The 55,491-nt window shown below is 73.7% G+C and carries 52 protein-coding genes (2 of these 52 running past the window's edge); 27 read left to right on the top strand and 25 right to left on the bottom strand.

Annotated elements, in window-relative coordinates:
* Together AC3X7Z_RS05740 and AC3X7Z_RS05745 are read right to left on the bottom strand one after the other, a co-directional pair.
* Positions 1–119: the 5' portion of an antibiotic biosynthesis monooxygenase gene (locus AC3X7Z_RS05740; protein WP_489975292.1), read on the bottom strand. 433 nt of this gene lie to the left of the window's left edge; only the first 119 of its 552 coding nucleotides appear in the window; its start codon is at positions 117–119; the stop codon falls past the left edge of the window.
* A gap of 106 nt (positions 120–225) precedes the next feature.
* Positions 226–495: an acylphosphatase gene (locus AC3X7Z_RS05745; RefSeq protein WP_489975293.1), complete on the bottom strand. Its 270-nt coding sequence runs from the start codon at positions 493–495 to the stop codon at positions 226–228.
* An 87-nt stretch (positions 496–582) separates the two neighbouring features.
* Between AC3X7Z_RS05745 and AC3X7Z_RS05750 the strand changes: the two genes are divergently transcribed.
* The gene (locus AC3X7Z_RS05750) at positions 583–2,034 is read left to right on the top strand and encodes an MFS transporter (protein WP_489975294.1); all 1,452 of its coding nucleotides are present in this window, start codon (positions 583–585) and stop codon (positions 2,032–2,034) included.
* Between the two features lie 85 nt (positions 2,035–2,119).
* Here AC3X7Z_RS05750 and purB read toward each other — a convergent pair whose 3' ends face one another.
* Both purB and purD read right to left on the bottom strand, forming a co-directional pair.
* Positions 2,120–3,538, bottom strand: coding sequence for an adenylosuccinate lyase (purB, locus tag AC3X7Z_RS05755; RefSeq protein WP_489975295.1), 1,419 nt, complete (start codon positions 3,536–3,538; stop codon positions 2,120–2,122).
* 62 nt (positions 3,539–3,600) lie between these two features.
* Positions 3,601–4,869 carry a phosphoribosylamine--glycine ligase gene (gene purD / locus AC3X7Z_RS05760; protein ID WP_489975296.1) on the bottom strand — a complete coding sequence of 423 codons (1,269 nt, stop codon included), beginning with the start codon at positions 4,867–4,869 and terminating at the stop codon, positions 3,601–3,603.
* A gap of 96 nt (positions 4,870–4,965) precedes the next feature.
* Here purD and AC3X7Z_RS05765 point away from each other — a divergent pair, with 96 nt between their 5' ends.
* Positions 4,966–7,065, top strand: coding sequence for a serine/threonine-protein kinase (locus AC3X7Z_RS05765; protein ID WP_489975297.1), 2,100 nt, complete (start codon positions 4,966–4,968; stop codon positions 7,063–7,065).
* Between the two features lie 22 nt (positions 7,066–7,087).
* Here AC3X7Z_RS05765 and AC3X7Z_RS05770 read toward each other — a convergent pair whose 3' ends face one another.
* Positions 7,088–8,371 (bottom strand): adenylosuccinate synthase, encoded by a 1,284-nt coding sequence (locus AC3X7Z_RS05770; protein WP_186339329.1) that lies wholly within the window; start codon positions 8,369–8,371, stop codon positions 7,088–7,090.
* Between the two features lie 108 nt (positions 8,372–8,479).
* On the opposite strand from AC3X7Z_RS05770, the gene AC3X7Z_RS05775 reads away from it, so the two are divergent.
* The gene (locus AC3X7Z_RS05775; RefSeq protein ID WP_186339330.1) at positions 8,480–9,394 is read left to right on the top strand and encodes a diacylglycerol/lipid kinase family protein; all 915 of its coding nucleotides are present in this window, start codon (positions 8,480–8,482) and stop codon (positions 9,392–9,394) included.
* A 10-nt stretch (positions 9,395–9,404) separates the two neighbouring features.
* On the opposite strand, the gene AC3X7Z_RS05780 is transcribed toward AC3X7Z_RS05775, so the two are convergent.
* A complete protein-coding gene (locus AC3X7Z_RS05780) occupies positions 9,405–10,394 on the bottom strand; it encodes a helix-turn-helix transcriptional regulator (protein WP_489975298.1) in 990 nt (329 codons plus the stop codon).
* A 355-nt stretch (positions 10,395–10,749) separates the two neighbouring features.
* On the opposite strand from AC3X7Z_RS05780, the gene lysS reads away from it, so the two are divergent.
* The 4 genes from lysS to AC3X7Z_RS05800 all read left to right on the top strand — a co-directional run bounded on the left by lysS (position 10,750) and on the right by AC3X7Z_RS05800 (position 15,193).
* Positions 10,750–12,489 carry a lysine--tRNA ligase gene (lysS, locus tag AC3X7Z_RS05785; protein WP_489975299.1) on the top strand — a complete coding sequence of 580 codons (1,740 nt, stop codon included), beginning with the start codon at positions 10,750–10,752 and terminating at the stop codon, positions 12,487–12,489.
* A 202-nt stretch (positions 12,490–12,691) separates the two neighbouring features.
* The gene (locus AC3X7Z_RS05790; protein WP_489975300.1) at positions 12,692–13,741 is read left to right on the top strand and encodes a hypothetical protein; all 1,050 of its coding nucleotides are present in this window, start codon (positions 12,692–12,694) and stop codon (positions 13,739–13,741) included.
* 245 nt (positions 13,742–13,986) lie between these two features.
* Positions 13,987–14,409, top strand: coding sequence for a DUF3151 domain-containing protein (locus tag AC3X7Z_RS05795; protein ID WP_186339334.1), 423 nt, complete (start codon positions 13,987–13,989; stop codon positions 14,407–14,409).
* Between the two features lie 10 nt (positions 14,410–14,419).
* Positions 14,420–15,193 carry an HAD family hydrolase gene (locus tag AC3X7Z_RS05800; protein ID WP_489975301.1) on the top strand — a complete coding sequence of 258 codons (774 nt, stop codon included), beginning with the start codon at positions 14,420–14,422 and terminating at the stop codon, positions 15,191–15,193.
* 67 nt (positions 15,194–15,260) lie between these two features.
* On the opposite strand, the gene fbaA is transcribed toward AC3X7Z_RS05800, so the two are convergent.
* Positions 15,261–16,295: a class II fructose-bisphosphate aldolase gene (gene fbaA, locus AC3X7Z_RS05805; RefSeq protein ID WP_489975302.1), complete on the bottom strand. Its 1,035-nt coding sequence runs from the start codon at positions 16,293–16,295 to the stop codon at positions 15,261–15,263.
* Positions 16,296–16,567: 272 nt separating this feature from the next.
* Positions 16,568–17,224 (bottom strand): TrmH family RNA methyltransferase, encoded by a 657-nt coding sequence (locus AC3X7Z_RS05810; protein ID WP_186340316.1) that lies wholly within the window; start codon positions 17,222–17,224, stop codon positions 16,568–16,570.
* A gap of 109 nt (positions 17,225–17,333) precedes the next feature.
* On the opposite strand from AC3X7Z_RS05810, the gene AC3X7Z_RS05815 reads away from it, so the two are divergent.
* Positions 17,334–18,116: a DedA family protein gene (locus AC3X7Z_RS05815; RefSeq protein ID WP_241005230.1), complete on the top strand. Its 783-nt coding sequence runs from the start codon at positions 17,334–17,336 to the stop codon at positions 18,114–18,116.
* Positions 18,117–18,147: 31 nt separating this feature from the next.
* On the opposite strand, the gene pyrE is transcribed toward AC3X7Z_RS05815, so the two are convergent.
* The 5 genes from pyrE to AC3X7Z_RS05840 all read right to left on the bottom strand — a co-directional run bounded on the left by pyrE (position 18,148) and on the right by AC3X7Z_RS05840 (position 24,390).
* Positions 18,148–18,690: an orotate phosphoribosyltransferase gene (gene pyrE, locus AC3X7Z_RS05820; RefSeq protein WP_186339337.1), complete on the bottom strand. Its 543-nt coding sequence runs from the start codon at positions 18,688–18,690 to the stop codon at positions 18,148–18,150.
* A 90-nt stretch (positions 18,691–18,780) separates the two neighbouring features.
* Positions 18,781–19,926 carry a hypothetical protein gene (locus AC3X7Z_RS05825; protein WP_489975303.1) on the bottom strand — a complete coding sequence of 382 codons (1,146 nt, stop codon included), beginning with the start codon at positions 19,924–19,926 and terminating at the stop codon, positions 18,781–18,783.
* 80 nt (positions 19,927–20,006) lie between these two features.
* A complete protein-coding gene (locus AC3X7Z_RS05830; RefSeq protein WP_489975304.1) occupies positions 20,007–21,326 on the bottom strand; it encodes a hypothetical protein in 1,320 nt (439 codons plus the stop codon).
* Between the two features lie 98 nt (positions 21,327–21,424).
* Positions 21,425–21,907, bottom strand: a complete 483-nt coding sequence (locus AC3X7Z_RS05835) for a hypothetical protein (RefSeq protein WP_186339340.1) — start codon at positions 21,905–21,907, stop codon at positions 21,425–21,427.
* On the bottom strand, positions 21,904–24,390 hold the full coding sequence (locus tag AC3X7Z_RS05840; protein ID WP_489975305.1) for a helix-turn-helix transcriptional regulator: 2,487 nt from the start codon (positions 24,388–24,390) through the stop codon (positions 21,904–21,906). Before AC3X7Z_RS05840 ends, AC3X7Z_RS05835 begins: the two co-directional genes overlap by 4 nt.
* A 103-nt stretch (positions 24,391–24,493) precedes the next feature.
* Here AC3X7Z_RS05840 and AC3X7Z_RS05845 point away from each other — a divergent pair, with 103 nt between their 5' ends.
* Together AC3X7Z_RS05845 and AC3X7Z_RS05850 are read left to right on the top strand one after the other, a co-directional pair.
* On the top strand, positions 24,494–24,799 hold the full coding sequence (locus tag AC3X7Z_RS05845; protein ID WP_260988497.1) for a response regulator transcription factor: 306 nt from the start codon (positions 24,494–24,496) through the stop codon (positions 24,797–24,799).
* Between the two features lie 83 nt (positions 24,800–24,882).
* Positions 24,883–26,052, top strand: a complete 1,170-nt coding sequence (locus AC3X7Z_RS05850; RefSeq protein ID WP_186339343.1) for a pyridoxal phosphate-dependent aminotransferase — start codon at positions 24,883–24,885, stop codon at positions 26,050–26,052.
* Positions 26,053–26,058: 6 nt separating this feature from the next.
* Here the strand turns inward: AC3X7Z_RS05850 and AC3X7Z_RS05855 are convergent, their stop codons facing one another.
* Positions 26,059–26,850 (bottom strand): hypothetical protein, encoded by a 792-nt coding sequence (locus AC3X7Z_RS05855; RefSeq protein ID WP_186339344.1) that lies wholly within the window; start codon positions 26,848–26,850, stop codon positions 26,059–26,061.
* A gap of 49 nt (positions 26,851–26,899) precedes the next feature.
* Positions 26,900–28,159: a hypothetical protein gene (locus AC3X7Z_RS05860; RefSeq protein ID WP_489975306.1), complete on the bottom strand. Its 1,260-nt coding sequence runs from the start codon at positions 28,157–28,159 to the stop codon at positions 26,900–26,902.
* A 141-nt stretch (positions 28,160–28,300) separates the two neighbouring features.
* On the opposite strand from AC3X7Z_RS05860, the gene AC3X7Z_RS05865 reads away from it, so the two are divergent.
* The 4 genes from AC3X7Z_RS05865 to AC3X7Z_RS05880 all read left to right on the top strand — a co-directional run bounded on the left by AC3X7Z_RS05865 (position 28,301) and on the right by AC3X7Z_RS05880 (position 31,652).
* Positions 28,301–29,209: an ABC transporter ATP-binding protein gene (locus tag AC3X7Z_RS05865; RefSeq protein ID WP_489975307.1), complete on the top strand. Its 909-nt coding sequence runs from the start codon at positions 28,301–28,303 to the stop codon at positions 29,207–29,209.
* On the top strand, positions 29,206–30,021 hold the full coding sequence (locus AC3X7Z_RS05870) for an ABC transporter permease (RefSeq protein WP_489975308.1): 816 nt from the start codon (positions 29,206–29,208) through the stop codon (positions 30,019–30,021). Before AC3X7Z_RS05865 ends, AC3X7Z_RS05870 begins: the two co-directional genes overlap by 4 nt.
* Before the next feature lie 99 nt (positions 30,022–30,120).
* On the top strand, positions 30,121–30,666 hold the full coding sequence (locus tag AC3X7Z_RS05875) for a cysteine hydrolase family protein (protein WP_489975309.1): 546 nt from the start codon (positions 30,121–30,123) through the stop codon (positions 30,664–30,666).
* Entirely contained in the window at positions 30,663–31,652 is a 990-nt protein-coding gene (locus AC3X7Z_RS05880; protein WP_186339349.1) for a PfkB family carbohydrate kinase, read from the top strand. Before AC3X7Z_RS05875 ends, AC3X7Z_RS05880 begins: the two co-directional genes overlap by 4 nt.
* On the opposite strand, the gene AC3X7Z_RS05885 is transcribed toward AC3X7Z_RS05880, so the two are convergent.
* From AC3X7Z_RS05885 to kdgD, 4 genes are all read right to left on the bottom strand, one after another.
* A complete protein-coding gene (locus AC3X7Z_RS05885) occupies positions 31,649–32,725 on the bottom strand; it encodes a YihY/virulence factor BrkB family protein (RefSeq protein WP_186339350.1) in 1,077 nt (358 codons plus the stop codon). The genes AC3X7Z_RS05880 and AC3X7Z_RS05885 overlap by 4 nt on opposite strands.
* A gap of 107 nt (positions 32,726–32,832) precedes the next feature.
* Positions 32,833–34,155, bottom strand: a complete 1,323-nt coding sequence (locus AC3X7Z_RS05890; protein ID WP_489975310.1) for an enolase C-terminal domain-like protein — start codon at positions 34,153–34,155, stop codon at positions 32,833–32,835.
* The gene (locus AC3X7Z_RS05895) at positions 34,152–35,660 is read right to left on the bottom strand and encodes an aldehyde dehydrogenase (NADP(+)) (RefSeq protein WP_186339351.1); all 1,509 of its coding nucleotides are present in this window, start codon (positions 35,658–35,660) and stop codon (positions 34,152–34,154) included. Before AC3X7Z_RS05895 ends, AC3X7Z_RS05890 begins: the two co-directional genes overlap by 4 nt.
* A gap of 59 nt (positions 35,661–35,719) precedes the next feature.
* Positions 35,720–36,646 carry a 5-dehydro-4-deoxyglucarate dehydratase gene (gene kdgD / locus AC3X7Z_RS05900; RefSeq protein WP_186339352.1) on the bottom strand — a complete coding sequence of 309 codons (927 nt, stop codon included), beginning with the start codon at positions 36,644–36,646 and terminating at the stop codon, positions 35,720–35,722.
* A gap of 146 nt (positions 36,647–36,792) precedes the next feature.
* Here kdgD and AC3X7Z_RS05905 point away from each other — a divergent pair, with 146 nt between their 5' ends.
* A complete protein-coding gene (locus tag AC3X7Z_RS05905) occupies positions 36,793–37,611 on the top strand; it encodes a Rossmann-fold NAD(P)-binding domain-containing protein (protein WP_489975311.1) in 819 nt (272 codons plus the stop codon).
* A gap of 190 nt (positions 37,612–37,801) precedes the next feature.
* Here the strand turns inward: AC3X7Z_RS05905 and AC3X7Z_RS05910 are convergent, their stop codons facing one another.
* Positions 37,802–38,722 (bottom strand): glucose 1-dehydrogenase, encoded by a 921-nt coding sequence (locus tag AC3X7Z_RS05910; protein ID WP_186339354.1) that lies wholly within the window; start codon positions 38,720–38,722, stop codon positions 37,802–37,804.
* Positions 38,723–38,810: 88 nt separating this feature from the next.
* Here AC3X7Z_RS05910 and AC3X7Z_RS05915 point away from each other — a divergent pair, with 88 nt between their 5' ends.
* Together AC3X7Z_RS05915 and AC3X7Z_RS05920 are read left to right on the top strand one after the other, a co-directional pair.
* Positions 38,811–39,104 carry a hypothetical protein gene (locus AC3X7Z_RS05915; RefSeq protein WP_186339355.1) on the top strand — a complete coding sequence of 98 codons (294 nt, stop codon included), beginning with the start codon at positions 38,811–38,813 and terminating at the stop codon, positions 39,102–39,104.
* 221 nt (positions 39,105–39,325) lie between these two features.
* Complete coding sequence (locus AC3X7Z_RS05920) at positions 39,326–39,790, top strand: GNAT family N-acetyltransferase (protein ID WP_489975312.1); 465 nt, start codon at positions 39,326–39,328, stop codon at positions 39,788–39,790.
* Here the strand turns inward: AC3X7Z_RS05920 and AC3X7Z_RS05925 are convergent.
* Both AC3X7Z_RS05925 and AC3X7Z_RS05930 read right to left on the bottom strand, forming a co-directional pair.
* Positions 39,762–41,567 carry a sensor histidine kinase gene (locus AC3X7Z_RS05925; RefSeq protein WP_186339356.1) on the bottom strand — a complete coding sequence of 602 codons (1,806 nt, stop codon included), beginning with the start codon at positions 41,565–41,567 and terminating at the stop codon, positions 39,762–39,764. The genes AC3X7Z_RS05920 and AC3X7Z_RS05925 overlap by 29 nt on opposite strands.
* Positions 41,568–41,664: 97 nt before the next feature.
* Positions 41,665–42,570, bottom strand: coding sequence for a LysR family transcriptional regulator (locus tag AC3X7Z_RS05930; protein WP_186339357.1), 906 nt, complete (start codon positions 42,568–42,570; stop codon positions 41,665–41,667).
* 112 nt (positions 42,571–42,682) lie between these two features.
* Here AC3X7Z_RS05930 and AC3X7Z_RS05935 point away from each other — a divergent pair, with 112 nt between their 5' ends.
* The 7 genes from AC3X7Z_RS05935 (at position 42,683) to AC3X7Z_RS05965 (ending at position 48,700) form a co-directional block, all read left to right on the top strand.
* Positions 42,683–43,684, top strand: a complete 1,002-nt coding sequence (locus AC3X7Z_RS05935; protein WP_186339358.1) for a Bug family tripartite tricarboxylate transporter substrate binding protein — start codon at positions 42,683–42,685, stop codon at positions 43,682–43,684.
* Positions 43,685–43,803: 119 nt separating this feature from the next.
* A complete protein-coding gene (locus AC3X7Z_RS05940; RefSeq protein ID WP_186339359.1) occupies positions 43,804–44,367 on the top strand; it encodes a tripartite tricarboxylate transporter TctB family protein in 564 nt (187 codons plus the stop codon).
* A 25-nt stretch (positions 44,368–44,392) separates the two neighbouring features.
* A complete protein-coding gene (locus AC3X7Z_RS05945; RefSeq protein WP_489975313.1) occupies positions 44,393–45,925 on the top strand; it encodes a tripartite tricarboxylate transporter permease in 1,533 nt (510 codons plus the stop codon).
* On the top strand, positions 45,922–46,317 hold the full coding sequence (locus tag AC3X7Z_RS05950; RefSeq protein ID WP_186339361.1) for a universal stress protein: 396 nt from the start codon (positions 45,922–45,924) through the stop codon (positions 46,315–46,317). The genes AC3X7Z_RS05945 and AC3X7Z_RS05950 overlap by 4 nt, the downstream gene beginning before the upstream one ends.
* Before the next feature lie 4 nt (positions 46,318–46,321).
* Positions 46,322–47,587 carry a glucarate dehydratase family protein gene (locus AC3X7Z_RS05955; RefSeq protein ID WP_489975314.1) on the top strand — a complete coding sequence of 422 codons (1,266 nt, stop codon included), beginning with the start codon at positions 46,322–46,324 and terminating at the stop codon, positions 47,585–47,587.
* A 134-nt stretch (positions 47,588–47,721) separates the two neighbouring features.
* Positions 47,722–48,363, top strand: a complete 642-nt coding sequence (locus tag AC3X7Z_RS05960) for an SRPBCC family protein (protein WP_489975315.1) — start codon at positions 47,722–47,724, stop codon at positions 48,361–48,363.
* A 1-nt stretch (position 48,364) separates the two neighbouring features.
* The gene (locus tag AC3X7Z_RS05965; protein ID WP_186339364.1) at positions 48,365–48,700 is read left to right on the top strand and encodes an ArsR/SmtB family transcription factor; all 336 of its coding nucleotides are present in this window, start codon (positions 48,365–48,367) and stop codon (positions 48,698–48,700) included.
* 266 nt (positions 48,701–48,966) lie between these two features.
* Here AC3X7Z_RS05965 and AC3X7Z_RS05970 read toward each other — a convergent pair whose 3' ends face one another.
* Positions 48,967–49,638, bottom strand: a complete 672-nt coding sequence (locus AC3X7Z_RS05970; protein WP_489975316.1) for a FadR/GntR family transcriptional regulator — start codon at positions 49,636–49,638, stop codon at positions 48,967–48,969.
* Positions 49,635–50,810 (bottom strand): L-talarate/galactarate dehydratase, encoded by a 1,176-nt coding sequence (locus AC3X7Z_RS05975; protein WP_489975317.1) that lies wholly within the window; start codon positions 50,808–50,810, stop codon positions 49,635–49,637. Before AC3X7Z_RS05975 ends, AC3X7Z_RS05970 begins: the two co-directional genes overlap by 4 nt.
* 85 nt (positions 50,811–50,895) lie before the next feature.
* On the opposite strand from AC3X7Z_RS05975, the gene AC3X7Z_RS05980 reads away from it, so the two are divergent.
* On the top strand, positions 50,896–52,128 hold the full coding sequence (locus AC3X7Z_RS05980; RefSeq protein WP_489975318.1) for an alpha-hydroxy acid oxidase: 1,233 nt from the start codon (positions 50,896–50,898) through the stop codon (positions 52,126–52,128).
* Positions 52,129–52,139: 11 nt separating this feature from the next.
* Here AC3X7Z_RS05980 and AC3X7Z_RS05985 read toward each other — a convergent pair whose 3' ends face one another.
* The gene (locus tag AC3X7Z_RS05985; protein WP_489975319.1) at positions 52,140–53,072 is read right to left on the bottom strand and encodes a 2-hydroxyacid dehydrogenase; all 933 of its coding nucleotides are present in this window, start codon (positions 53,070–53,072) and stop codon (positions 52,140–52,142) included.
* Positions 53,073–53,149: 77 nt separating this feature from the next.
* Here AC3X7Z_RS05985 and AC3X7Z_RS05990 point away from each other — a divergent pair, with 77 nt between their 5' ends.
* Both AC3X7Z_RS05990 and AC3X7Z_RS05995 read left to right on the top strand, forming a co-directional pair.
* Entirely contained in the window at positions 53,150–54,061 is a 912-nt protein-coding gene (locus AC3X7Z_RS05990) for an AEC family transporter (RefSeq protein ID WP_489975320.1), read from the top strand.
* A 21-nt stretch (positions 54,062–54,082) separates the two neighbouring features.
* Positions 54,083–55,491: the 5' portion of an FAD-binding oxidoreductase gene (locus tag AC3X7Z_RS05995; RefSeq protein WP_489975321.1), read on the top strand. The gene runs 55 nt beyond the window's last position; the window shows 1,409 of its 1,464 coding nt (coding positions 1–1,409); its start codon is at positions 54,083–54,085; its stop codon lies beyond the right edge, outside the window.

Here is a 55,491-nt window from a genome sequence, read left to right on the forward strand (position 1 = left end):
CCGAGGAACCCGTCGAAGCGCTCCGCGAGCGTGGTGCCGGCCTGCACCCACGCCAGCATCTCCGTGGTGCGCGAGGGGTCGACGTGGCGGGTCACCGACACGGTGACGGGGGCGGTCATGCGGGTCGCCGTCGGGTGCTCATGGTGCTCACAGGGCCCAGTCTCGGGGCGCCGCACCCGCGCGACGAAGCCCGCGGCGACGAGATCCCCGCCACGCCCGCACGCCTCAGCCGGTCACCTCGAACGTCGCCGCGCCGCTCGCCGCCGCCTCGCGCGTCACGACGTCGCGCACCCGGGCGGACGGCGGCCCCTGCCGGCACCACTCCACGAGCGCGTCGACGACGTCGTCCTCGCCCTCGGCGTGCAGCAGGACGCTCCCGTCGAGCTCGTTGCGCACCCAGCCGGCGACGCCGAGCTGCTGCGCGCGCTCCCGGGCGTACCACCGGAACCCGACGCCCTGCACCGTGCCGCTCACGCGCGCCTGGACCGCCTTCATGCCCCCATCCTGCCGCTCTCCCCGCCTCCTCCGCCCCGCCCCGTCGGGCGACGCCGGCGCGTGGGAGCGGGTGAGAGGCTGGCGCGGATGACCCAGGACGAGCAGACCGAGGCGGGCACCGGCGAAGCGGAGGCGTACCAGCCCGACCCGCGGCGCTGGCGGATCCTCGCGGTGTCCCTCGTCGTCGGCTTCATGTCGCTGCTCGACGTCACGATCGTCAACGTCGCCGTGCCGTCGATCCGGGCCGGGCTCGACACCTCGGCCGCCACCATCCAGTGGGTGGTCTCGGGCTACGCGCTGGCGTTCGGCATGACGCTGGTCGCCGGCGGCCGCCTCGGCGACGCGCACGGTCGCCGCCGGATGATGACGATCGGGCTGGTCGGCTTCATCGTCTCCAGCGCCGCGGTGGGGTTGGCGCCCAACGCCGCCGCCATCATCGTGGCCCGGCTGGTGCAGGGCGCCAGCGCCGGGCTGCTCACCCCACAGAACTCCGGGCTCATCCAGCAGCTGTTCCGCGGCGCCGAGCGGGGCCGCGCCTTCGGCATGTTCGGCTTCACCGTCGCGGTCGCCTCGGCGACCGGCCCGCTCATCGGCGGTGCGCTGATCGGCCTGCTCGGCGAGGACGAGGGCTGGCGCTCGCTGTTCCTCATCAACGTGCCCATCGGCCTGGTCGCGCTGGTGCTGATCCGCCGGCTGGTGCCCGACAACGACGTCGGCGCAGGCCCGGAGGCCGTGCCCGAGGATCCCCGCATCGACGTCGTCGGCGCGGCCCTGCTCGGCCTGGCCGTCCTGGCGGTGCTCTACCCGCTGATCAGCCTCGAGGGCGGGGCGGGGGTCGCCCTACTGGCGCTGGTCGCCTTCCCGCCGCTCGCGTGGGGGTTCGTGCGGTGGGAGGCGCGGACCGTACGACTCGAGCGCCCGCCGCTGCTCGACGTGTCGCTGCTGCGCGGGCTCCCCGGCTACGCCAACGGCCTGGTGGTCGGAACCCTCTACTTCACCGGCTTCACCGGCATCTTCCTGGTGCTGTCGGTGCACCTGCAGGAGGGCGAGGGGTTCTCCCCGCTGCAGGCGGCGCTGCTGATGACGCCGTTCGCCGCCGGCTCCGCCCTCACCTCGCCGCTCGCGGGCAACCTGGTCGGCCGCCTGGGCCGGCGGGTGACCCTGGTCGCGCTGGGCGTGATGATGACCGGCACCGCGCTCGCGGCGTGGCTGGTGACCTCGCCCACCGACACGCTGTGGTGGACGCTGGCGCCGGCGATGTTCCTCGCGGGCATCGGGGGCGGCGGGGTCATCTCCCCCAACTTCACCCTCACCCTCGCCGAGGTGCCGCCGCGGATGGGCGGGGCGGCCGGCGGAGCGCTCCAGACCGGCCAGCGGATCGGCTCGGCGCTCGGCGCCGCGCTGCTGATGACGGTCTACCAGGCGGTCGGGACGGTCGCGTCCGCCCCGGTCGCCGCGCGCGCGGCACTGCTGGCCGCGCTCGTCGTGCTGTCGGCGGCCTTCGCCGCCGCCGTGCTGTCCTGGCGCCGCGGCGACTGAGCGCCACCGTGCAGGCAGTTCGGGCGCCCGGGTGGCGCGCTGAGAGTGGCGTGCGGCGCCGGGAGCGCGCACTGCCCGCGTGGTGTCAGAGGATCGCGCCCGGCACGTAGGCCGCCGCGTCCGGGTGGGCGGCCGCGAGCGCCTCGATCCGGGCGACGACCGCGCGGGTCTGGGCCACGGCGGCACCGGTGAACTCGATCGGGTCGGCGACGAGCGCGTCGATCTGCTCGCGGGTCAGGCCGAGCCGCTCGTCGGCGGCGAGCAAGCCGTAGACGTCGTTGTCGCCCTGCCCGGCGCGCATCGCGAGTGCCGTGCCGACGGCGGCCTCCTTGATCGCCTCGTGCGCCGCCTCGCGGCCCACGCCGTTGCGCACCGCGGCCATCAGCACCTTGGTGGTGGTGAGGAACGGCAGGTAGCGGTCGAGCTCGCGCTGGATCACCGCGGGGAACGCGCCGAACTCGTCGAGCACGGTGAGGAAGGTCTGGAAGAGGCCGTCGGTGGCGAAGAACGCGTCGGGGAGCGCGACGCGGCGCACCACCGAGCAGGAGACGTCGCCCTCGTTCCACTGGTCGCCGGCGAGCTCGCTGACCATCGACAGGTGCCCGCGGACGACGACCGCGAGGCCGTTGACCCGCTCGCACGAGCGGGTGTTCATCTTGTGGGGCATCGCCGACGAGCCGACCTGGCCCTCCTTGAAGCCCTCGGTGACCAGCTCGTGCCCGGCCATCAGCCGCACGGTGGTGGCGAGGTTGGACGGCCCGCTGACCAGCTGCACGAGCGCCGAGACGACGTCGAAGTCGAGCGAGCGGGGGTAGACCTGGCCGACGCTGGTCAGCACGTGGTCGAAGCCGAGGTGGCCGGCCACGCGACGCTCGAGCTCGTCGAGCCGGTCGGCGTCTCCGTCGAGCAGGTCGAGCATGTCCTGGGCGGTGCCCATCGGGCCCTTGATGCCGCGGAGCGGGTAGCGGGCGAGGAGCTCCTCGATGCGCTGGACCGCGATCAGCATCTCGTCGGCGACGGTGGCGAAGCGCTTGCCGAGCGTGGTCGCCTGGGCGGCGACGTTGTGGGAGCGGCCGGCCATCACCGTCGTCTCGTGCTCCGCGGCGAGCCGGCCGAGGCGCACGAGCGCGGCGACGGCCCGGTCGCGCACCACCTCGAGCGAGCGGCGCACCTGCAGCTGCTCGACGTTCTCGGTCAGGTCGCGCGAGGTCATCCCCTTGTGGATGTGCTCGTGGCCGGCGAGCGCGGAGAACTCCTCGATCCGCGCCTTGACGTCGTGGCGGGTGACCCGCTCGCGGGCGGCGATCGAGTCGAGGTCGACCGTGTCGACGACCGCCTCGTAGTCCTCGACGACGCCGTCGGGGACCGCGACGCCGAGGTCGCGCTGGGCCTTGAGCACCGCGACCCACAGCTGCCGCTCGAGGACGATCTTGTGCTCGGGCGACCAGATCTCGGCGAGATCGGCGCCGGCGTAGCGGGTGGCCAGGACGTTGGGGACGCTCACGGGCAGCCATCCTCCCATCCGCGGCCCGGGACGCCGAGCGAGGGACGTCCGCCGCGCGGGGTTCAGGCCCGGGTGACGGCGCCCTCGACCACGCCGAGCGGCTCGGCGGCGATGTCGCGTCGCCACTGGGCGCCCGGGAAGCCGATCGAGGCGATGCCCTCGTACGCCCGGGCGCGCGCGTCGGCGACGTCCGAGCCGGTCGCCCGGACGGCGAGCACCCGCCCACCTGCGGTCACCAGGCCGGCGTCGGTGCGGGCGGTGCCGGCGTGGATGACGTCGACGTCGTCCTCGGCGGCGAGCGTCTCGGTGCCGACGATGACGTCGCCGGCGCTGTACCCCGCGGGGTAGCCGGCGCTCGCCATCACGACCGAGACGCAGGCGCCGTCGGCGAAGGTCGGCGGGGGCACGGACGCGAGGTCGCCCACCGCGGCGGCACGGAGCAGGCCGCCGAGCGGCGAGGTCAGCAGCGCGAGCACCGGCTGCACGTCGGGGTCGCCGAAGCGGCAGTTGAACTCGATGACCTTCGGCCCGGTGGCGGTCAGGGCGAGGCCGACGTAGAGGCATCCGACGAACGGCGCGCCGCGACGCCGCATCTCCGCCAGCGTCGGCGCGACGACGTCGGCCATCACGGAGTCGGCGACGCCGTCGGGCAGCCAGGGCAGCGGTGCGTACGAGCCCATGCCGCCGGTGTTGGGTCCGCGTCCTCCGTCGAAGATGCGCTTGAAGTCCTGCGCGGGCAGCAGCGGCCGGCCGACGCTGCCGTCGCAGACCACGAAGAGGGAGAACTCCGGGCCGTCGAGGAACTCCTCGACCACCACGCGCTCGCACCCCGCGGCGTGCGCGAGCGCCTCGTCGCGGTCGAGGGTGACGACCACCCCCTTGCCGGCGGCCAGCGCGTCGTCCTTGACGACGTGGGGAGCGCCGAACGCGTCGAGGGCCGCGGCGACCTCCTCGGGGGTCGTGCAGGTGCGCGAGCCGGCGGTCGGCACGCCGGCCGCGGCCATCACCTCCTTGGAGAAGGACTTCGACCCCTCGAGCCGGGCGGCGGCGCGGGAGGGTCCGAAGACCGCGATCCCCGCCTCCCGCACGGCGTCGGCGACCCCGGCGACCAGGGGCGCCTCGGGGCCCACGACGACGAGGTCGGCGCCCACGGAGACGGCGAGGTCGGCGACGGCGGTGCCGTCCATCGGGTCGGCCGGGTGCAGGACGGCGACCTCGCCGATGCCAGGATTGCCCGGCGCGGCGTGCACCTCGGTCACGGCCGGGTCGGCGGCGAGGGAGAGCGCGAGGGCGTGCTCGCGCCCGCCGGTCCCGATGACGAGGGTCTTCACGGATGCCGACCCTAGCGAGGTTTGGGCTCGGCTCCACCGGGCAGGCACGGTGGGTCAGCTGACGAGACGGACGAGACAAAGAGGAGTCGGGTGCGCGTGCGTCCTGGGGACAGGTTCGGCCGGTACGAGATCGAGCGGCAGATCGGCGCGGGCGGGATGGGGGTGGTGCACCTGGCCCTCGACACCAAGCTCCAGAGGCGGGTGGCGCTCAAGGTGATGTCGCCGCAGCTCACCGGCGACGAGGAGTTCCTCGCCCGGTTCGACCGCGAGGCCGAGACGCTGGCCCGCCTCGACTCCCCCCACATCACCACGATCTTCGACCACGGCGTCGTCGACGGCACGCCCTTCCTCGCGATGCAGTACGTCGCCGGTGGCGACCTCGGCACCCAGCTCAAGCGGCGGGGCCCGGTGCCGGTCCAGCTCGCGGCGACGATCTGCGCCCAGGTCGCCGAGGCCCTGCACGACGCCCACGCGGCCGGCATCGTGCACCGCGACGTCAAGCCCGCCAACGTGCTCGTCCGCGACCCCGACGCCACGGAGCCGTTCGTCTACCTCGGCGACTTCGGCATCGCCCAGGCCGCCACGGGCAGCGACGGGCTCACCCGGGCCGGCGGCGTGGCCGGCAGCTGGGCCTATCTCGCCCCCGAGCGGGCGCACGGCGCCCCGGCCACCCCCGCCAGCGACGTCTACGCGCTCGGGTGCCTGCTCCACGCGTGCGTCACGGGCCGTGCCCCCTACGTCGGCTCCGACGTGGAGATGGCGGTCGCCCACGTCAACGAGCCGGTGCCCCGGCTGCCCGGCACCGACGCGGCGACGGTCGAGCTCAACCGCGTCCTGGCGCGCGCCATGGCCAAGGACCCGGCCGAGCGCCACGCCTCGGCCGGCGAGCTGCGCAGCGACCTGGTGGCGCTCTCGAGGATGCCCCGGGCCGCGCTCTCCCCCGGCGGCGCGACCCCCGAGCCGGGCCGCTCCCCGCTCGAGGAGGCGGGCGACACCGCACCGCCCGCCCGCGGACGTCGTACGACCGCCGTGGTGGCGGCCGCGGCGCTGGCCCTGGTCGCGGTGGTCGGCGGCACCCTCGCCGTGCGGTCGTTCGACGGCGACGACGACGGCGACGCCTCGCCCGACGCTGCCACCGACGGCCCGGCCGCCATCGCGGACCCGGTCGCCGGCGACTGGGACGGCGACGGGCTGGGCGACGTGCGGGCCGCCCGCTCGGTGTGGCGCGACGGCCTCGAGGCCCTGCCGGTCGTGCTGCTCACCTCCGACGGCACCGCGCTGGGCGAGGCGGTCGAGGACGCCGGGATGATCGAGCGGCCCAAGGTCGGCGACGTCGACGGCGACGGCCGGCCAGACCTGGTGCAGGTCGTCGAGAGCGACGACGACACCGAGGTCACCGCGACGGTCTGGCGCGGCACCGGCGACGGTGTCGAGGAGCTGTCGCAGCAGACGTTCCGGTGGCGCACCGACTACGGCTTCTACGGCATGGGCGACTTCGACGGCGACGGCCGCGACGACCTGCTGCTCACCCGCAACCGCGGCGAGAAGCTCATGGTGGTCTCGGTCGCCCGCTCCGCCGGCGACGGCTTCGACGAGCCCGTGGAGTACGCGTCCCGCGGGGGTCGCGCCAACGAGGACGACCAGTTCGCCATCGGTGACTTCGACGGCGACGGCCTCGACGACCTCGCCGCCCGGGTGGTCAACGGCGGCGGCGCCGTCGGCGTCCGGTTCCGGGTGCTGCTCAGCACGGGCGAGCGGTTCCGCAAGTCACCGACCACCCGCATCGAGGACGGGCGCTACGGCGTGGCCGACTACACCGCCGCCGACATCGACGGCGACGGCGCCGACGAGCTGGTGCACCTGATCACCGACCGGTGGGGCGAGGACGAGTACGGCGCGACGGTCGCGGTCCAGCGGTTCGTCAACGGCGGCTTCGGCACGCCGAAGGAGCTGGTCGCGCCCACCAGCGGCGGTCCCGACTTCCCCTACCTCGACGTGGCCGCCTCCGACGTGGACGGCGACGGTGACCAGGACGTCGTCCGCCTGCACGCCTACGACGACGACGCCGGGACCGCGCTCGTCGAGGTGTACGTCTCCGACGGCGACTCCCTGCAGGAGCCGGTGGAGTGGGGCGTGGTGCCCTGCACCACCTCGGGCTGCGAGGGGGAGGCCGCGAGCCTCGTCGCCCGCGAGTGACCTCCGCCCGCGGGGCGTCGGGTCAGCCGTGCACGACCAGGGTCTGCTCGCGACCCGGACCCACGCCGACGCCCCAGATCCTCGCGCCGGAGATCTCCTCGAGCGCCTCGACGTAGCGCTGCGCGTTGGCGGGCAGCTCGTCGAAGGAGCGGCAGCCGGAGATGTCGCTGTTCCAGCCGTCGAAGAACTCGTAGACCGGCTTCGCGTGGTGGAACTCGGTCTGCGTCATCGGCATCTCCTCGACGCGCTCACCGTCGACCTCGTAGGCCACGCAGACCGGGATCCGGTCCCACGAGCCGAGGATGTCGAGCTTGGTGAGGAAGAACTCGGTGAGGCCGTTGACCCGGCTGGCGTAGCGCGCGACGACCGCGTCGTACCAGCCGCAGCGGCGGGTGCGACCGGTGGAGACGCCGATCTCGCCACCGAGGGTCTGGAGCTGGATGCCGTCCTCGTCGAAGAGCTCGGTCGGGAAGGGGCCGGAGCCGACGCGGGTCGTGTAGGCCTTGATCACGCCGATCACCCGGTCGATGCGGGTGGGGCCGATGCCGGCGCCGACGCACACGCCACCGGCGACCGGGTTGGACGAGGTGACGAACGGGTAGGTGCCGTGGTCGACGTCGAGCATCGTGGCCTGGGCGCCCTCGAAGAGCACCGTCTGGCCGGCGTCGAGCGCCTGGTTGAGCAGCAGCGAGGTGTCGCACACCATCGGCCGGAGCCGGTCGGCGTAGGAGAGCAGCTCCTCGACGACGGCGTCGACCTCGATCGCGCGACGGTTGTAGACCTTGGTGAGGAGGTGGTTGCGCACGTCGAGCGCGGCCTCGATCTTCTCCCGCAGGATCTTCTCGTCGAAGAGGTCGGCGATGCGGATGCCGACGCGGTTGATCTTGTCGGCGTAGGCGGGTCCGATGCCGCGCCCGGTGGTGCCGATCTGGTTCTTGCCGAGGAACCGCTCGGTCACCTTGTCGATGGTGGCGTGGTAGCTCGCGATGACGTGGGCGTTGGCGCTGACCTTGAGGTCGGCGACCTCGACCCCGCGGTCGAGCAGTCCGTCGAGCTCGCGGAAGAGCGCCTCCGGCGAGACCACCACGCCGTTGGCGATGACCGAGGTGGCCCCGGGCGTGAGGATGCCGCTGGGCAGCAGGTGGGTGGCGTACTTCTCGCCGTCGATCACGATGGTGTGGCCGGCGTTGTGACCGCCGCTGGTGCGGACCACGAAGTCGATCGGGTCCGTGGTGGCCAGCAGGTCGGTGGCCTTCCCCTTGCCCTCGTCGCCCCACTGGGCGCCGAGCACGACGATCGCGGGCATCTCAGCCCTCCTCTGTCTTCGGCATCACTGGAATGCACCGAGCCCCGGCACAAGGCGCCGGGGCTCTTGCGACGCCACGCTACCGCACCCCTCGGCTAGGGTCCGGTCGTGCGATCCCTTCTCGTCATCACGAACGCCGAGGCCGGCACCTCCGACGAGGCGCGGCTGGCACAGGCCCTCGACGCCCTGCGGGACAAGGCGTCGGTCGAGGTCGCCAAGACCTCCAACCCCGGCGAGCTCGACGGCGTGCTCCACCGTGCGGGCGGACGTACGGTCGTGGTGGCCGGCGGCGACGGCAGCCTCCACGCGGTCGTGACCGCGCTCCACAAGCGCCGTGAGCTCGACCAGGCGACCCTCGCCCTGCTGCCGATGGGCACCGGCAACGACTTCGCCCGCGGCAACGACATCCCGCTCGACATCGAGGACGCGGCGCGCCTGGTGCTCTCCGGGGAGCCCCGCCCGGTCGACCTCATCGTCGACGAGACCGGCAACGTCGTGGTCAACAACGTGCACGTCGGCGTCGGCGCGCAGGCCAGCCGCAAGGGCCACAAGTGGAAGTCGCGGCTGGGCGCCGTCGGGGTGGGCAAGGCCAACCTCGGCAAGCTCGGCTACCCCATCGGGGCGCTGCTCTCGGCGTTCGACCCACCCGCCTGGCGCCTGCACGTCGAGGTCGACGGAGAGGTCGTCAACGACGTCGACCGGCCCGTGCTGATGGTCGCCATCGGCAACGGCGCCAAGGTCGGCGGTGGCACCGACGTCAACCCCGACGCCGACACCGAGGACGGCCTCCTCGACGTGATGGTCAGCCGCGCGGTCGGACCGAGCGCCAAGCTGGGCTACGTCCTGCGGCTGCGCAAGGGCGAGCACGACGAGCGCGACGACGTGCTCACCCTGCGGGGCAAGTCGGTCAAGGTCAGCGGCGACGAGTTCTGGCTCTCGGCCGACGGGGAGATCTCCGGCCCGGAGCGCACCCGCAGCTGGCGGCTCGAGCGTGGCGCCTACACGATGATCCTGCCCCGCTGACGCCGGCGGCTCAGAGCCAGCCCCGCCGCACCGCCTCGACCCCCGCCTGGAAGCGCGTGTCCACGCCGAGCTCGGTCATCAGGGCGGCGACGCGACGGCGGACGGTGCGCAGGCCGATGCCGAGCTTGCGGGCGATCACCTCGTCGGTCGAGCCGGCCATCAGCTGCTCCAGCAGGAACTGCCGCCCGTCCGGACTCACCTTGCCCGCCTCGAGCTCGCGCATCGGGGCGGCGCGGGCCCACAGCGACTCGAACCACATGGTCAGCGCGGCGACGATCGAGCGCTGCCGGACGTGCACCCGCGGATCGTCGGTGAAGCCGATCGGCTCGGGGAGCACCGCATGGGTGTCGCCGAAGATGAACATCCGCGTGGGCACCTCCGAGAGGATCCGCACCTGCTCGCCCAGGGACGCGCGCACCCGGAGGGCGTCGGGTGCCTCGGTCAGGGCGCGCGCCGGGTAGATCGCGCGGGAGCGACGCCCCGTGGACATCGCCTCGCCGAGCATCTCGCTGACCCTCGACTCGCGCGGCATCGCCCAGGCGTCCGGCCGCAGCCACAGCATGTCGCCGCGGCTGGTGCGCATCATGACCTGCAGGAGCTCGAACGGGTCGCCGCCGGAGCTGAGCTCGCCGTCGAGCGGCTGGACGTCGGAGACGTGGTGCCGCTCAGGACGAGCGGCGGCGGCGACGAGGTGGGGCACCGCGAGGGAGAGCTCGGCCAGCTTGCCGGCCGACGACGCGGCCGTTCGCGCCTCGCGCAGCACCAGCTCGGAGACCGCCTCCGCGAGGGACGGCACGACGACGCGGTCGTCGGCCACCACGACGAGACCGCGCTCGATGAGCGGGGCGAGGTCGCGCAACAGCTGGTCGGGCCGCGCCTGCACCACCTGCGCGACACCGGCGACGGTGTGACCGGAGACCGGCGCCACCCGGAAGTAGAGCTGCTCGGCACGACGCTCGAGACCGAGCGCGACGAGGACGGAGGACGGGTCACCGGGCATGGTGGCAGTTTAGTGCCAACGGCAGTTTGGACCCGCGTGGCACGGACCGGCCAACACATACTTGACACGCTGGCCGCCGCGGGGGTGTGCGGCCGCACCGCTCCTCGGAGCAAGGCGTCGGAGCCGCCACGGGGGACGGCTCCGGCGCCCACCGATGCCCGCCTTGTGGACGATCTGTGGATGTTGCGTCGACTACTGGTGGCCGTCCCGTTGCCCTTTCGCGGACGAGGGGGCCCCATCGGCTCGCGCGCGCCAGACGTACGACGGGGTCCTCGAGAGGCCGCGTCGGCGTCGCCCGACGGCCGCCGAGTGGCGCGCGTCGGTGGCCCCGCCGTGCCACCGATAGCCTTGCCACATGGCACGAAGTGGACGTCAAGGCGGCGGCGAACCGGTCGACTGGGTGACGCGTGCGGCGGACGACGCCGTACGCCACGCCGGCGAGGGCAACCTGGTGACCGTGGCGTCCGGCGCCTCCCCCAGCGGGCCCATCCACCTGGGCAACCTCCGCGAGTTCATCACCCCGCACTTCGTCGCCGAGGAGCTGAGGCGTCGCGGCGTCCCGGTGCGCCACCTGCACTCGTGGGACGACTTCGACCGGTTCCGCAAGGTGCCGGCCGGTGTGCCTGCGGAGTGGGCCGACCACATCGGCCGGCCGCTGACCTCGGTGCCCGACCCGTGGGAGTGCCACGACAGCTGGGCCGCGCACTTCAAGGCACCGTTGCAGGCGGCCCTGCGCGACCTCGGGGTCGAGATGGAGGAGATCTCCCAGACGCAGATGTACACCTCCGGCGCCTACCGCGAGCAGGTCCTGGAGGCGGTCTCGCGCCGCGACGAGATCGAGGCGGTGCTCGCCCGGCACCGCACCAAGAAGGTTACCGCCGGCGAGGACGCCACCGCACAGGAGGCCGCCGACCTCGCCGACTCCGTCGCCAACGAGGACAGCGAGCCGGCCGGTGCCGGCTCGGGCTCCGACTCCGGCTCCGACTCCGAGGTGATCGCCCGCTTCCCCTACCGCCCCTACTGCCGCCAGTGCGGGCGCGACACCGTCACCACGACGGCCTACGACGACGCCACCACGACGCTGTCCTACTCCTGCTCCTCCTGCGGCTTCGAGGGCACGACCGACCTGTCCACCGACACCGACGGCAAGCTGGTGTGGAAGGTCGACTGGCCGATGCGCTGGGCGTTCGAGAAGGTCGACTTCGAGCCCGCCGGCCGCGACCACATGACGCCCGGCTCGTCCTACACCGTCGGCACGGAGCTCGTGTCCTCCATCTTCGACTGGCGGGCGCCGGCCCGGGTGATCTACGCGTTCGTCGGCTTCGCCGGAGTGCAGAAGATGTCGTCGTCGGCCGGTGGCGTGCCGACCGCGACCGACGCGCTGCGCATCCTCGAGGCACCGATGCTGCGCTGGCTCTACGTCCGCCGCGCGCCGACGCAGGCCTTCGACATCGACTTCGGCGCGTCCGTCGTCCGGCTCTACGACGAGTGGGACGCGCTCGGCCGCAAGGCCGCCGACCCCGCCAAGGCCGACGTCGCGACCCTGGCGTGGCACCGCGCCTCCGAGACGGCGTCCGCCGGGCGCCTGCCCACCCCCGCCGTCGTGGTCCCCTTCCGCACCCTGTCCTCGGTCGCCGACGTCACCGCCGGGTCGGCCGAGCTGATCTCCCGGATCGTCGAGTCGTCGGGCTACCCGCACGAGTCGGTCGCCGACCTCGAGCCCCGGCTGACCAAGGCCATGCAGTGGACGCGCGAGCACGTGCCCGCCGACGAGCGCACCACCGTCCGCGAGACGCCCGACACCGAGCGCCTCGGCTCGCTGACCGAGGACGAGCAGCTGTGGCTGCGGATCTTCCTCGACCGGCTGCCCGACGACGGCGACCTCGAGGCGGTCACCTCGGTGGTCTACGGCGTGCCCAAGGTCGCCCGGGGCCTGGGCTTCGACGACACCCCCACCGACCAGGTCAAGGCCGACCAGAAGGACTTCTTCCGCCTGCTCTACAACCTCCTGGTCGACGCCGACCGCGGCCCCCGCCTGCCCACCCTCGTCCTCGCCCTCGGCCCCGCCAAGGTGCGGCAGCTGCTCGGCGCCTGACTCGCGTGCGCCGGTCGCCGGCACGGCTCGAGCGGTGACTTCCCCGCTCAACCCCACGGATCCGGGTGTCCTAGCGGGGACCAGGCATGCTGAGTGCCGGCACCAGGACGTACGCCCTCCACAGGCGACGCGTTCGGCCGCCCGTCCACAGGCACGGCCCGGGGCGGTGGCGTGAGCGGTCGCGCCGGCCCATCGTCAGCGCATGCGAGATTCGTTGCGAGCACGTGCCCGACGTCAGGACGGGCTGTTCACCCGCCAGCAGGCGCTCCGGGCGGGCTACACCCGGCGTGAGATCGACGCGGCCGTCCGTCCCGACGGTCCGTGGATCGCGGTCCGGACCGGCGTCTACTGCGAGAGGCTGCTGGTCGAGGACGCAGACCAGCGGCTGCGCTGGATGTTCAAGGACCGGGCGGCGCTGCTCGTTGCGCGCCGGCAGGCGGTCCTGAGCCACGACTCCGCGGCGCGTTTCCTCGAGATCGACACGCTCGCGCCGCCGATCCCCGCCACCCACCTCACCCACACGGGGGCGCGCGGCAACCGCACCAACAGCGGGATCGTCCGGCACCGCGACCTCCTGCCGCTGTGCGTCGAGGTGGTGGACGGCCTGCTGGTGACGTCGTACGCCCGCACCGCCGTCGACATCGGCCGGCTGCACGGCTTCCTGCCGGGACTGGTTGCCGTCGACGCGGTCCGCGGGAAGGGCGTGCCGCTCGCCGATCTGGCGGCAGAGCTCGCGCGGATGGGCAACCACCCCCACATCGCGCGCGCCCGTGCGGCCGTCGCCGCCTCTGACGCAGGGGCGGAGAGCGTCCTGGAGACCCTCGGCCGCCAGCTGGTCCGCGAGCTCGAGATCGGTGAGGTCGAGACGCAGTTCGCCATCGGGCTGGCCGACGGGCGAGTCGTCTGGTGCGACATCCGGGTAGGACGCCACATCTTCGAGTGCCACGGCATGCTCAAGCTCGTCCCGGTCGAGCGGGGCGGCGTCGCGACACAACCCGCCGAGCAGGTGCTGTGGAAGGAGAGGGCGCGACAGGTCGCGATCAGCGCGGAGGGCCTCGGCGTGTCCAGCATCGTGTGGGCGGACTGCTTCGGCCAGGCGCGCGACCGCGCGCTTGCCAGGCTCCGGCGGGAGTACGCCGTCACCGAGGCGCGGTTCGGCCGGGAGCTCCCGCCCCACCTGCGCCGGTTTGCCGACGACCACCCCCGGCGGCGCGACGGTGCCCTGTGGACCACGGCGAGCCACGCGGCCTGACCGCGCGCCCGGCACCGCTGGGACACCCGCGTCCCCGCTGGACACGTCGGATCCGACGTGTTGAGCGGGGACGAGCCCGCTTGAGCCAAGGGGGAAGCCTGCCCAAGGGGGAAGCCTGCCCAAGGGGGAAGCCTGCCCGAGGGGGGAAGCCTGGGCGGGGGCGATGCCCGAGGGCGAAGGCGAGGGCCAGCCCGAGGCAGAGGCCCCGCCCGGGCGGGGGCGGGGGGCGGTCCTAGGGTTGCCCCATGACCTCCGGACCCTTCGGCGGCGACCTGATGGCCGGTCCCCCGCCCACCCACCTCCCCGCCGACCCCGCCGACGCCGAGCTCGCGGGCGGCGACGCCCCGGCGGCCGTCGTACGCCGTCACCCGGCGTCGCCGACCGCGTGGGCCGCCCTGGCCCAGCAGGCCCGCGACGCCGGCGCCGACGACGTCACGGTCTACGCCTACGCCCGCGTCGGCTACCACCGCTCGCTCGACCAGCTGCGCCGCAACGGCTGGAAGGGCCACGGGCCGGTGCCGTGGGAGCACGAGCCCAACCGCGGGTTCCTCCGCTCCCTCGCCCTCCTCGCCCTGGCCGCGCGCGCCATCGGCGAGACCGAGGAGTGGGAGCGCTGCGCGACGTTCCTCCGCGACTCCAGCCCGGCAGCGGCCGACGAGCTCCTCTGAGGGCGAGGTCGTGGCCACGGGCCGGCTGACCGACCCGCCGGGCGTGGTCTTCGACCTCGACGGCACCCTCATCGACTCCGAGCCCTCGTGGGCGCGCGGGTTCTCACTCGGCCTCGCGCAGGTGCTCGAGGCGCACGGCCACGGCACCCACGACCTCCGCCCGGAGGACATGGCACGGTTCCAGGGCGGCCGGGTGCCCGACACCGTCGCCGCGACCCTGGCCGACCTCGGACTCGATGCGGCGCTCGACGCCGGCGAGACCCGTCAGGTCGTCCAGGCGGTGATCGACTGGGTCTGCGCCGACGTCGCCGCCGCCCCCGTCCCGATCCCGGAGGCCGTCGAGCTGGCCCACGCGCTGCATCGGCGCGGCATTCGGCTCGCCGTGGCGGCGTCGTCGGCGCTGCCGTTCATCGACGCGGCGCTCGAGGTGCTCGGGCTGCGCGAGGCGATCCCGGTCCGCACCTCGGCCATCGACCTCCCCCGGGGCAAGCCCGACCCCCTCGTCTACGTCCTCACGCTGCACGAGATGGGGCTGCCGGCCTCCCGGGTGGTCGCCATCGAGGACTCACCGGTGGGCGTGGAGTCGGCGGTCCGCGCCGGCCTGCGGTGCGTGTGGTTCATGCCGGGAGCACCGGACGCCGAGCGCGCCGACCGGGTGCGTGCCCTGAAGGCCGCGGACACGGGGTCAGGGACGCTCGCCGCGCAGGTCGACGCCCTCGTCGCCCCGGTGCCGCACCTGCGCGCCGACGACGTGCTGCGGATGCTCGGGGCCGACGCCCGCTGAGCCGGGCGGACGCACGACCGCCCGCCGGCGCGTCGGGCGTACGACGTGCCGGCGGGCGGGGTGGTGCTCAGCGTCCGAGCGACGTCCCGGCGGAGCGGAGGTTCTCGCAGGCCTCGACGACGCGCGCGGCCATCCCGGTCTCGGCGGCCTTGCCCCAGGCGCGGGGGTCGTAGGCCTTCTTGTTGCCGACCTCGCCGTCGACCTTGAGCACGCCGTCGTAGTTGCTGAACATGTGCCCCGCCACCGGGCGGGTGAAGGCGTACTGGGTGTCGGTGTCGACGTTCATCTTCACCACGCCGAAGTCGACGGCGTCGCTGATCTCCTGCGCGGTCGAGCCCGAGCCGCCGTGGAAGACCAGGTCGAACGGGCGGGCGTCGGCGCCGAGGCCGAGCTCGGACGCGGCGGCCTCCTGGGCGGACTTGAGGATCTCCGGGCGCAGCTTGACGTTGCCCGGCTTGTAGACGCCGTGCACGTTGCCGAACGTCAGCGCCGTCAGGTAGCGGCCCCGCTCGCCGGAGCCGAGGGCCTTGATCGTGGCGATGGCGTCCTCGGGCGTGGTGTAGAGCTGGTCGTTGATCTCGTTGGCGACACCGTCCTCCTCGCCGCCGACGACGCCGACCTCGATCTCGAGGATGATGTGGGCCGCCGCGCACTTGGCGAGGAGCTCCTCGGCGATCCGGAGGTTGTCCTCCAGCGGCACCGCGGAGCCGTCCCACATGTGCGACTGGAACAGCGGCGCCTCGCCGCGGGCGACGCGCTCGGCGGAGATGTCGAGCAGCGGGCGGACGAAGCCGTCGAGCTTGCCCTCGGGGCAGTGGTCGGTGTGCAGCGCGATGTTGACCGGGTAGTTCTTCGCGACCTCGGCGGCGTAGGCCGCGAACGCCACCGAGCCGGTGACCATGTCCTTGACCGACGGGCCGGAGAGGTACTCCGCGCCGCCGGTCGAGACCTGGATGATGCCGTCGGAGCCGGCGTCGGCGAAGCCCTTGAGCGCGGCGTTGAGCGTCTGCGAGGACGAGACGTTGATGGCCGGGTAGGCGAAGGACCTCTCCTTCGCGGCATCCAGCATCTGGGCGTACACCTCGGGCGTGGCGATGGGCATCTGGAGATCTCCTCTGAAGCGGTCAGGCAGGCCTCTCCAACCCTAGTGGCTACCCGCGAGTCCGATCCGGGCCGACCGGTCGTCTCACCTCGTGACGACCGGCCCGGGCCGATCGGCTCCACCCCCACGGGGACTGGTCGGCGGCCGGGGCCCCGACCTAGGTTTGACGCCGGACCGGCTCGCCAGACCTTGGGAGGGGACGGGTCCGGGGTGTCGTGGGGACATCCCGGGCCCGGGTCCGCCCCACCGCGCCCGACCCGGCGGCCGGCGGGTCACCCGCGCCAGGCGTCGTCGCCGGCGAGGTCGGCGTACTCCCGCACCCAGCTGTGCATCGCGATGGCGGCGGCCGCGCTGGCGTTGATCGAGCGGGTCGAGCCGAACTGGGCGATGGAGAAGGTGCCGTCGCACACCTCGCGCGCCGCCTCGGACAACCCCGGCCCCTCCTGGCCGAACAGGAAGCACACCCGTCGGGGCAGCTCCATCGTCTCGAGGTGGAGCGAGCCCGGCAGGTTGTCGATGCCCAGCAGCCGCACCGGTCCGCCGCGCTCGGCGGGGAGGGAGTGCAGGTAGGCCGCGAGGCTCTCCGCGTCGGGGTGGTGCCGCACGTGCTGGTAGCGGTCGGTCACCATCGCACCGCGCCGGTTCCAGCGACGGTTGCCGACGATGTGGACCTCGGCGGCGAGGAACGCGTTGGCGGTGCGCACGATCGTGCCGATGTTGAAGTCGTGCTGCCAGTTCTCGATGGCGACGTGGAAGTCATGCCGCCGGGTGTCGAGGTCGGCGACGATCGCCTCGAGGGTCCAGTAGCGGTAGCGGTCGACCACGTTGCGGCGATCGCCGTCGCGGAGCAGGTCGGGGTCCCACTGCTCCCCCTCGGGCCACGGCCCCTCCCACGGACCCACCCCGACCTCGGGCGGACCGTGCGGCATCGGGTCGTACGGCGCCCGCTCGTGCGCCCGGTCCTCGTCCTGCATGGCAGCACCCTAGGCAGCGACGCCGAAGCCGGAGGCCGCGGACCCCGTGGCTAGGGTGACGCGGGTGAGCGCGTTGTGGGACCTGCAGTCCATCCTGTCCTCGGGGTCGTCCTGGGACCTGTCCGCGGGCGTCCAGCCGATGCTGCTCGGCATCGACTGGATGGACCCCAACTGGCTGCTCGAGCGCTTCGGCACCGCGCTGTTCTGGATCAGCCTGCTGATCGTCTTCGTCGAGTGCGGGCTGTTCTTCCCGATCCTGCCCGGCGACACGCTCCTGTTCGCCCTCGGCCTCTTCATCGCCACCGGCCAGCTCGACCTGTTCCCGGGTGGTACGGGCGTCGAGCTGCTCATCGCCGTGCTCGCCCTGACCCTCGCGGCCTTCCTCGGCAACGTGGTGGGCTACGAGATCGGCCGCGCCATCGGTCCCCCGCTCTACGAGCGCGACGGCCGGATCATCAAGCGCAAGTACTTCGACCAGACGACCGCGTTCTTCGACCGCCACGGCAACAAGGCCCTGGTCATCGGCCGCTTCGTGCCCTTCGTGCGCACCTACATCACCGTCGTGGCCGGCGTGACGCGGATGGACCGGGGCCGCTTCTTCGTGTGGAGCCTCGTCGGCGCTGTCCTGTGGGTCGTGTCGATCTGCCTGCTCGGGTTCTTCCTCGGCGACGCGTTCCCGGCGCTCGGCGAGAGCATCGACAAGCTGATCATCGCGATCCTGGCGTTCTCGCTGGTCCCGGTCGCCTACGAGTGGTGGCGCCACAAGCGCACCAACGCCCCCGGTGCCGAGATCGGCCCACAGGACGGCGGGCCCGACCGCGACATCACCGGCCGCGACCTCGACTGACCACCCTCCCGGCGGGGACGGTCGGACGGCGTCAGCCGCGGGCGGCGTCGAGGTCGGCGCGGGTCAGCACCGACCGGACCTCGAGCCCGACGTCGGCCAGGGGGTTCTCCCCCGCAGGCGAGCGGTCGATCGCGCAGACGACGACCTCCACGACCGCGCCGAGCTCCCGCAGCGCGTGGGTGGCGTCGCGGACCGCACCTCCGGTCGTGATCACGTCCTCGATGATCGTCACCCGGCGACCGGCGACGTCCGGGCCCTCGGCGAGCTTGGCCGTGCCGTACTCCTTGGCCTGCTTGCGCACGAACAGCGCCGGCAGGCCGGTCCTGGCCGACACCATCGTGGCGATGGGGATGCCGCCGAGCTCGAGGCCGCCGAGGAGCTCGGTGCCCTCCGGCAACAGGTCGGCGACCCGTGCGGCCACCCGCTCGAGGAGGGCCGGCTGGGCCTCGAAGAGGTACTTGTCGAAGTAGGTGTCGGCCACCTGCCCCGAGCGGAGGGTGAACTGCCCGGTGAGGCGGCAGGCCGCGTCGATGTCGGCGGCGAGGGCGGCGTCGGGGGTCGCGTCCGGGTTCATGGGTCGCATCCTCGCAAAGGGTCGTCGTCGTCCGAGCGCAGGCTCCCCCCCGGGGGTCGGGGGGAGCCTGCGGGTCTGGGTGTCCCGTGGTCACCGGCGGACGCGGAACACCTTCCGCACCGGCGTGGGGTCGGTGACACCGGCCACCGTGGCCCGGACCAGGAGCACGTGCTTGGTCCCGCGCGCCGACGCCTTGAGCTTGCCCGTGCGCACCCGGTGGGTCTTCTTGCACGACGTCCAGGCGCCCTTGTCGAGCTTGCAGGAGAACCGGGCACCGGCGTGGGGCGAGGACAGCTTGAACGTCGCGACGGCTCCGCGCCGGACCGTGCGAGCGCCCCTCACCTTCCCCGTCGTCGGGGCCACCTGCCAGGTCTGCGTGCCGGGGGTCGCATCGGCGTTGCCGTGGCGGTCGTGGGCGCGCACCTGCCACGTGTAGGTGCCGGGCGTGAGCCCGGCGTACTTCGTCGGAGAGGTGCAGGCGCGCCAGTCGTGGGCCTGGGAGGGACCGGTCAGCGCGCACTGGCTCAAGCCCTCTGGGCTGCCGAAGCCGAAGGAGGCGTCCGAGCCGTCGATCGTGCCGGCCGAGAACGACGTCTCGGGCGGCGTCGCGTCCAGCAGCCAGGTGTGCTGGGCTCCCCTGCGGTCGTACTCGCCGTGCAGGTCGATGGCACGCACCGTGAACTCGTACTGGGCGTCGGCGAGGCCCGAGTAGACGACGGGCGAGCTGCACGGCTCGTAGTGGTCGGAGCCCCGGTTGTTGGTCCGGAGACGGCACTCGAAGGTGCCGGGCTCGGAGGAGGCGAAGGTGAAGACGGCGTCGCGAGAGGTCGTCCGCGCGGTGGTGGCCAGCGTGGTCACGGGGTGGACGTCGTCGACGCCGATGTTGAACTGGCGTGAGGCCGGGGTGGGGTCGACACCCCCCGCGCCCACGGCCCGGACGCGGAACAGGTAGTCACCCACGGCGAGGTCGGCGTACTGGATGCTCCGGGGATAGGTGCACGCCGTCCACGAGGCCGGCTCGGTCGGTGCGGTCAGGCTGCACTCGAAGGTCGCCGCAGGGTCGGAGGAGTGGAAGGTGAAGTCCGCCAGGTGGGCCGTGTGGGACCACGTGTAGGTCACGAGCGTGGTCTCGGGCGCGGCGGCGGCGCTCGCCGGGGGCGCGGCGAGCACGCTGCCGGCGAGCGCGGCCGACGCGGTCATGGCCAGCACGGCCTTCACGGTGCTGCGGACGGTCATGGGTCCTCCTGCTGTCGTGGATGGAACGGGTGGGGTGGCGCCGCGACGGGGCGGTGCGGTCGTGCTGTCGTGCGCGGCGGTCACCGCACTCGCCTCGCGGACGACTTCGCGGAGGCCGCCTCGAGGCCGGGGCCCCTGACGGTCACCTTGATCGCGATCCGGGTCCCCCGGTCGCGTCGCACCACCCGGTAGGTCCTCTTGGTCGCCCCCTTGATCACCCGGCCGTTGCGGAGCCAGGTGTAGCGGACCTTCGCGGGCTTGGGCGACCAGGTGCCGGCAGTGGCCGTGAGCCTCCTGCCCACCCGGGCCTTGCCCTGGAGCACGGGCTTGGCCTTCAGCCGGAACGATCCCGTTGCGCCCTCCGAGGGCGGCGGCGGGGGCGGCTGGGTCGGGGGCGGGGTCGTGGTGGGCAGCGGCGGCGGGTCGATCGCGGCCGGCGACCACGACGGCTCCGAGCCGGGACCGATCAGGCTCATGCCGCTCGCCTCGCACGTGGGCGCGGGGGTCACCACCCAGATCCCCTCGGTGGCGCCGACGGCGAACGCGGCCCCGTCGGGGGACCAGCTCGGGTCGTGGAGCTGGGCGTCGGTGGGGCTCGCGCCGGGCGCTCCCGAGCAGCGGGGCGTCGGGTCCGGGAGCGTGGCGATGGCGCCGGTGCGCGGGTCGCCGGTGACGGCGTACCAGATCATCTCGGTGTCGGGACCGTAGCTGCGGATGGCCGCCAGGCGCGTGCCGTCGCGGCTGAGCGAGGCGTCGCCGAGGTCGGTGCTCGACGAGAAGATGTCACCGTCGTCGAACCAGTGCTGGCTGCCGCCGGCCTGGTCCTGCAGCTTGACCTGGGACCCGTAGCCGCCATGGACCATGAGTCGGCTGTTGCTGACCCACGACGGCTCCCGCTCGTACGACGTCATCTCCGGGCCGGTGAGCCCGGTGGCGGCCGTCACCCCGGTCACCGTGCGGGCTCCGCAGGAGACCCCGATCGGGCAGGTGTAGCTGGCCATCGTGTAGGCGATCCTGGTGCCGTCGGGGGAGATCGCGACGTCGACCGGCGGCCCGTCGACGGGCGCGCCCACCGAGTTGAGCATGGCGGGCGGGTCGATGCGGTTGAGGACCACGCCGTTCTGCTGCAGGCGCAGGATCTCGGTGCCCTTCCCTGCGGCGAGGACGCCCGCGTCGGACATGGTCGGCGACACGTAGGGGTGGTCGGCGGTGCCGTCGCGGGTCACCTGGTGCAGGCCGGTGCCGTCGGTGCGGACGAGCCAGATGTTGGCGTCGCGCACGAAGGCGATGGTGCCGCCCGGGACCGCGGCGTGCGCGGCCGTCAGCGACGTCAGCGGCAGGGTGAGCGTCCCCGCCGCGAGGATCAGTGGGGCGGCCACGGCCGCCAGTCGGATGCGCATGTGTCTCCTCGGGTCTGGTCGACCCATCCCACCTGCGCGGCCGCGGACGCACATCCGCCCACGGGCGCGATCACCTCGTCCGCGAGGATGAGCGTCGTTCAGCCCGGACGCGGCAGGCGCGCGAGGCGACGCTGCCAGGCGGCGATCGCGGCGGGCGTCGATCCGGCACCGAGCACCGCGCGGGCACCGGCCAGCCGCCGGTCGGCCGACCGGCGGGACAGGTGGAGCCGCGCGGCGGCCGCGCCCAGCGACTCGCCACCGGCGAGCAGGGCGAGCAGCGCGTGCTGCTCCTGGGTGAGCACGGCGCCGGGCGCGACCCGGTGGTCGAGGTGCCCCAGGCGACGCAGGTCGTCGCACAGCCGGTCGACGACGGGCCGGTCGGCGGTCGCCTCGACCAGCAGGCCCTGGCCCGCCACCGCGCTGAGCACGGCGTCGACGGCGGCGGCCTCGTCGTCGACCGTCAGCTCGAGCACGTCGCCCGCGCGCGGCTCGGTGGTGACCGACCAGCCCAGCGCCGCGAGCTCGCCGCGTGCGTCCTCGACCGCGTCCGGACCGGCCTCGACGACGACCAGCGGCTTCACGTCGAGCCGGTCAGGATCGCGACGAGGTGGCTCCGGTTGTCGGCGCCGAGCTTCCTCCGGGCGCTGGCGAGGTGGGTCTGGACGGTGCGGTGGGCCAGGGCGAGGCGGGTGGCGATCTCCCGGTCGGTCAGGCCCTCCGCGACGAGGTCGACGACCTCCTGCTCGCGGGCGCTCAGCAGGGCACCCTCGGCGGTGCGTCGGGCCCCCTGGTGGACGCCGGCGGCACGGAGGGACCTCTCGCACCGGGCGACCAACGGCGCCAGTCCGTCCTCCCGGGCGGCGGTGAGGACGGCACGCAGCTCGGCCTCGGCCGAGCCGGTGTCCCCGCCCAGCCGCGTGGCCTCCGCCGCCGCCCAGCGACACATCCAGACCGCGGACCGCCGCTGGCCGTGCAGCTCACCGGCTCGGTCGAAGTGGCCGCGGGCGGCGTCGTACTGCTGGGAGCGGAGCGCGTCGATCCCGTCGAGCTCCGGCTCCGTCCCGGCGAACAGGCCGCCCGCCAGCGACTCGGGGCGCGGCGGAGGGGGGAGCCCACCGTCGTACGCCGCCCACGCGACGACCGGCGCCGCGCCGGTGATGGCATAGGTGTCGTTGCCGCCGGCCGAGGTGAAGGGCTCCCACTCGGCGACCGCCCGCTCGGGCTGCCCGCCCAGCGCGAACGCGTGGAGGCGCACGCCGTGGTGGTTGGACAGGTGGCTGACCCGGTCCTTGAGCGCGTCGGCGGCGGCGAGCGCCTCCCGGGTGTGCCCCAGCTCGGCCTGGGCGAAGCCGATGGTGGAGATGACGTCGTAGCGGTCGCCGGGGGCGAGCGCCTCGGCGAGCATCCTGGAGCCCTCCTCGACCACGGACGCCAGGTCTCCGCGGTAGAGCGCGACCACCAGCCCTGTCACGGCCGAGTTGTGCGCCTTCTTGAGCAGCCGCAGCTCGCGGGCCCGGCGCTGGTGGCGATCGACCTGCGCCAGGGCCTCGTCGAGGTCGCCGGCCGCGGTCAGCGAGATCGTGTAGTTGAGCAGGACGCTGAGCTCGCGGTAGGCGTCGCCCTCCGCCCGGGCCTCGACCAGCGACTCCTCGAAGAGCTCGCGCCATCCCGGCTCCTCGAGGTCTGCCAGCGCGGACGCCGCCATGCCCTTGGCGCCGGCCGAGCTGGTCCCCGACCGCGCGGCGAGGTCGATCGCCTCGCGGGCCAGCGTCAGCGCGGCGCGCGCGTCGTTGTCCATGATCAGCGCCGCCGCCGCCTCCCGGTTGAGCAGCTGCGCCTCCTCCCGGGACCCGGGCCGCGCGAGGGCACGACCGGCGGCGATCTCGACCGGGTAGCGGTCCCAGTCGCCGATCTGGAACGCCTGCGTCGCCCTCGCCAGGGCGAGCGCGGCGCCGTGGGGGCCGGCGACCTCGAGGCCCTCGAGGAGCTGGCCGGCACGCTCGGGCTCGGCGGCGGTGCACGCGGCCTCCGCGGCCCGGATCCGCAGCTCGGTCGCGTCGTCCCCGTCGGCCGACTCGGCGGCGGTGACGAGGTGGCGCCACCTCTCCCCGGGGGTGGCCGACTGCTCCACCGCACGCAGGGCGGCGGCGTGGGCCTCGCCCCGGTCGCCGGCGGCGAGCAGGTGGTGCGCGACATCACCGGGGTGGTCGCTCAGCCGGGCGAGCGTGCGGTGGCACCGCACCCGCCGCTCCGACGACACCAGGTCGCCGATGACCTCGCCGATGAGGGCGTGCCGGATCCGGGCGCCGCCGTCGGCATCGACGACCACGAGCCCGGAGTCGAGGAGGCCCGGCACGTCGGGCACGTCGGTGGCCGGCACCGGCCGTCCCGCCAGCGCCAGCAGCGCGACCCCCTCCAGCTGCGCCTCCGGCAGGTCACGGCACCGCGCCAGCAGCGCGAGCTCCAGGCTGGCCGTCCCCCCGTCCACGCCGAGCTCCTCGATGAACAGCGGGTTGCCGCCGCTGCGCTCCACCAGCTCGTCGACCTCGGCGTCGGTGAGGCCGCCGCGGACCGCCGCGACCAGGGCCCGGGCGGCGTCGCGTCCCAGGGGCTCGAGGTCGAGCCGGGCGGCGCCCGCCTTGTCGAGCCGCGTCACGACCTCGGCGGCCGCCGGGTCGCCGCGCCGCGCGGTGACGACGAGCCGGACCCGGCCGACCAGCTGCTCCAGCACCTCCAAGGTCGCGGGGTCGGCCCACTGGGCGTCCTCGACGACCAGCACCGAGGACCCCATGGCGGCCTCGACCGCCGTCGCGACGTAGTCGGGGTCGCCGGTCCAGGTCTCGTCGGGCAGCTCGGGGAGCGCCCGTCGCAGGGACAGGAACGGCAGCCACGCCAAGGTGCCGAGGGCCCCGCCGACGCGGTGGGGCGTGGCGGCGAGGGCACGGGCGGTGAGCGCGGTCTTCCCCACCCCGGCCTCGCCGTGGACGAGCAGCGCACCCTCGGGTCCACCGAGCAGCTCGGCGAACGACTCCAGCTCGGTTGCTCTCCCCAGGAGCTCCCTCATGGCGAGCAGGCTAGCGGCGGGCCGCGCCGGACGTGGCGCAATTGCACGATGCGCCGCTCACCCGCCCCGGCGAGGGTGGTGTCGACACACCGAGGGGGACTCCATGACCATCACCGCCATCGACCGACGCCGCGAATCACCACCCGGGTGGGGCGCTGTGCTCTCACCGCGCGAGACCGAGGTCCTGCGCCTCATCGCGCAGGGGCGGACCAACGCCGAGATCGCCGCCGACCTGTTCATCTCCGTCCCGACGGTCAAGACGCACGTGGCTCAGCTGCTGCGCAAGGTCCGAGCGCGCGACCGGGTCGCGCTCGTGGTCGCGGCCTACACGACCGGCTTCGTGACGCCGGCGGCCGCCCGGCCGCGCCTGCGGTGCACGGCGCAGCGCGGGCACACCCCCCGACGCTGACGCACGCCGGCCCCGACAGGCCACCTGCCTGCGCGGCGCGTCGCGCCCCGCGCCGCACCCGGGGTCGCCGCTAGCGTCGGGGCATGATCGCCCGCCGACTCGCCTCCGTCCCGCCGACCGTGTTCAGCGAGATGTCGGCGCTCGCGGTGCGCACCGGTGCGCTCAACCTCGGCCAGGGGTTCCCCGACGTCGACGGTCCGGCCTCGGTCATCGCCGCGGCCCAGGAGGCGCTGCGGTCGGGCGCCAACCAGTACGCCCCCGGGATCGGCGTGCCCGAGCTCCGGGCCGCGATCGCGCGGCACCAGCAGCGCCACTACGGACTCGACATCGACCCCGACCGGGAGGTCGTCGTGACGACGGGGTGCACCGAGGCGATCGCCGCCACGCTGCTGGCGCTCGTCGACCCGGGCGACGAGGTCGTCGTGCTGGAGCCCTACTACGACTCCTACGTCGCCGTGCTGGAGATGTGCGGTGCGCGGCGGCGACCGGTGACCCTCCGGGCTCCGGACTTCCGGCCCGACCTCGACGAGCTGCGGGCCGCGATCACCCGCGACACCCGGCTGGTGCTGCTCAACACCCCGCACAACCCCACCGGCACGGTCCTCACCCGCGAGGAGCTGCAGGTGGTCGCCGACCTGGCCGTCGAGCACGACGTGATCGTGGTGACCGACGAGGTCTACGAGCACCTGGTCTTCGACGACGCCCGATCCGCCGAGGGGCACGTGCCGATCTCGACCCTGCCCGGCATGGGGGAGCGCACCCTGACGCTGTCGAGCGTGGGGAAGTCCTACAGCCTCACCGGCTGGAAGGTCGGCTGGGCCACCGGCCCCGCCCACCTGGTGCAGGCCGTGCTGGCCGCCAAGCAGTGGCTCACCTTCACCTCCGGCGCGCCCCTCCAGCCCGCCGTCGCCCACGCGCTCGACCACGAGCCCGACTGGCCGCGCGAGCTCGCCCGAGACCTGCAACGTCGCCGCGACCTGCTCTGCGACGGGCTCACCGCGGCCGGGCTGGCGCCGCGGGTGCCCGAGGGCACCTACTTCGCCACGACCGACGTGAGCCACCTCGGCTGGCCGGACGGGCGGGCCCTCTGCCTCGCGCTGCCCGAGCTCGCCGGCGTCGTCGCGATCCCGGCGCAGGCGTTCTACGACGACGCCGAGGCGGGACGCCAGCTGGTGCGCTGGGCGTTCTGCAAGCAGCCCGACGTGATCAGCGAGGGCGTACGCCGGCTCGCGGCCGCCGACCTGTCGCGCTGACGCCGCTCAGCGACCCGGGTAGTCCCGCGGCGGGTGCTCGGAGCCGTCCGAGCCCTCGTCGCCCGGCCGCTGGCCGTAGGGGTCGCCCTGACCGCCCTGGCCGTAGGGGTCGCTGCTCGGCGGCGGGTACTGCGGGGACTGCTGGCCGGGCTGGCCGTAGGGGCTCGGCGGCGTCGAGCCGCTGCCGTACTGGCCGCCCCCGTACTGGCCGTAGCCGGGGTACTGCTGGTCGTAGCCACCGGGCCCGCCGGGGTGGGACGGGGTCCCGGCGAACCAGTCGCCGGCCCCGCCGACGAAGAGCAGCACGATCGTGGCGGCCGCGGCGACGAGGGTGACGACAGAGCCACCGCTGGAGACGCCCAGCAGCGACAGGAGGGCCACGACCGCGCTCGAGATCACGAGCAGGATGCGGGCGACGTTGGAGCGCCGCAGCACCAGCACGGCGAGCACGACGGCGATGATCGCCCACACGAGCAGGCCCACGATGACGGCCACCAGCACACCCACGGCCGTGTCGGCGTCGATGTTGGCGTCCTGGAACTCCGGGACCCGCTCCATCTCGTTGATGACCTCGTCGCGCGCGACCAGGAGGGCGAGCCCGGTGAAGCCGAAGAGCAGGGCGCTGAGGGTGGAGAAGACGATGGTGATCCAGGCCGCCGCGGTGACGGTGCCGGGGCGCCGATCGGCCGGCGGCTGTCCGTAGGACGGCTGCTGGCCGTAGGGGCTCTGGCCGTAGGACGGCTGCTGGCCGTAGGGGTCCTGGCCGTAGGGCTGGTGCGTGGGTCCCGGGTCGCTCATGGCTCTATCTCACCACGTCCGGGCGGCGAGGGGCCGCGGAGCGCCTCGGTCAGCGCGCCTCGGGGGAGAACCAGCGCCGCACCTCGACGCGTCGCAGGCACACCACCGTCGCCACGGCGGCGGCCGCCGGGACCAGGACGAGCGGCGTCGCGAGCACGAGGGCGAGGCAGGCGCCGGCGCTGAAGGAGGCACTGACGATCAGTCCGCGACGGGCCCAGGCGCGGCGAGCCATCGCGAACCCCGCCAGCACGAGTGACGCGGAGGACCAGACGACGAGCACACCGGCCAGCGCGAGCATCGACGAGCGCACCTGGTCCATCGTCATCTGCTCGTCGAGCACCTCGGGCTGCTGCTGCTCGAGGACACTGCGCAGGAAGTCCGGCGAGAGCCCGGCGATGGCCAGCCACAGCAGTGACAGCGACAGCAGCCCGCCGGCCGTGACGACGGTGATCACGAACGCCGCCACCAGCGCACCGGGCCGCGCCGGGCTGGGCTGGTGGCGCTGACCGGGGCGGGCGGCGTGGGGCATCGGGCCGCGCTGCGTGGGGTGGGCGTACGCCGGGTGCGGCTGCGGCGCGGAGGGCTGCGGCGCGTGCGGCTGGGGCGGGTAGGGCTGGCCGTAGGGCGACTGTGCGGGCGCGCCCACGGGCTGCTGGACGGGAGCCGGGGCGGGCGCCGGCTCGCCGAAGGGACGACTGGCCGGCGGCGGCACGTCGGGTGAGGAACCGGGTGAGGAACCGGGTGAGGAAGAGGGCGGGCCGTCGCCTGCCTCGGGCGGCGCGGTGTCGCCGGCCCCGCCCCAGGGCGACGGGCTCGAGGCGTCGCGGCGGGCGTCGTCACCGCCCCGCTCCTTCGCCTTCACCGGCTCCGGCGGCGTCCACCGGCCGGTGGCGAACCACTCGCGCGCGGGCTGCATCCACAGCATCGCCGCGCCGGCGGCGACGAAGGAGCCGGCCAGCCCGCCAGCGGGGATGCCGGTCACGAAGACCGGGATCGCGAACAGGGTGAGCGACAGGCGGGCCGAGCGGTCGGGCCGCCGGACGTACCAGCCGAGGATGGCGGTCGCGCAGGCGCACGCCGCGGCGACCATGCACGAGATCCGCAGCAGCTCGGTGGTGGCGGGCACGGTCAGGCCCAGCGAGGAGAACGGCGCGTCGGCGAGGACGTCGCGGATCGCCTCCTGCGTCTCGAGGGAGCGGAGCGAGGTGACCCGCTCCCAGGCGGTGAGCAGCACCATCAGCGAGGAGAACATGACGATGCCAGACGCCAGGCTGACCTGGGGCGGGCGCTGCTTGGTCGGCTGGCTCACGCGGTCATTGTCCCAGTGCGACCCAGCCATCCCCCACTGCACCCCGTGACGGCGGTACGGGGTTTCTCAGGGTCGGGCTCAGGGACCGGCGGGGCGCTGTCCCCGATGCGCCGCACGTCGGTGCGCCGCGAAGGTGGAGCCATGATCAGCGTCGAGCACCTCACCCAGCACTACGGCCGGTTCACGGCCGTCGACAACGTCTCCTTCACGGCCGCGACGGGCCGGGTCACCGGCTTCCTCGGCCCCAACGGCGCCGGCAAGTCCACGACCATGCGGATCATGGTCGGCCTGACCCGGCCCAGCGCCGGCCGAGCCACCATCGCCGGGCACGACTACCGCGACCTGGCCAACCCGGGCCTCGAGGTCGGCGTCCTGCTGGACGCGTCCGCCCAGCACGCCGGTCGCACCGGACGCGAGATCCTGGCGGTCGCCGCCCACACGATGGGTCTGCCCCGGTCCCGCGTCACCGAGACGCTCACCCGTGTCGGTCTGACCGACGACGAGGCCCAGCGCCGCGTCCGCAACTACTCCCTCGGCATGCGCCAGCGCCTCGGCCTCGCCACCGCCCTCATCGGCGACCCGCAGGTGCTGATCCTCGACGAGCCCGCCAACGGCCTCGACCCGGCCGGCATCCGGTGGATGCGCGACCTGCTGCGCGGCTTCGCCGACGACGGCGGCACCGTGCTGCTGTCGTCGCACCTGCTGCACGAGATCGAGGTCATCGCCGACGACCTCGTCGTCATCGGCCAGGGTCGCATCGTCGCCGAGGGGAGCAAGGCCGACCTGCTGGCCGCGGCCGGCACGCTCGTGCGCACCGCCGACGTCGACCGACTGGCCCGTGCCCTGCACGAGGCGGCGGTCGTCACCACCCCCGTCGACGGCGGCCTGCGCGCCGACGCCGACCCCGAGCTCGTGGGCGAGACCGCGCACCGTGCCGGCGTCGCGCTGCACGAGCTGCGCCCCGCCGACGGCGCCGGCCTGGAGGAGATGTTCCTCCAGCTCACCGCCCAGACCTCGCGCGACGAGACCGCCCTCGAAGGAGCAGCATGACCGACACGACCCTCACTGCGCCCACTGTCGCCGGCGTCGCCGGGCGATCTGTGCGGGCCGCGACCCCGATCCCGACGACCCGGCTCGTGGCGGTCGAGCTGCGCAAGATGTTCGACACCCGCGCCGGCTTCTGGCTGGTGGCCGGGATCGGCATCGTCTCGCTGCTCGCCACGGCCGCCGTCCTGGTCTTCGCCCCCCGCGCCGAGCTGACCTACGAGACGTTCGCGTCGGCCATCGGCGCGCCGATGTCCATCCTGCTGCCGGTGGTCGCCATCCTCGCGCTCACCAGCGAGTGGAGCCAGCGCAGCGGGTTGACGACCTTCACCCTGGTCCCGCACCGCGGACGCGTCATCGCCGCCAAGGCGGTCGCCGTCCTCGGCGTCGCCGTCGCGTCGATGCTCCTGGCTGCGGCCGTCGGCGCCCTGGGCAACGTCGTGGGCACCGCGATCGCCGGGGTCGAGACGACCTGGAACGTCTCGCTCGCCGAGTTCGGGCAGATCGTGCTGGCCAACGTGATCGGCATGGGCATCGGCTTCATGCTCGCCGTGCTGCTGCGCAGCTCCGCCGGTGCGATCGTCGGCTACTTCGTCTACACCGCCCTGCTCCCCACGATCAGCAGTGCGCTCGCCTCCACCCAGGACTGGTGGCGCGACAACGGCGCGTGGATCGACGTCAACTACGCCACCTCGGCGCTCTACAGCGACTCGATGACGGGCGAGCAGTGGGCCCAGCTCGGCGTGACGACCCTGGTGTGGCTCTGGATCCCGCTGGCCCTCGGGCTGCGCGCGGTCCTGCGTGCCGAGGTGAAGTAGATCCCCTCTGCTTCCCTCGTGCCCATCAGCGGCTGCCGGTCGGGGGACCGGCGGCCGCTGATGCCTGTCGCAGACCCCGGTCTCTGACAGGCTGGCCGCATGCACCCGGACGCCTGGCTGGTCGTCATCGACCCGCAGCGGATCTTCGCCGACCCCGCGAGCCCGTGGGGCTCGGCCATGTTCCCCGACATCGTGGAGCCCGTACGACGACTCGCGGCCGCCGCGGGCGAGCGCACCGTCGTCACCCGCTGGGTGCCTGCCCGCGACCCGCAGGGCAGCTGGCGCGCCTACCTCGACGCCTGGCCGTTCGCCGACGTCCCCGACGACGACCCGCTGCTCGACCTGGTCCCGGAGGCGCACGGCCTGAGCGACGTCGTCGTCTCGTTGCCGACCTTCGGCAAGTGGGGTCCCGAGCTCGCCGCCGTCACCGGCCCCGTGCCCCACCTCGTCCTCACCGGCGTGAGCACCGACTGCTGCGTGGTGTCGACCGCGCTCGCCGCGGCCGACGCCGGCGCCACGGTCACCGTCGTCACCGACGGCTGCGCCGGGTCCTCGGCCGACAACCAGCGCGCGGCCCTGCACGTGATGGACCTCTACCCGCCCCAGATCACCCTGGCCACGACCGACGAGGTCCTCGGGTCGTGAGCCGGGTCATCCACACCGGTCAGGCGCTCGTCGACGTGGTCGTGGAGGTGCCCGACCTCCCCGCACGTGGCCAGAACGTCATGGCCGTCTCGACCGCCGACTACGCCGGGGGCGCGGTGACGGTGCTCGCGGCGGCGGCGCGCTTCGGCGCGGAGTGCGTGCACGCCGGCGCCCACGGCACCGGCCCGCACGGCGACCTGGTCCGGGCGGCGCTGGCCGCCGAGGGGATCACCGCCTCCGCTCCCCCGGTGGCCGGGCTCGACACCGGCATCTGCGTGGTGATGCTCGAGCCGAGCGCCGAGCGGACGTTCGTGACCACCCTGGGCGCCGAGCGCCGGATCAGCGTGGAGTCGCTGGGCACCTCCGAGCCGCGTCCCGGCGACCTGGTGTGCGTCACCGGCTTCTCGCTCGCCCTCGACAGCACGCGCGACCCGCTGCTGGCCTGGTTGCCCACCCTGGACCCCGACGTGGTCGTGGTGCTCGACCCGGGGGCGGCGTTCGCGGGGCTCTCGGAGCAGGTGCGCGCCGCGATGCTCGCGGTGACCGACGTCTGGACGAGCAACGCCGAGGAGGCCGAGCACCTGCTCCACGCCGTGGGGGCGGAGGCGCCGGGCGACCTCACCGGCCGCACCGCCGCCATCGCTCCCCTGCTGCGGGGCGCCGCCGTCGCCATCGTCCGCGACGGACCTGCGGGCTGCGCCGTGCACGTCGACGGCGCGACGACCTACGTCCCAGGCTTCCCGCAGGAGCCGGTCGACACCAACGGCGCGGGTGACACCCACACCGGCGCGCTCCTGGCCGAGGTGGTGGCCGGCACGCCGTGGGTCGAGGGCTGCCGCCGGGCCAACGCGGCCGCGGCGATCAAGGTCACCCGGCGCGGCCCCGAGTCGGCACCGACCGCCGCCGAGGTCGACGCGTTCCTGGCCCGCGGCGGGCAGGGAGCCGGCCCGGCGACGGGTCGGGCGACGGGCCGGGCAACGGGCTAGGTGCGGCGGCCGCCCGACTCGCGCAGCCGCCGGCCCTTCTCGACGTCCTTGCGCGCCTTCTCGGCGGCCTTGTCCGACTTGCGGGTGTCGCGCGGGGGCAGCTGCAGCACCTCCTCCGCGGCGATGCCCGCTTGGAGCTGTCGTCCGCGCTCGAGCTCGGCGTCGAGCTCGGCACCGAAGAGCAGCGCCAGGTTGGTGATCCACAGCCACAGCAGGAACGCGATGACGCCGGCGAGCGAGCCGTAGGTCTTGTCATAGCTGGAGAAGTTGGCGACGTAGAACCCGAACGCCGCCGACGCCAGCACCCACACCACGATCGCGACGACCGCGCCGATGCTGATCCAGCGGAGCTTCGGCTGCTTCACGTTGGGAGTGGCGTAGTAGAGCAGCGCCACGATGAGCACCACGACCGCCAGGAGCACCGGCCACTTCGCGATGCTCCACACCGTGACCGCTGCCGACTCCAACCCGATCGCGCGGCCGACCGCCTCCGCGGCCGGGCCGGTCAGCACCAGCCCGACCGCGACGACGGCGGCGAGCACGACGGTCACCAGCGTGACGAGGAGGACGGTCGGGCGCAGCTTCCAGATCGGGCGGCCCTCGTCGATCTCGTAGATCCGGTTCATGCCGCGTCCGAACGCGCCGACGTAGCCCGAGGCCGACCACAGGGCGGTGGCGAGGCCGATCACCAGCGCCAGACCGGCGCCCTGGTTGCCGGCGAGCTCGGTCAGCGTCGGCTCGAGGGTGTCGGCGGCCGAGGAGGCACCGATGTCGCTCAGGATCTGCAGGAGCGTGTCGACCGTCTTCTGCTGCTGGCCGACGAGGCCGACCAGCGAGAGCATCGCGATCGCGGCCGGGAACAGGGCGAGGATGGAGTAGTAGGTCAGTGCCGCCGCGACGTCGGTGCACTGGTCGTCGAGGAACTCGCGGACCGTCTTGCGCAGCACGTAGCCCCACGTGGGCTTGGCCAGGTCGTCGGGCGAGTCGGGCTTGCCGGGTGCGTCGGGCTCGGGGGCGGTCTCCCGCTCCTCGCTGGTGTGCTCCCCTGGGGCGGAGTCGGATCGCTGCGTCATGACCTCACAGTGCCCGAGGCGCGCCCGCCCATACGGTCGTCCGCCACGCGACGCGAGCGGGCGCCGTGGACACCCGCTCGCGTCGCGCTCGATCGGTCAGCGCTGGGTCAGCGGACCAGGCACGGACGCTTGGGGTCGAACGCCCAGTCCGCGACGAGGTACTGCATGGCGACGGCGTCGTCGCGGGCGCCGAGGCCGTGCTCGAGGTAGAGCTCGTGGGCCTCGGCGAGCCGGTCGCGGTCGAGGGTGACCCCCAGGCCGGGCGCGTCAGGCACGGCGATCGCCCCGTCGCGGATCTGCAGCGGGTCGGTCGTCAGGCCCTGGCCGTCCTGCCAGATCCAGTGCGTGTCGAGGGCGGTGATCTCGCCGGGCGCCGCGGCCCCCACCTGGGTGAACATCGCCAGCGACACGTCGAAGTGGTTGTTGGAGTGCGAGCCCCACGTCAGGCCGAAGTCGTGGCACAGCTGCGCGACGCGCACCGAGCCGGCCATCGTCCAGAAGTGGGGGTCGGCGAGCGGGATGTCGACGGCGTTGGTGCGCACCGCATCGGCCATCTGGCGCCAGTCGGTGGCGACCATGTTGGTGGCCGTGCGCAGGCCGGTGCGGCGCTTGAACTGCGCCATCACCTCGCGCCCGGAGTAGCCGCCCTCGGCGCCGCACGGGTCCTCCGCATAGGCCAGCACGTCGCCCTTGCCCGCGAGCAGCCGGACGGCGTCCTCGAGGAGCCAGCCGCCGTTGGGGTCGAGGGTGATCCGCGCGTCGGGGAAGCGCTCGTGCAGCGCGGTCACCGCCGCGACCTCCTCCTCGCCGGTCAGCACGCCGCCCTTGAGCTTGAAGTCGGTGAAGCCGTAGCGGGCCTGCGCGGCCTCGGCGAGCCGTACGACGGCCTCCGGGGTCATCGCCTCCTCGCGGCGGAGCCGCTCCCAGTCGTCGACGCCCGACGAGTGCTCGCGCAGGTAGGGCAGGTCGGTGCGGTCGGGGTCGCCGACGTAGAACAGGTAGCCCAGCATCGGCACGGTGTCGCGCTGCTGGCCCTCGCCGAGGAGCTCCGCGACCGGGACGCCGAGCGCCTGGCCGGAGAGGTCGAGCAGCGCCGACTCGAGCGCGGTGACCGCGTGGATGGTGGTGCGGAGGTCGAAGGTCTGCTGGCCGCGGCCGCCGGCGTCGCGGTCGGCGTACGCCGCCGCGACGCGGCGCAGCAGCGTGCGGAACCGCGCGACGGGCTGGCCGACGAGGAGGTCGGCGGCGTCGGCGATCGTCTGCCGGATCGCCTCCCCACCGGGCACCTCGCCGAGGCCCTCGCGGCCCTCGGAGTCGGTGACGACCGCGATGTTGCGGGTGAAGAACGGGCCGTGCGCGCCGCTGAGGTTGAGCAGCATGGAGTCGTGCCCGGCGACCGGGACGACCTCGACCCTGGCGATCGTGCTCACTCGAGGTCACCGTCGATCCGGCGGCGCAGGCCCCACGGGTTGTCGTCGCGCACCGCGGCGGGCAGCAGCGCGGCCGGCACGTCCTGGTAGGCGACCGGGCGCTGGAAGCGCTCGATGGCCAGGCTGCCCACGCTGGTGGTGCGCGAGTCGGACGTCGCGGGGTAGGGGCCGCCGTGGACCATCGCGTGACCGACCTCGACGCCGGTGGGCCAGCCGTTGAAGAGCACGCGTCCGGCCTTCAGCTCGAGAACGGGCAGCAGCGCGCGGGCGTCGTCGACGTCGGCGTCGGTGGCGTGCACCGTCGCGGTGAGCTGGCCCTCGAGGCCCTCGAGCCGGGGCAGCAGGCTCGTCACGTCGTCGTAGCGCACGACGACGCCGGCGGCGCCGAAGACCTCGTCGGTCACCGTGCTGTCGTCGATCGCGAGCAGCTCGACGGGAGCCTCGTAGACCCCCGGCGCGGGGGCGTGCTCGCCCGCCGCGGAGCCCTCGCCCACGACCCGGACGCCCTCGGTGCCTCGCAGGCTGGCGGTGCCGCTGGCGTACGCCTCGGCGATGCCCGGGGTGAGCATCGGCTGGCCGGTGGCCGCGCCCACCGCCTCACCGGCCGCGCGGAGGAAGGCGTCGCCCCGCTCGCCGGACGGCAGGAAGAGCAGACCGGGGTTGGTGCAGAACTGGCCGGAGCCGAGCGTCAGGCTGCCGACGTAGGCCTCGGCGAGGGCGGCGACGTCGCCCTCGAGGGCGCCGGGCAGCACCACGACCGGGTTGATCGACGACATCTCGGCGTAGACGGGGATCGGCACCTCGCGCTCCGCGGCGGCGCGGACCAGGGCCAGGCCGCCGCCTCGCGAGCCGGTGAAGCCCACCGCGGCGATGCGCGGGTCGGTGACGAGCTCCTGGCCGGTCTCGATGCCGCCGAGCACGAAGGAGAACGTGCCGGCGGGCAGGCCGGCCCGCTCGACCGCGCGGGTGATCGCGCGGGCGACGAGCGTCCCGGTGACCGGGTGGGCCGGGTGGCCCTTGACCACGACCGGGCACCCCGCCGCCAGGGCGGACGCGGTGTCGCCGCCGGCGGTCGAGAAGGCGAGCGGGAAGTTGCTCGCGCCGAACACCGCGACCGGGCCGAGCGGCACCATCCGCTGGCGGATGTCGGCGCGCGGCAGCGGCGTACGCTCCGGCAGCGCCGGGTCGATGCGCACGCCGAGGTGGTCACCCTGACGCACGACCCCCGCGAAGAGGCGCAGCTGGCCGGTCGTGCGGCCCACCTCGCCGGTGATGCGGCCCTCGGGCAGACCGCTCTCGCGCACCGCCTCCACGATGATCGCGTCCTTGTCGGACTCGATCTCGCTCGCCACCGCCTCGAGGAACGCCCCGCGCTCCTCCGGGGTGGTGGCGCGGTAGGCCGTGAACGCGTGCGCGGCGGCCGTGGTCGCGGCCGCGACGTCCGGGTGCTCGGAGTCGGCGCCGGCGATGATCGAGGTGGCGGTGATCGTGGGGCTGTCGGTCATGGTGTCCTTCGGGATCGGGATGAGTGGTCGTGGCCGGTCGGGCCCGGGCAGACCCGCGGTCAGGCCTGGGAGCCTGCCACCTTGTCCACGAGGGTCTGCAGCTCGCCCCGCTCGGCGTCGGTGAGGTCGGCGAGCGGCGGACGGACCGGACCGGCCGGGCGACCGACGGCGGCGAGGCCGGCCTTGACGATCGACACCGCGTAGCCGGACTCGCGGTCGCGGATCTTGGTGTAGGGGATGACGAAGTCGTTGAGCATGGCGTAGACCGTCGTCTGGTCCTGGCGGCGCACGGCGTCGTAGAAGTCGAGCGCGAAGCCCGGCACGAAGTTGAAGATCGCCGAGCTGTAGGTCGTCACGCCGAGCTGGAGCAGGGGCAGGGCGAACATCTCGGCCGTGGGCAGGCCGCCGATGTAGATCAGCCGATCGCCGAGCTGGGCGTAGGTGCGGGTCATCTGCTCGATCGCGCCGACGCCGTCCTTGAAGCCGACGAGGTTGTCGTTGCGGGCGCAGGCCTGCTCGAGGGCGTCGGTGCCGAGCACGGCGTTGGCGCGGGAGTAGTAGACGACGCCGAGGTCGGTGGCGGCGCACACGGCGCTGATGTGCTCGACCAGGCCGCGCTGGCCGGCCTCGGTGAGGTAGGGCGGCATCAGCAGGATGCCGTCGGCGCCGGCCTCCTGGGCCGCCTTGACCTGGGCGACCGCGTTGACGGTCGAGCCGGTGGCGGGGCCCAGGACGGGCACCTTGCCGCCGGCACCGGCGATCGCGGCCCGCACGACGCGGTCGGACTCCTCGGCGTTGAGGGAGAAGCCCTCACCCGTGCCGCCGGCGGCGAACAGGCCGGCCACCGGATAGCCGCTGAGCCACTCGAGGTGCTCGCGGTAGGCCGGCTCGTCGAACGCGAGGTCGGTGTCGAAGTGGGTGACCGGGAAGGACAGCAGTCCGCTGCCCAGGGTCTCGGCGAGCTCGGTGGGGCTGTACTTCGTCACGCTGCGTCCTTCGGTTCGGGCCGTGGCTCCGTGGTCACGGATGTGGCGGTGCTCACCAACCTAGGAAGCCCGACGATGCCTGTCCAAGCCCGTTTCTGAATCCAGTGATGCTCCTGCGGCATGGTGCGGCCGGTTACCGTGACCCCGTGACCCCGGACGTCCTCCTCGTCGGCGCCGGCGACCTCGGCGCCACGGTCGGCCTCCGGCTGGCCGCGCTCGGGCACGGGGTGCTCGCCCTGCGGCGCGACGCCTCGCGGGTGCCCGCCCCTCTCGTCGGCCGCTCGGTCGACCTCACCCGTGCGGCGCCCGACCTGTCCGGCGTACGCCCGCGCCTGGTCGTCGTCTCCCTCACCGCCCGTCCGCGCACCGAGGAGGCCTACCGCGCGACGTACGTCGAGGGGATGGCGCGCGCGCTCGACGCGCTGGCCGAGGCCCCCGACCGGGCCGTGCTGGTCTCCTCGACCGCGGTGCACGCCAGCCGCGACCTCCCGGAGGTCGAGGACGAGACCGCTCCCCCGGCCCCGGCCGACGGCCCGGGGCGGATGCTCGTGGCCGCCGAGGAGGCCTTCCACGAGCGGATCCCGCACGGGACGGTGCTGCGCCTGTCCGGGCTCTACGGCGGCGCCAGCACGCGGCTGGTCGACCAGGTCCGCGAGGGGCGGATCGACGACCCGCACCGCTGGACCAACCGCATCCACCGCCAGGACGCCGCGGCCGCCGTGGTGCACCTGCTGACGATGCCCGCTCCGCCCGAGCGCCTCTACCTCGGCACCGACGACGAGCCCGCCCAGCTCGGCGACGTGGCGGCGTTCCTCGCCGAGCGCCTCGGCGCACCCGCCCCGCCTCCGGCCGACCCGGCCCGGGGCCACGGCAAGCGACTGTCCGACGCGCGGCTGCGCGCCACCGGCTGGGCGCCGGCGTACCCCTCCTACCGCGAGGGCTACGCCCGCCTGCTGCCGGGCTGACGGCTTCGGGGGCGCGGGGTGGCGTGCTGGCGCGGGCCGACCGCCGCCGCCCGCGTCTGACATAACGGCGTACCTGGTGGGCGAGTCCGACACCTGGAGGCCGTTGCAACCCCCTCCAGGTGTCGGAGTCCCCGCTCGAGCGGGGACTCCGACAACGCGACGACGGCGGCAGCGACACCACCCCCGCCGGTCACATGGTGACCGGCTTCCCGCCCGTCACGGCGATGACCTCGCCGGTGATGTAGCTCGACTCCGGCGAGGCGAGGTAGACGAACGCCGTGGCGACCTCGGCGGGCTGCCCGGCGCGCCCGAGGGGCGTGTCCTGACCGAAGACCTCGACCTTCTCCGGCGGCATGGTCGCCGGGATGAGGGGCGTCCAGATGGGCCCGGGGGCGACGGAGTTGACGCGGATCCCCTTCTCGGCCAGCGTCTGGGCCAGGCCGCGGGTGAAGTTGACGATCGCCGCCTTCGTGCTGGCGTAGTCGAGCAGCTCCGGCGACGGGGACGACGACTGCACCGACGAGGTGTTGATGATCGACGCGCCGGACCTCATGTGCGGCAGCGCCATCCGGCACAGCCAGAACATCGCGTAGACGTTGGTCTTCATCACCCGGTCGAGCTGCTCGGTCGTGATGTCGGCGAGGCCGCCGGGCTGCGCCATCTGGTAGGCGGCGTTGTTGACGAGGATGTCGATGCGACCGAGCTCGGAGACGGCCGTGTCGACGAGCGCCTGGCACGCCTCCTCGCGCACGAGGTCGGTCGGCACGAGCACCGCCCGGCGTCCGGCCTCCTCGACGAGTCGTCCGGTCTCGCGCGCGTCCTCGTCCTCTCCCTCGAGGTAGGCGATCACCACGTCGGCGCCCTCGCGCGCGAACGCGAGCGCGACCGCGCGGCCGATGCCGGAGTCGCCGCCGGTGATCACGGCGACCTGGTCGAGCAGGCGGTCGTGGCCGACGTACGTCTCCTCGCCGTGGTCGGGCTTCTCGCCCATCTCGCCGGTGACGGAGTCCTCGTCGCCGGGCTTCGGCAGCTGCTCGCCCTCGGTGTCGGGCTGCTCGTGCAGCTCGGTGGGGTCCTGGCGGGTCTGGTCGGCCTGTCGGTCGTCGCCCATGGTCGTCCGTCCTCTCGGGTTGCCTGCATTGCCTGGTCGGCATCGCGGTACCCGGCATACGACGGTCGATGCGGGGCACCGGAAGGCCATGTCACCCAAGGACGCGGCGGTCGCGGCGACCGACCGTTGGACCGATCCCGACGGCATCCGCGCCCCTGCCGGGCTCGTCCACGCCTGGCTGCGGGGGACCAACCAGACGCTCTGCGGCGTCCCGTTGAGCAAGGCGCGGCTGCACCGCTTCCCGCACGTGCAGTGGGTCGATGCCCAGCCGGCCACGGGACGCGACGCCGACGAGGTCCGCGAGGTCTGCCGACGGTGCGCCGCGGGGATGGGCGCCAAGCGCGACAGCCGGCCGTGGAGGCGGGACAACCCGCGGCCCTGACGCCGATCGCCACGCTCGACCCATTCCGCAGCGGGTCCACCTGTCCGCCCGACTGAGCAGGCAGCGCCCGACGTGGTGGGCGAGTCTGACACCTGGAGGCCTTTGCAACGGCCTCCAGGTGTCGGAGTCCCCGCTCGAGCGGGGACTCCGACAGGCCGAGCCAGCGCGGACCCGCCGGCGGGAGTCACGTCGCCGAAACACGAGGCCACCAGACTGGCGCCGTGGAGATCACCCGCGCCGACTTCGACGACCCCCGGCTGGCGGCGTTCCTCCGGGCGCACCTCGACGACCTCGCCCCCACCGCGCCGCCGGAGAGCCGCCACGCCCTCGACCTGGCCGCCCTGCGGGGCGACGGCGTACGCCTGTGGGTGGGCACGGACGACGGGGCGATCGTCGGCACGGCCGCGTTGGCGGCGCTCGAGGACGGCCATGAGGAGCTCAAGAGCATGCGCACCGAGCCGCGGGTGCGCGGCACTGGCGTGGCGAGCCGGCTGCTGGCCCACGCCCTGGCCGACGCCCGGGCACGGGGCGTCGGGCGCGTGTCGCTCGAGACGGGCAGCATGGAGTTCTTCGCGCCCGCGCGCCGGTTCTACGCCCGGGCCGGGTTCGTGCCGTGCCCGCCCTTCGCGTCCTACGCCGACGACCCGCTGAGCTGCTTCATGACGCTGGTGCTGGCTCCGGGCTGACGTCGCCGGCCCAGGCCGGGAGCACCACCGTCGCCGTGGTGCCGCGCCCCCGCTCGGAGTCGATGTCGACCGTGCCGCCGTGGCGGGCCGCGATCCGGGCCACGATCGCGAGCCCGAGGCCGGTGCCCGGTCGCGCCAGCGCCGCGGGGTTGGTGGAGCGGAAGAACTCGCGGAACAGCTGCGTGCGGTCGGCCTCGGAGATGCCGATGCCCGTGTCGGTGACCGCGACGACGACCGAGTCGTCCTGCCGCGCGACGCGCACGGTGACCCGTCCGCCGGGATCGGTGTACTTGATCGCGTTGGTGGCCAGGTTGGTGAGGAGGCGGTGGAGCTCCTCGGCATCACCGGGCACCAGCAGCGGCTCGTCGGGCAGGTCGGCGTCGCACGTGACGCCTCCGGCGGACGCGGCGGCGTGGCACTCCTCGTAGACGTCGTGCACCACGCGGCGCAGGTCGACCGGGATCGGGTCGAACTCGCGGTGCGGGTCGGAGACCTGGGCCATCGTCAGCATGTCGTCGATGACGGCCCGCATCCGCCGCGCGCCGCGCGTCGCGGCCGCCACCGACCGGCGCCCGTCCTCGTCGAGCCGGTCGGTGTCGAGGAGCTCGAGGTTGGCGCTCATCGAGAAGAGCGGGTTGCGCAGCTCGTGGCCGAGGGTGTTGACCACCTCGACGCGATAGCTGTCGAGGCGCCGCAGCCGGTCGACGACGGCACGCTCGAGCTCGAGCTGGCGCGCCTTGCCGACGGCCAGGCCCAGGTCGCGGCCGATGTCGCGCGCCGCCTCGACCTCGACGTCGCTCCACGGACGGGAGGCCGAGACGCGGGTCAGCACGAGGAAGCCGACGCACTCGGGCCCCACTCCCATCGGCACGAAGAGCACCGACCCGATGCCGATGCCGTCGAGGAACCCGAGCAGCCGCCCGGCGTCCTCAGGGGACAGGCCGGGGTGGTCGAGGTGGTCGCGGGAGAAGGGCGTCACCACCTGGTCGGCCCAGTAGGTGCGCGCGAGCCCCACCACCACGTCGTCGATGTCGTCGAACGGCGGCACGTCGTAGGTCTCGTCCACGGCGTACGACGTCGTGGTGGAGCCCGTGCCGTCGGCGTCGAACGCCGTCAGCCACATGCCCACGGCGTCGAAGCAGGACACGACCGCGGCCCGGCACGCCTCGAGGACGAGCTCGAGGGTCGGCTCCCCGAGCGCCTGGCGCACGATCTGGCGCGCCTGCGCCGCCATCCGCACCTGCTGGCTGAGCTCCTCGCGCTCGAGCGCGAGCAGGACGAGGGTGCGCGCGAGCCCGGCGTACCTCGTCAGCACCTCCATCTTCGCCGGCGAGGGCAGCCGGCCGTCGTCGGGGATGTCGACCGACAGCACTCCGCGCAGGCGGCCCTGGTCGTCGTGGACGGGGGCGGCGAGCAGGTCGAGCGGGTGCCAGGCGTCCTCCCCCTCCAGCGGCGTGACGTCGGGGATGTGGCTGTAGGCCAGGGACTCCGCGCTCGCCCGGTCGTGCGGCACGAAACGCCACACCCCCCACTCGTCGGCGTCCTCGAGCTCGCGCTCGATCGACTCGACCGGCACCCGGGTGCCGACGAAGCCGTCCTCGACCCCGGCGGCAGCGACGACCTCGAAGTGGTCGTCGCGGCGCAGTGTGAGGGAGGACTGGGCGAACCCGGCGAGCGTGGCGACGCCCTCGACCAGCACCTGGAGGTGCTGGCGCGTCTGCTCGTCGTCCCAGGCGGGCTCGGCGGCACGCCGACCCGGACGCGGCTCGACCGACATCACACCCCCCCCCGTCGTCGCTGTCCTCGGCGCCTGCAGCACTCCGACTCTAGGCGGCGTGGGGCCGCGGGTGCAGGGTTTCCTTGACGCCATCTGCTCACCCGTGGGCGGCCATGACCTCCAGCACGCGACGGACGACCGGCGTCACCCGTTCCCGCGACCAGATCGCGTGCAGCTCGACGGGCCGGTCCGCGTCGGCGTCACCCCCCGCGTCGCCGGGCGGGGCCAGCTCCTTGAACACCACCCCGTCGACGTGCAGGGACGCGGCCGACGCCGGCGCGAGGGTGACCCCCCGCTCGGCGGAGACGAGGAGCATCGCGGTCAGCACCTGGTGCACGCGCTGGTCGACCCGCGGGTGGGCGTTGGCGAAGAAGCGCACCGACAGCTCGTGGAAGTAGCGCGACTGGTCGGGGTTGTAGCCGATGACGGTCTCACCCTCGAAGTCGTCGGAGGTGAGGGGCCGCGACGCCTCGGCCAGCGGGTGGGCCACCGGCACGACGGCCATGAACGGCTCGCGCAGCACCACCCGCGAGCGCAGCAGCCCGGTGTCGAACGGCGGGCGTGCCAGGCCGACGTCGAGCTCGCCGCGCCGGATGCCGTCGACCTGCGCGTTGGTGACCCGCTCGGACAGCACCACCTCCACGTCGGGCAGCTCGGCGGTCAGCCGCCGCAGCAGCGGCCCCAGGATCGAGATGGCCGACACGGCGGTGAAGCCCAGGCGTACGACGCCGGCGGCGCCCGCGTCGACCCGGCGGGCGAGGTCGCCGGCTCCCTCGACGAGGTTGAGCAGCCGGTGCGCCTCGTCGAGGAACGCGGCCCCGGCGCCGGTCAGCTCGACGCGCCGGTTGTCACGCTCGAGCAGGCGCGCGCCGACCGACTTCTCCAGCTTCTGGATCTGCCGCGACAGCGGCGGCTGGGTCATCTGGAGGCGCTCGGCGGCCCGGCCGAAGTGCAGCTCCTCGGCCACGGCGACGAAGGAGCGGACCTGGTCGAGGGTGATCACCGGGTGAGGGTACGATGCGCCGGGCGTATCAGTCCATGCCCAATTGGGCTTGGACCGGCATCATCGCGCAAACCTAGTGTCGGTGGTCACATCCCGAACAAGGAGCACCTCCATGCGCAAGCAGACCCTCAGCCTGGCAGCCCTCGCCGCCGGCACCGCTCTCGCCCTGACCGCCTGCGGTGGGGTCCAGACGACGGCCGGTGGCGGCAGCGACAGCGGCGACTACCCCACCGGGGCGGTCAACATGCCGGTCGGCGCGTCGGCGGGCGGGTCCTCCGACCTGATCAGCCGCCAGATCTCGCGCGGGCTGTCCGAGGAGCTCGGCGGCTCGTTCCCCGTCATCAACCGCGAGGGCGCCAACGGCGCGCTGGCGGCCGCGGAGGTCGCCAAGGCCGACCCGGACGGCTCGACCATCTCGGTCCAGAACGCCTCGCTGTTCACGATCACCCCGCTGGCCGTCCCGGAGGACCAGGCCACCAACATCGACGACTTCGACATCGTCCAGGGCGTCTCGCGCGACGACTACGTCCTCGTCGCGAGCAAGGGGTCGGGCTTCGACTCGATCGACTCCTTCGCCGACGCGAAGGGCAAGGTCACCTACGGCACCACCGGTGTCGGCACCGGCGCCCAGCTCGCCTGCGCGCTCACCTTCAACGTCAACGACACCCCCGCGGAGGCGATCCCCTTCGACGGCGGCGCCCCGGCCCTCACCGCGCTGCTCGGCGACCAGGTCGACACCGCGTGCCTCCAGATCGGCGAGGCCATCGAGAACATCCGCTCCGGCAAGCTCACCCCGATCGTGGTCTTCGGCCCCGAGCGCGTCGAGTTCCTGCCCGACGTCCCCACCGCCCAGGAGTCGGGCCTCGAGGTGGAGGTCACGCAGTACCGCTTCATGACCGTCCCCAAGGGCACGCCGCAGGACGTCAAGGACGCCATCGCCGAGGCCATGCAGGCGACGTTCGAGACCGAGGAGTACCAGGACTTCAACGCGCAGAACAACCTCACCCCGATGGAGCTCCCCGGCGACGAGGTCGTCGCGCAGCTCGAGGAGGACAAGCAGCGCTACGCCGACCTCGTCGAGGAGTACGGCATCAACCTCGGCGACGCCAACTGATCCCGGCCGGTCCCGGGCCGGCCACGGGCCGCGGCCCGCGCCGCCCGGGACCGGCCCGCACCACCCCGACGCCCCACCGAGGGGACCCCCGCCCCTCACCGCACGGAGACGAGACCACGATGAGCGAGACCCAGCCCCGCCCGGCGCCCGGATCGGAGCAGGACGACGCGCACGAGCGCGACATCCTGGCCGAGATCCAGGCCGAGGTCGCCCGGGACCTCGCCGAGGAGCGCCCGCCCGCGGGCGGGCCGGCCTACCAGGTGGTCTCGGCCGCCGCGCTGCTCGTGCTCGGCCTCGTCGCGGCCTTCCTCGCCCACGGCTACGGGCTCGGCTCGCTGCGGCGCCCCGGACCCGGCCTGTGGCCGTTCATCGTCTCGCTCCTCGTCGTGGTCCTCGCCGTGGTGCTGCTGGTCGTGGCGCGTCGGCTGACCGACACCGAGCGGTTCACCCGCTCGAGCCTGCTCGTCCTCGCCGGCGCCGCCACGTTCGTCGGCCTCGGCGTGCTGCTCCCCGTCGTCGGCTTCGAGATCCCGGCCGTGCTGCTCAGCATCGTCTGGCTCCGCTTCCTCGGCGGGGAGTCCTGGCGCAGCACGATCGTCATCTCGGTCCTCACCACCGCGGCGTTCTACGGGCTCTTCCTCTACGGCCTGTCGGTCCCGCTGCCCCACCTGATCGCCTTCTGACCCGAGCGCAGGAAGAGAACCCCCCATGGACCTCAGCGCCTTCCTCGACGGCTTCGGCGTCGTCACCCAGCCCGGCAACCTGCTCTACTGCCTGATCGGCGTCGTCGTCGGCATGCTGATCGGCGTCCTCCCCGGACTCGGTCCCGCCGCCACGATGGCCATCCTGCTGCCGGTCGTCTACAGCGCGCACGACCCGGTCGCGGCCATCATCATGCTCGCCGGCATCTACTACGGAGCCCAGTACGGCGGCACCATCACGTCGGTGCTACTCCGGATCCCGGGCGAGGCCAGCTCGGTGGTGACGGTCTTCGACGGCTTCGCGCTCGCCAAGCAGGGCAAGGCCGGCACGGCGCTCGGCATCGCCGCGATCGGCTCGTTCGTCGGCGCGACCATCTCGATCATCGGGCTGACGCTGCTCGGTCCGCTCGTGGCGGAGTTCGCGCTCGACTTCGGCCCGCCGGAGTACGCCGCGCTGGCACTGCTCGGCGTGCTGCTGGTCGCCACCATCGGCAACGGCAACACCGTCAAGGCCCTCGCGGCCGCCGCGGTCGGCCTGCTCCTGGCGACCGTCGGCAGCGACACCTTCACCAGCGCCGACCGCTACACGTTCGGCAGCCTCAACCTCGAGGACGGCATCGACTTCGTGGTCGTCGCGATGGGCCTCTTCGGCGTCGGCGAGATCCTCTACAACCTCGAGGAGCGCTACGGCAAGCCGCACGTCCCGGCCGCCATCGCCAACATCTGGCCCTCCCGCAAGGACCTCCGGCAGGCCGGCCCCGCCATCGGCCGCGGCTCGCTCATCGGCTTCGTCCTCGGCGTGCTGCCCGGCGGTGGCGCCGTGATGGCCTCGCTGGCGGCGTACGCGGCGGAGAAGCGGGTCGCCAAGCAGCCCGAGCGCTTCGGCCGCGGTGCCATCGAGGGCGTCGCCGGCCCGGAGTCGGCCAACAACGCCGCCGCCACGTCGTCGTTCATCCCCCTGCTGACGATCGGCATCCCGGCCAACGCCTCGATGGCGATGCTCTACGCCGCCCTGCTGGTGGTCGGCGTGACGCCGGGCCCGCAGCTCATCGACGAGCGACCCGACCTCTTCTGGGGCGTGGTCAACTCGATGTACATCGGCAACCTGATCCTGCTGCTGCTCAGCATCCCGCTCGTCGGCATCTTCGTCCGGATCCTGCGGGTGCGCCCGGCGATCCTCGCCCCGATCACCGCGCTCATCACGATCCTGGGCGTCTACACGATCCGCAACTCGGTCTTCGACATCTTCTTGATGATCTTCTTCGGCATCGTCGGCTACCTGATGAAGAAGACCGGCTTCGAGCCCGGCCCGATGGTGCTGGCGTTCGTCCTCGGCTCGCTCATCGAGTCGAGCTTCCGCCGCTCGATGCTGATCTTCGACGGCGACGCGACGGGCTTCGTGACCCGTCCCATCTCCGGCACGATCCTGGCCTTCGTCGTCCTGGTCATCGCGTTCCCGCTGATCAAGAAGGCCTTCCGCCGCACCGCTCCCGCGGCGTCCACCCCCGACAGCGTCCAGCGAGAGGACTCCCTGCGATGACCATCGTGATCGGCTACGTGCCCACCCCTGCCGGCGAGGCGGCCCTCGAGGCCGGCCTCGAGGAGGCGACCGTCCACGGCGACGAGGTGGTGATCCTCAACAGCCCGCGCCGACGGACCACCGTCGACGGCGAGCTCATCGACGAGGCCACCGCCGACGAGCTGGTCGCGCGCGCCACCGCGGCCGGCGTCACCGCCCGCGTCGACCACTCCGACCACGGCGACGACATCGTCGAGACCTTCTCCCGGGTCGCCGAGGCGGCGTCCGCCCGCCTCGTGGTGATCGGCCTGCGCCGGCGCTCGCCCGTGGGCAAGCTCGTCACCGGGAGCGACGCCCAGCGCCTGCTCCTCGACCTCGACGTGCCGATCCTGGCCGTCAAGCCTCCCCGGTGACCGCGTGAGCCACAGCCGCGTCTCCCGGGTCGTCGTCACCCCGGTCGCCTTCGAGGACCCGCCGCTGCTCAACGTGGTCGGCGTCCACCAGCCCTACGCCCTGCGCGCGATCGTCGAGCTGCACACCGACTCCGGCCTGCTCGGGCTCGGCGAGACCTACGCCGACGAGACCCACCTGGGCCGGCTCGAGGCCGTCGCGGCCGCGCTGCCCGGCCACGACCCGTACGACCTCCACGGACTGCGCCGGCTCGTCACCGACGTGCTGGGCCGCGAGACCGGCGGGGGCGGCGCGTCGTTCGGCGGCATGCTCGACGTCGACTCGGCCGTCGACACCGTCTACTCGCCCTTCGAGGTCGCCTGCCTCGACCTGCAGGGCCACGAGGCCGGCGTGCCGGTGAGCTCGCTGCTGGGCGGCGCCGTGCGCGAGACCGTCCCGTTCAGCGGCTACCTCTTCCACAAGTGGGCCGGCCACCCGGGCTTCGCCGACGACGCCTGGGGCGAGGCGCTGACGCCGTCGCAGCTGGTCGCGCAGGCGCGGCGGATGGTCGACGGCTGGGGCTTCGGCTCGCTCAAGCTCAAGGGGGGCGTGCTGCCCCCCGAGGACGAGTGCGAGGCGATCGAGGCGCTGCGCGATGCGTTCCCGTCGATGCCGCTGCGGCTCGACCCCAACGGGGCGTGGACCGTCGAGACCTCGATCAAGGTGGCCGAGCGGCTCGCCGGGGTCGTGGAGTACCTCGAGGACCCCACCCCCGGCATCGAGGGCATGGCGGCCGTCTCGGCCCGCACGGACGTCCCGCTCGCGACCAACATGTGCGTCATCGCGATGGAGCACCTGCCGCCTGCGATCGCCCAGGACGCCGTGCAGGTCGTGCTGTCCGACCACCACCTGTGGGGCGGGCTGAGGAAGTCGGCGCTGCTCGGCGGCATCACCGAGGTCTGGGACATGGGGCTGTCGATGCACAGCAACAGCCACCTCGGCGTCTCGCTCGCCGCGATGGTCCACCTGGCCGCGGCCACGCCCAACCTCACCTACGCCTGCGACACCCACTACCCGTGGAAGACCCAGGACGTCGTCGCCGACGACGCCCTGCCGTTCGTCGACGGGTCGGTGGCCGTGCCGACGGGCCCCGGGCTGGGGATCTCCCTCGACCGCGACCGGCTCGGCGAGCTGCACGAGCTCTACCTGTCCTGCGGCGTACGCCGACGCGAGGACACCGTCTACATGCGCTCCATCCAGCCCGACTTCGAGGTCAACACCTCCCGCTGGTGAGGTCGGGTCGGGGTCGAGTCGGCGCGTCCTGACCGCCAGCAGGGGTCGAGCCGGCGCATCCTGACCGGGGACCACCGACGCGCGCGACTCAATAGTCCTTGACTTATATAACTGGTGAGTGAAAATCTCGGGCCATGTTCGACGTTGCCAAGCATCTGGGCGCGGTGACCCGCGCCGTCGAGGACAGCACCCATGAGGGGACGCCCGTGAAGGTCGTCGTCGCCTCCCGCACCTACCCCACCGACATCGACGACCTCTGGCAGGCCGTCACGGATCCCGAACGCATCGCGCGCTGGTTCGCCCCGGTGTCCGGCGACCTGCGACTCGGCGGGCGCTTCCAGGTCGAGGGCAACGCCGGCGGCGAGGTCACCGCCTGCGACGAGCCGAAGCACTTCGCGATCAGCTGGGAGTTCGGCGACCAGACCACCTGGGTCGACGTCGACCTCGAGACGGCAGGCGACACCACCACGCTCACCCTGCGGCACGCCGCCGACGTACGCGCGAGCGAGCACTGGGCGACCTACGGACCGGGCGCGGTCGGCGTCGGCTGGGAGCTCGGGCTGATGGGCCTGGCCGAGCACCTCGCCACCGGCACGCCCATCGCCCACGAGCAGGTCGAGGGGTGGGGCGCGTCCGCCGGCGGGCTGGCGTTCATGAGTGGTTCGGCGACCGAGTGGGGCGAGGCCGACGCGGCCTCGTCCGACGACCCGGCCGCCTCCCGCGCGGCGGCCGCGCGCACCGCGGCGTTCTACACCGGCGCCGAGCCCCCGGCCTGAGGTGCACGCGTTCGACGTCCTCGGCGACCCCGTGCGCCGTCGGATCCTCGAGCTGCTCGCCGCCGGCGAGACCAGCGCCGGCGAGGTGGCCGCGATCGTCCGTGGCGAGTTCGGCATCAGCCAGCCGGCGGTGAGCCAGCATCTCAAGGTGTTGCGCGAGCACGGCTTCGCGACCGTCCGCGCCGAGGGCACGCGCCGGCTCTACGCCGTCGACCCGACCGGCCTCCGCGAGGCGGATGCATGGGTGGAGCAGTTTCGCGTGTTCTGGGAGCACAAGCTCGATGCACTCGGCACCGAGGTCGCCCGCGGCAAGCGGCGCCGAGGCGGCGCGTCCTGACGCATTTCTCGGGTCGAGTCGGCGCGTCCTGACACCTCCCGTCGAGAGGATGCGCCGACTGGACGCCGCACCGTCGTCAGGATGCGCCGACTCGACCCACCACAGCCGTCAGGATGCGCCGACTCGACCTACGACAGCCGTCAGGATGCGCCCACTCGACCCACCACAGCCGTCAGGACGCGCCCACTCGACCTACGACAGCCGTCAGGATGCGCCCACTCCACCCACCACAGCCGTCAGGACGCGCCCACTCGACACGGGAGGGGTCAGGTGACGCGGCGGCGGGTGTTGCCGAGGTGGAGCCGCATGGCGGCCCGGGCGGTGTCGACGTCGCCGGCGAGGACCGCGGCGGCGACGTTGTCGTGCTCGCGCCGCACGCGCTCGACGTGGGTGGCGTCGGTCATCGAGTACGGCTCGGCGAGGCGGGTGCGCGGCAGCATGATCATCATCGGCCCGAGCGAGCCGAGCAGGTCGGCATAGAACCGGTTGCCCGTCGCCCGCGCGATGGCGAGGTGGAAGGCGAAGTCGGCCTCGACGGCGCCGACGTGGCCGGCGCGGGTGAAGCCCGCCATCGCCTGCTCGATCGCGGAGGCGTCGGCGGCCGTGTGGTGCAGCGCGGCCAGCCCGGCCGCCTCGCTCTCCACCCCGATGCGGAAGTCGAGCATCGCCAGCACGTCGGCCTGCGAGCGGATCGCGGACGACTCCACGCTGAACGACGACGCCTCCGGCACGGCGAGCACGAACGACCCGCGCCCCTGCTGGGTCTCGACCAGGCCCTCCGCCCGCAGCCGGGTCACCGCCTCCCGCACGACGGTGCGCGAGACGCCGTACTCCTCGATGAGCTCGGCCTCCGACGGCAGCTTGGCCCCGGGCGCGAGGTCGCCGGCCAGGATCTTGTCCTTGAGGCCGGCGACCACGCTCGCCGACAGGGTGCTCATGCCGAGAAGGTAGCGGTCTCCACCGTGAGCTCGCGCATCCGCTCGGTGAGGGTGAACCCGAGGCCCGGACGCTCCGGCACGAAGATCCGCCCGTCGCGGATCTCGATGCGCTCCTCGAAGAGCGGGTTGAGCCACTCGAAGTGCTCGACCCACGGCTCGGTGGGGTAGGTCGCCGCGAGGTGGAGGTGGATCTCCATCGCGTAGTGCGGCGCCAGGTCGAGGCGGTGGTGGGCGGCGAGGGTGGCGAAGCGGAGGAACGGCGTGATGCCGCCGATGCGCGGGGCGTCGGGCTGCACGATGCCGCGGTAGCCGGCGTCGACCAGGCCCATGTGCTCGTCGACCGAGGTCAGCATCTCGCCGGTGGCGATCGGGGTGTCGAAGGTCTGCGACAGGTCGGCGTGGCCGACGTGGTCCCAGGCGTCGAGCGGCTCCTCGATCCAGATCAGTTCGAACTGCTCGAGCTCACGGCACATCCGGCGCGCGCGGGCGCGGTCCCACTGCTGGTTGGCGTCGACCATGAGCGGGCCTTCACCGAGGTGCTCGCGCAGCGCGGCGACGCGGCGCAGGTCCTCGCGCCAGTCGGGCTGGCCGACCTTGATCTTGATGCCGCCGATGCCGGACGCGAGGGAGGCGGTCGCCTTCTCCTTGATCTCCTCGACGGAGGCCTGGAGGAAGCCGCCGGAGGTGTTGTAGACACGGCACGAGTCCCGGTGCGCGCCGAGCAGCTTGGCCAGCGGCAGCCCCGCCCGGCGGGCCTTGAGGTCGTAGAGCGCGACGTCGAGCGCGGCGACGGCCTGGGTCGCGACGCCGGAGCGACCGACGGAGGCGCCGGCCCACATCAGCGACTCGTAGATCTTGGCGATGTCGCTGGGGTCCTGGCCGATCGCGACCTCGACGACCTCCTTGAGGTGGGCGTACTGCGCCTTGCCGCCCGCGCGCTTGCTGTAGCTGAAGCCCATGCCCTCGAAGCCCTGCTCGGTCGTGAGCTCGACGAAGAGCATGACCGTCTCGGTCAACGGCTTCTGCCGGCCGGTGAGCACCTTGGCGTCGCTGACCGGGTTGGGCAGCGGCAGTACGACGTGGGACAGCGTCACGCTCCGGATGCGGTCGCCGGTGCCGGGCCCGGTGGCAACAGCCGACGAGGTGGCCGGGGCGGTGGGGGTCTGGGTCATGGGGATTCCTCGGGTCGTCGCAAACTTGTATGATGAGTCTGCAACTCATTACACAAGTACGTCAAGCCACGGTCAGGAGCACTCGATGACGCAGGTCCGCAGCAGCCGGCAGGTCCCGCGGTGGCACGACCTCGAGCCGTTCCTCCACCCGCGGCCGGTCGAGCGGACCGCCGTGGGCCGTCGGCTGGCGCGGTGCCTGTCGGTCGACGACGTCGAGCGGTTGGCCCGCCGCCGGGTGCCGGGAGCGGTGTGGGACTACGTCGAGGGCGGCTCCGACGGCGAGCACGCCATGCGCCGCAACCGTGACGCGTTCGACCGTGTCGAGCTGCGCCCGACCTCCTTCGAGCAGGTCGCCGAGCCCGACACCGCGACCACGCTCCTCGGCCGTCCCACGGCCGCGCCGATCGTCCTCGCCCCCACCGGCTACACCCGGCTCAGCCACCACACCGGCGAGCGCGCGGTGGCCGCGGCGGCCGCGCAGGCCGGGCTCCCCTACACGCTCTCGACCTACGCCACCACGTCGATCACCGACGTCGCGGACGCGGCGCCGGGCGGGCGGAACTGGTTCCAGGCCTACCTGATGAAGGACCGCGCCGTGACCCGCGCGCACCTCGACGAGGCGCGCGCCCAGGGCTACGAGGCGCTGATGCTGACGATCGACACGACCGTGACCGGCATGAAGCGCAAGGACAAGCACAACGGCTTCGCGATCCCGCCCCAGCTCACCGCGCGCACGATGGTCGGGATGGCGCGCCACCCGCGCTGGGTCGCCGACATCCTCACCACCGAGCCGCTGCGGTTCGCCACCTTCCCGGAGGGCTCGACGTACGCCCGGTGGGGCATGTCCAACGAGCTGCGCGAGCAGCAGATCCGGCCCGCCGACATCGCCTGGCTGCGCGAGCAGTGGGACGGCCCCGTCGTGGTCAAGGGCGTGCAGTCGGCGCGCGACGCGGTGACCGCCGTCGACGCGGGCGCGCACGCGATCGTGCTGTCCAACCACGGCGGTCGCCAGCTCGACCGCGCGCCCGTGCCGCTCGAGCTGCTGCCCGACGTGGTGGACGCGGTGGACGGGCGGGCGGAGGTGCTGCTCGACTCGGGCGTACGCACCGGGGGCGACGTCGTCGCGGCCGTCGCGCTCGGCGCCACGGCGGTGCTGGTGGGGCGCGCCTACCTCTACGGCCTGATGGTCGGCGGCCAGCGCGGCGTGAGCCACGTGCTCGACCTGCTCACCGGGGAGATGCGCCGCGCGATGAGCATGATGGGGGCGCCGAGCGTCGCCGCCCTCACCCCGGACCACGTCCGGCTGAGGGACCGATGAGGAGCGCCGGCTCAGCCGACCGGGGTCACCAGCTCGCCGCGCTCCAGGAACGCCGCGACGTTGTCGAGCACCAGCCGGGCCATCGCCTCGCGGGTCTCGACCGTGGCGCTGCCGACGTGCGGCAGCAGCACGACGTCGTCGCGCGCGAGCAGCGCCTCGGGCACGTGCGGCTCGTCGGCGAAGACGTCGAGCCCCGCGCCGGCGATCCGGCCGTCCTCCAGCGCCGCGACCAGCGCGTCCTCGTCGACGACCGAGCCGCGGGCGACGTTGACGAGGTGGCCCTCGGGGCCGAGGGCGTCGAGCACGTCGGCGTCCACCAGCTTGTCCGTGCCCGCACCGCCCGGGGTGAGCACGACCAGCACGTCGCTCGCGCGGGCGAGCGCGACCGGGCTGTCGTGGTAGGTCCACGCGACGTCCTTGGGGCTGCGCGAGTGGTAGTGCACGACCGCGCCGAAGGCCTCCAGCCGCTCGGCGGCGGCCGTGCCGATGCGCCCCAGGCCGAGCACCCCGACGACGGCCCCGCGCACGTCGCGGGTCAACGGCATCCGCTCACCCCGGGCCCACGCCCCGCTGCGCACGAACCGGTCGGCCGCCGTGATCCCGCGCAGCACGTCGACGACGAGGAAGGCCGCGAGGTCGGCCACCGCGTCGGTGAGGACGTCGGGGGTGTTGGACACGACGATGCCGCGGCGGCGCGCCTCCTCCACGTCCACGTTGTCGTAGCCGACGCCGAAGTTGACGATCGCGCCGAGGTCGGGGAGCGCGTCCATCTCGGCCGCGCCGGCGCGCGCCCCGCCGCCGACCACCGCGACGCGCACGCCCGAGGGGTCGGACAGGTCGTCGAGCGACCGGGCGGCGTAGCGCTCGGCGAGCCACTCGCGCACGAAGGGCATCAGCCCTCCGAGCTGGACGACGCGGACCGGGTGCTGGGTGTCGGAGGTCACCACGCCATCCTTGCGGGGCCACGGTCGCCGCGTCCAAGACGGGCTGGCTATCGCACGATGCACCGGACGGGGGAGCGATGGACCTGCTGACCGGCTTCGCGACCATCCTGGTCGTGATCGCCGCCGGCGCCGGGCTCGCGCACGCCGGTGTCCTCGACCGGCGCTCGCAGCGCACGCTCGGCGAGATCGCGTTCTTCGTCGCCTCCCCTGCGCTGCTGCTCGTCACCATCAGCCGGGTGCACCTGGAGTCGGCGGCGATCAACCTCGTCGCCTCGTCGGTGTCGCTGGGCGTCGTGTTCGCGACGTACGCCGTGGTGGCGCGGCTGCGCTGGCGGCTCTCCACGGGCCCGCTGCTGATCGGCGCGCTGTCGTCGTCCTACGTCAACGCGGGCAACCTCGGCATCGCCATCGCGGCCTACGTCGTCGGCGACATCACCGTGGTGGTGCCCGCGCTGCTGGTGCAGATGCTGCTGGTGCAGCCGCCCTCCCTGGTCGTCCTCGACCGGATCACCGGACGCGGCAACGGCGTCCGCGCGGTGGCCCGGCGGCTGGTGACCAACCCGCTCACCGTCGCCGCCGTGGTCGGGGTGGTCCTGGCGGCCACCGGGTGGACATTGCCGCAGGTGGTCCTCGACCCGCTCGAGCTGCTCGGCGGCGCGGCGATCCCGCTGCTGCTGATGTCGTACGGCGCCGCGCTGAGGCTGAGCCCACCGCTCGGCCGGGCGGGCCACAACGGCGAGGTGCTGCTGGCGAGCGTGCTCAAGCTCCTCGTCATGCCGGCCGTCGCCTGGGCCGTGGCCGCCGGCCTCGGGCTGGACGGCCGCGCCCTGCTGGGCGTGGTGATCACCGCGGCGCTGCCGACCGCCCAGAACATCTTCCTGCACGCCACCCGCTACCGCGTCGGCGAGGATGTCTCCCGCGAGACCATCCTGGTCACCACCGTGGCCTCGCTGCCCGTGGTGCTGCTCATCGCCCTCGTGCTCGGCTGACCCACCCCCTGAGGAGACCCCGTGACCGACCTGCCCGCCCGCCTGCCCGCCCGCCTGCCCGACCGCCTGCTCGACCGCCTGCGCGACGCCGTCGGCGAGGCGCACGTGCTGAGCGCCGAGGCCGACGTCGCGCCCTACGTCGTCGACTGGACCGGCGTGCACCGCGGCAGCGCGCTCGCCGTGGTCCGCCCCGGCTCCACCGACGAGGTGGCTGCGGTGCTGCGCGCCTGCCACGAGGCGCGTACGCCGGTCGTCCCGCAGGGCGGCAACACCGGGCTGGTCGGCGGCGGGGTGCCGGACGGGTCGGGCCGCCAGGTCGTGCTGTCGCTCGGCCGGATGCGCGACGTGCGCGACGTCGACCCGGTGGCCGGGACGATCACCGTCGACGCCGGCGTCGTGCTCGCCGACGTGCGGGCCGCGGCCGCGGAGGCCGGACGGCTGTTCCCGATGTCGCTGGGCTCGGAGGGCAGCTGCACGATCGGCGGCAACCTCGCCACCAACGCCGGCGGCACGGCCGTGCTGCGCTACGGCATGACCCGCGAGCTGGTGCTCGGCCTCGAGGTCGTGCTGCCCGACGGCCGGGTGTGGGACGGGCTGCGCGGGCTGCGCAAGGACAACACCGGCTACGACCTGACGCAGCTGTTCGTGGGCTCGGAGGGCACGCTGGGCGTCATCACCGGCGCGGTGCTGCGGCTGTTCCCCGCCACGCCGCGCCGCGCCACCGCCTGGGTCGCGGTGCCGTCGGTCGCCGCCGCGGTGTCACTGCTCGCCTTCGCCCAGCAGCACGCCGGGGTGCACCTGTCGACGTTCGAGATCGCCAACCGCCAGGCCATCGACCTCGTCCTCGCCCACCTGCCCGGTGCGAGCGACCCCCTCGCCGCCCCGAGCGACTGGTACGTCCTGGTGGAGCTCGCGGGGTCCGCCGTGGACGACGGTCTCGACGAGGCCCTCGAGTCGCTGCTCGGCGCGGCGGTCGAGGCCGGCGTGGCGTCCGACGCGGCGATCGCCGGCAGCCCGGCCCAGCGCTCGGCGCTCTGGGCACTGCGCGAAGGGATCTCGGAGGTGCAGAAGGTCGAGGGCGCCACGTTGAAGCACGACGTCACGCTGCCCATCGCCCGGCTCGCCGCGTGGACCGAGGCCACGGCGCCGCTGCTGCAGGAGGTCTGCCCCGGGGTGCGGCCGGTGACCTACGGCCACGTCGGCGACGGCAACCTCCACTACAACCTCAACGCCCCCCTGGCCGACGGCCGCAGCGACGACGACGCGCTGCGCGCCGCGGCCGCCGACCTGACCGCGACGATCTACGACACGGTCGCCCGCGAGGACGGCTCGATCAGCGCCGAGCACGGCCTCGGTCGCACCAAGGCGGCCGCGGCGGCGTCCTACAAGTCGGACGTCGAGGTCGACCTGATGCGCGCGGTCAAGCAGGC

Source organism: Nocardioides sp. Z24_21, assembly GCF_058134345.1.

What these genes read in the sequence shown, in the direction of transcription:
- AC3X7Z_RS05745 (WP_489975293.1), bottom strand. Translation starts at nt 495, where the DNA reads ATGAAGGCGGTCCAGGCGCGCGTGAGCGGCACGGTGCAGGGCGTCGGG.
- AC3X7Z_RS05750 (WP_489975294.1), top strand. Translation starts at nt 583, where the DNA reads ATGACCCAGGACGAGCAGACCGAGGCGGGCACCGGCGAAGCGGAGGCG.
- AC3X7Z_RS05770 (WP_186339329.1), bottom strand. Translation starts at nt 8,371, where the DNA reads ATGCCCGCGATCGTCGTGCTCGGCGCCCAGTGGGGCGACGAGGGCAAG.
- AC3X7Z_RS05780 (WP_489975298.1), bottom strand. Translation starts at nt 10,394, where the DNA reads ATGCCCGGTGACCCGTCCTCCGTCCTCGTCGCGCTCGGTCTCGAGCGT.
- lysS (WP_489975299.1), top strand. Translation starts at nt 10,750, where the DNA reads ATGGCACGAAGTGGACGTCAAGGCGGCGGCGAACCGGTCGACTGGGTG.
- AC3X7Z_RS05790 (WP_489975300.1), top strand. Translation starts at nt 12,692, where the DNA reads ATGCGAGATTCGTTGCGAGCACGTGCCCGACGTCAGGACGGGCTGTTC.
- AC3X7Z_RS05795 (WP_186339334.1), top strand. Translation starts at nt 13,987, where the DNA reads ATGACCTCCGGACCCTTCGGCGGCGACCTGATGGCCGGTCCCCCGCCC.
- fbaA (WP_489975302.1), bottom strand. Translation starts at nt 16,295, where the DNA reads ATGCCCATCGCCACGCCCGAGGTGTACGCCCAGATGCTGGATGCCGCG.
- AC3X7Z_RS05810 (WP_186340316.1), bottom strand. Translation starts at nt 17,224, where the DNA reads ATGCCGCACGGTCCGCCCGAGGTCGGGGTGGGTCCGTGGGAGGGGCCG.
- pyrE (WP_186339337.1), bottom strand. Translation starts at nt 18,690, where the DNA reads ATGAACCCGGACGCGACCCCCGACGCCGCCCTCGCCGCCGACATCGAC.
- AC3X7Z_RS05825 (WP_489975303.1), bottom strand. Translation starts at nt 19,926, where the DNA reads ATGACCGTCCGCAGCACCGTGAAGGCCGTGCTGGCCATGACCGCGTCG.
- AC3X7Z_RS05830 (WP_489975304.1), bottom strand. Translation starts at nt 21,326, where the DNA reads ATGCGCATCCGACTGGCGGCCGTGGCCGCCCCACTGATCCTCGCGGCG.
- AC3X7Z_RS05840 (WP_489975305.1), bottom strand. Translation starts at nt 24,390, where the DNA reads ATGAGGGAGCTCCTGGGGAGAGCAACCGAGCTGGAGTCGTTCGCCGAG.
- AC3X7Z_RS05845 (WP_260988497.1), top strand. Translation starts at nt 24,494, where the DNA reads ATGACCATCACCGCCATCGACCGACGCCGCGAATCACCACCCGGGTGG.
- AC3X7Z_RS05850 (WP_186339343.1), top strand. Translation starts at nt 24,883, where the DNA reads ATGATCGCCCGCCGACTCGCCTCCGTCCCGCCGACCGTGTTCAGCGAG.
- AC3X7Z_RS05855 (WP_186339344.1), bottom strand. Translation starts at nt 26,850, where the DNA reads ATGAGCGACCCGGGACCCACGCACCAGCCCTACGGCCAGGACCCCTAC.
- AC3X7Z_RS05865 (WP_489975307.1), top strand. Translation starts at nt 28,301, where the DNA reads ATGATCAGCGTCGAGCACCTCACCCAGCACTACGGCCGGTTCACGGCC.
- AC3X7Z_RS05870 (WP_489975308.1), top strand. Translation starts at nt 29,206, where the DNA reads ATGACCGACACGACCCTCACTGCGCCCACTGTCGCCGGCGTCGCCGGG.
- AC3X7Z_RS05875 (WP_489975309.1), top strand. Translation starts at nt 30,121, where the DNA reads ATGCACCCGGACGCCTGGCTGGTCGTCATCGACCCGCAGCGGATCTTC.
- AC3X7Z_RS05885 (WP_186339350.1), bottom strand. Translation starts at nt 32,725, where the DNA reads ATGACGCAGCGATCCGACTCCGCCCCAGGGGAGCACACCAGCGAGGAG.
- AC3X7Z_RS05895 (WP_186339351.1), bottom strand. Translation starts at nt 35,660, where the DNA reads ATGACCGACAGCCCCACGATCACCGCCACCTCGATCATCGCCGGCGCC.
- AC3X7Z_RS05910 (WP_186339354.1), bottom strand. Translation starts at nt 38,722, where the DNA reads ATGGGCGACGACCGACAGGCCGACCAGACCCGCCAGGACCCCACCGAG.
- AC3X7Z_RS05915 (WP_186339355.1), top strand. Translation starts at nt 38,811, where the DNA reads ATGTCACCCAAGGACGCGGCGGTCGCGGCGACCGACCGTTGGACCGAT.
- AC3X7Z_RS05925 (WP_186339356.1), bottom strand. Translation starts at nt 41,567, where the DNA reads ATGTCGGTCGAGCCGCGTCCGGGTCGGCGTGCCGCCGAGCCCGCCTGG.
- AC3X7Z_RS05935 (WP_186339358.1), top strand. Translation starts at nt 42,683, where the DNA reads ATGCGCAAGCAGACCCTCAGCCTGGCAGCCCTCGCCGCCGGCACCGCT.
- AC3X7Z_RS05940 (WP_186339359.1), top strand. Translation starts at nt 43,804, where the DNA reads ATGAGCGAGACCCAGCCCCGCCCGGCGCCCGGATCGGAGCAGGACGAC.
- AC3X7Z_RS05945 (WP_489975313.1), top strand. Translation starts at nt 44,393, where the DNA reads ATGGACCTCAGCGCCTTCCTCGACGGCTTCGGCGTCGTCACCCAGCCC.
- AC3X7Z_RS05950 (WP_186339361.1), top strand. Translation starts at nt 45,922, where the DNA reads ATGACCATCGTGATCGGCTACGTGCCCACCCCTGCCGGCGAGGCGGCC.
- AC3X7Z_RS05960 (WP_489975315.1), top strand. Translation starts at nt 47,722, where the DNA reads ATGTTCGACGTTGCCAAGCATCTGGGCGCGGTGACCCGCGCCGTCGAG.
- AC3X7Z_RS05970 (WP_489975316.1), bottom strand. Translation starts at nt 49,638, where the DNA reads ATGAGCACCCTGTCGGCGAGCGTGGTCGCCGGCCTCAAGGACAAGATC.
- AC3X7Z_RS05975 (WP_489975317.1), bottom strand. Translation starts at nt 50,810, where the DNA reads ATGACCCAGACCCCCACCGCCCCGGCCACCTCGTCGGCTGTTGCCACC.
- AC3X7Z_RS05980 (WP_489975318.1), top strand. Translation starts at nt 50,896, where the DNA reads ATGACGCAGGTCCGCAGCAGCCGGCAGGTCCCGCGGTGGCACGACCTC.
- AC3X7Z_RS05990 (WP_489975320.1), top strand. Translation starts at nt 53,150, where the DNA reads ATGGACCTGCTGACCGGCTTCGCGACCATCCTGGTCGTGATCGCCGCC.